The following is a 57671-nucleotide window of genomic DNA, read 5'->3' as shown; positions in this document are numbered from 1 at the left end:
CCGGCGACGAAGAAGAAGACGGCGAGCAGGCCGTCCGCGGCCCAGTGAGCCACGGAGAGGTCCAGGCCGAGGGAGCCGGGGCCGAAGTGGAAGTGGCTGACCGAGTCGTAACTGTCGCTGAACGTGTTCGCCCAGAGCAGCGCCGCTACGGCGGCGATGAGCAGGAGAACGCCGCCGACCGTCTCGGTGCGCAGCGCTTCGGCCACGTAGTTCCGCTCGGGCAGGGGGAGCCTGCCGAGCACGGTGCGGCGGGGCGGTGGTGTGGGGCTGGGCGCGGCCACTGGGGAGGACCTCCAGGTCGGGGCGGCGAAGAAGGCATGGCTGATGACACGTGCCGACCAGACTTCCCGGCGCCCCTGTGGAGATTTATATGACGTTATGGATGGGGGCCCACTCTACCTGGGGGGTTCTTCGCCTGCGTGGGGGAATTCCTACCCGGCGATCTTCGCGGTAGACGCCGATGGGCACCCGGCACGTCGCCGGATGCCCATCGGAGCCGTAGGAGAGGGGTTTCGCGGCCTCAGTCCTCCGAGGAGGAGGACGGCAACTGGGTGGTGATGAGCTCCATCACCGAGGAGTCGGTCAGCGTGGTGACGTCTCCCAGTTCACGGTTCTCGGCCACGTCCCGCAGCAGGCGGCGCATGATCTTGCCGGAGCGGGTCTTCGGCAGCTCGGCCACCGGCAGCACCCGCTTGGGCTTGGCGATCGGACCGAGCGTCGCGCCCACGTGGTTGCGCAGGTCGGCGACCAGCTCGTCGGAGGCGGTCGCCGTGCCGCGCAGGATCACGAACGCCACGATCGCCTGGCCGGTCGTCTCGTCGGCGGCGCCGACCACGGCGGCCTCGGCGACCGACGGGTGGGAGACGAGGGCCGACTCGACCTCGGTCGTCGAGATGTTGTGCCCTGAGACGAGCATGACGTCGTCGACCCGGCCGAGCAGCCAGATGTCCCCGTCCTCGTCCTTCTTGGCCCCGTCGCCCGCGAAGTACCTGCCCGGGAAACGTGACCAGTAGGTGTCGACGAACCGCTGGTCGTCGCCCCAGATGGTGCGCAGCATCGAAGGCCACGGCTCGGTGAGGACGAGGTAGCCGCCACCGCCGTCCGGCACCTCGTTCGCCTCGTCGTCCACGACGGTGGCGGAGATGCCCGGCAGCGCACGCTGGGCGCTGCCCGGCTTGGTCTCCGTGACCCCCGGCAGCGGCGAGATCATCATCGCCCCGGTCTCGGTCTGCCACCAGGTGTCCACGACGGGGCACGCGTCGGCGCCGATGTTCTTCCGGTACCACATCCATGCCTCGGGGTTGATCGGCTCGCCGACCGACCCGAGGACGCGCAGCGAGGACAGGTCGAACTTCGCGGGGATGTCGTCGCCCCACTTCATGAAGGTGCGGATCGCGGTCGGCGCCGTGTAGAGGATCGTGACGCCGTACTTCTGCACGATCTCCCAGAAGCGCCCCTGGTGCGGAGTGTCGGGCGTGCCCTCGTACATGACCTGGGTCGCGCCGTTGGCCAGCGGCCCGTAGACGATGTACGAGTGCCCGGTCACCCAGCCGATGTCGGCGGTGCACCAGTAGACGTCGGACTCCGGCTTGAGGTCGAAGACCGCGTGGTGGGTGTAGGCCGTCTGGGTGAGGTAGCCGCCGGAGGTGTGCAGGATGCCCTTCGGCTTCCCGGTGGTGCCGGAGGTGTAGAGGATGAAGAGCGGCTGCTCCGCGTCGAAGGCCTCGGGAGTGTGCTCGGCGGACTGCCGGGCGGTGATCTCGTGCCACCAGACGTCGCGGTCCTCGGTCCACGCGGTGTCCTGGCCGGTGCGTCGGACGACGAGCACGTGCTCGACGCTGTCGATACGGGACACGGCGTCGTCGACCGCGGGCTTGAGCGCGGAGGGCTTGCCGCGGCGGTAGCCGCCGTCGGCCGTGATGACGACCCGGGCGTCCGCGTCCTGGATGCGGGCGGCGATGGCGTCGGCAGAGAACCCGCCGAAGACCACGGAGTGCGCGGCGCCGATACGGGCGCAGGCCAGCATGGCGACGGCGGCCTCGGGAATCATCGGCAGATAGACGGCGACGCGGTCGCCCTTGCCGACGCCCAGCTCCGTGAGGGCGTTGGCGGCGCGTGCGACCTCGTCCTTCAGCTCCGCGTAGGTGATGGCGCGGCTGTCACCGGGCTCGCCCTCGAAGTGGATGGCGACCCGGTCGCCGTTCCCCGCCTCGACGTGACGGTCCACGCAGTTGTACGCGACGTTCAGCTTGCCGTCCGCGAACCACTTCGCGAAGGGCGGATTGCTCCAGTCGAGGGTCTCGGTCGGCTCGGTGGCCCACGTCAGGCGACGGGCCTGCTCGGCCCAGAAGCCCAGCCGATCCGCCGCGGCCTGCTCGTACGCCTCTGCGGTGACGTTGGCGTTGGCGGCCAGCTCGGCAGGCGGAGCGAACTTCCGCTCTTCCCGAAGCAGGTTGGCCAGGCTCTCGTTGCTCACGACTTCTCCCAGTCCCAGGGTGTCCGTTGTGTCCCGGGGCATAGCTCATCAGGCGCGAGGCCGGGTGACAAGTGTCTGCCGGGAATTGGTTTAGACCTGTGTCTTCGTGTATGGAGAGGTGCCCCCGCGCCGCTGTTCAGAGCCGCCTCGCGGCGCGTGGCGCTTGGCGGCCCCGCCGCTTCGATGGCGCGATGTGGAGCATGCTCCACTGCCTTCACGGGCCTGAAGCCTGCCCGGTTCAGACACCGGTCCGGGCGGAGCGGGCGGGCCTCCGGGCCGGCTCCGCGGAACCGGTCGCATCGGGCGGTCGCGCCGGGCGGCTCTGAACGGTGGCGGGCGGGCTTGAGCAGGGCGGGTGGCTGTGAACCGGGCGGGCGCGCGACCAGGGCGGCGTGGCGCCGAAAGGGGTGGGCGGTGCTGAACGGGGCGACGCCCGGCCCGGCCTCCGCTGCCCCGGCGAACCGCGGGCGCGGGACGCTCCCGGCGCTGAGGCGCCCGTGATTCCGGTGGCTTGATCCATACCCCGGTACGCTCCCACGCTGCCGTGCTGAAGCGCGGGCGGACGCATCGCCGAGCCCAGCCCGCATCACCCCTCTGAGGTGGCGGATGCGCCTGTGCTCTACCGCCGTGGAGCCAGGCTCCCTGCCGTTGTGGCGGGCCCGTCCCGAGCGGACGGGCTGCGGCGTCCTGGGGTCACAGGTGCTCCAGATCCTGGACCAGGCCGGTGGGCTGTCCCGCGGCTCTGGTGGGTGGTGCGGACGATTCGCTCCCGCGCGGGGCGCGGAAGCGCCGTGCGGTCGGCGTGGGCGGGGCGAGTGGGTGCACAGGCGGACATGGTCCCGTCTCCTCCGGAGGTGGTGCGGTCGCGGCGGCTGGAAAGCGCGGGCATGGCCGCGCGGTACAGCCAAGAGGTTCCTCAACTCTGTGTAAAGAAATGGTAATGGAGAGTAAAGGCTGATGGTGCTCATTTCTGGCATTTAGGTCACCAACTCACCCGTTCAAGTGAATAGGCAGCTTTTCATTCGGCCTGTCGCCTTTGTCATACGAAGTCGCGTGCGAGTTTGGCCGCGCCGTGCTGGCACTCCTACGCAAGCAAACCTGCAAGGAAGAGGGTGGGCGGATGATGGCCGCCACGAAGAGGACCGCCTTGGGCGTCATGACCACGGCGCTGGTCGCCGTTCTCGCGGGCTGCTCCGGTGCCGGGGCCGGAGGGGCGTCGGCTGAGGGCGCGGGGGCCAGCGCGGAGGGGGGAGCGCACGGCGCCAAGGAGAACGCTCCGGAGGCCGCCCCGAAGAGCGCGGTCAAACTCATCGGCGACGGATCGACCGCCTTCACCGGAGCTCAGCCGAAGGTGCCGTCCCCCGAGCGCCTGGCTCCCGGTCAGGCGCCGCCGCAGTTCGTGGTGTTCTCCTGGGACGGGGCCGGAGAGGACAGTCAGAAGCTGTTCTCCCATTTCCGCGACGTGGCCAAGAAGTACAACGCCACCATGACGTACTTCCTCAGCGGCGTGTACCTGCTGCCGGAGGACAAGCGGAGCCTCTACGACCCTCCCCAGCACGCGGTGGGCCGTTCCGACATCGGCTTCAACGACATCGAGGGCATCCGTGACACTCTCACCGAACTGCGCGCCGCCTGGAAGGACGGCAACGAGATCGGCACCCACTTCAACGGCCACTTCTGCGGCAAGGACGGTGGGGTCGGCGCCTGGTCCGTCGACGAGTGGAAGAGCGAGATCAACCAGGCGAAAGCTTTCGTCAAGAACTGGAAGACGAATGCTCCGGAGCTGAAGGGTGAGGCTCCGCTCCCCTTCGACTACGACAAGGAACTGGTCGGCGCCCGCACTCCCTGTTTGGAGGGGCAGAAGAACATGGTCGCCGCCGCCCGGACCATGGGCTTCCGCTACGACTCCAGTGGCGTCGGCAACCAGGTCTGGCCCAAGAAGAAGGGCGGCATCTGGGACATCCCGCTCCAGCTCGTCCCGATGCCCGGTCGGGCCTTCGAGACCCTTTCGATGGACTACAACTTCATGGTCAACCAGTCCGGCACGACCACGCAGGGGGACCCCTCCCAGCACGAGTTCTGGGGCGATCAGATGCGGGACGGCCTTCTCCAGGCCTTCGACCGCTCGTACGACGGCAACCGGGCGCCGCTGATCATCGGCAACCACTTCGAGTCCTGGAACGGCGGCACCTACATGCGTGCCATCGAGGAGACCATGGCGAAGGTGTGCACCAAGGAAGCCGTGCGCTGTGTGTCCTTCCGGCAGCTCGCCGACTGGCTGGACGCGCAGGACCCGAAGGTGCTGGCGAAACTCGCCACCCTCGGCGTAGGCGAGGCGCCCAAGGGAGGCTGGTCGTCCTACCTCGCCGCCCAGCCCGCTGCTCCGCAGCCCGCCAAGACGCCTGCGGACGCGGAAGCAGGCAAGGGTGCGGCGGACGCGGCCCCGGCGGGCCGGAAGGCCGACTGAGCGTTCTGTGCCTGTTCACCGACCGCAGCCGACGGCTCCGGGGCGGACGGTGGGGACGGCCCGGTACGGGCCCGCCGCGTCGTGTGCGCGGCGGGCCCGTACGGCTGGCGTCAGGCGGGCGCGGTGACCCCTGCCTTGGTGTGCCGCTCGCCGAGGACGAAGGCCGGGTCGACCTGGGCTGCCAGGTCGGCACCGGTCTTCTCGTTGCCCCAGCTCTCGGCGTTCTTCAGGTGGAAGTGCACCATCTGCCGCGTGTACCGCTCCCAGTCGCGCAGCCCGTACGAGTCCTCGGCGGCGTCCTGGAGTACCTGCAGGGCCATCCGGTTGTCGGCCTCCAGCAGTTCGAACCGGGAGGGCCTTCCCTTCTCCATCGACCGCACCCAGTCGGAGTGCCCGACCCCGATCAGCAGGTCGTCGCCGACCTCCGCGCGCAGGAAGTCCAGGTCGTCCTGGCCCTGCACCTTGTTGCCGACGACCTTCAGCGCGACGCCGAAGTCGCGGGCGTACTCCTTGTACTGGCGGTAGACCGACACCCCCTTGCGTGTGGGTTCCGCGACCAGGAACGTCATGTCGAACCGCGTGAACATCCCGGACGCGAACGAGTCCGAACCCGCCGTCATGTCGACCACGACGTACTCGTCGGGTCCGTCGACCAGATGGTTGAGGCAGAGCTCCACGGCTCCGACCTTGGAGTGGTAGCAGGCCACTCCGAGGTCCGACTCGGTGAAGGGGCCGGTCGCCATCAACCGGATGTCCCCGTCGTCGAGCCGGACCGTACGTGCGCAGGCCTCGAAGATCGGGTTGTCCTCGCGGATACGCAGCAGTTGGGAACCGTCGCCGGGCGGCGTGGTCTTGATCATGGTCTCGGCGGATGTGATGCGCGGGTTGGCGCCCCGCAGGTACTCCTTGATCAGGGGGAGGTGCGCGCCCATGGCCGGCAGGGCGGCTGCCTCTGCGTCATCCAGACCGAGAGCGGCCCCCAAGTGCTGGTTGATATCGGCGTCCACGGCGATGACGTGGGCTTCGTTGGCGGCGAGGTGGCGGATGAAGAGCGAGGACAGCGTGGTCTTTCCGCTGCCGCCCTTCCCGACGAAAGCGATCTTCATGTTCACCTAGGGTAGCTGCTCGATCGCGTTGTGCTGTCGATGTCCGTGAAGAAGGCCACTCGGGGGTGGTCCGGGCGGAGTGGGCGCGTAGCCTCGCTACTTATGAGTACGACTGCCTCAGACCCGCTTGCCGCGCTGGGTGTTCTGCCCGGGGTGCCCGAAGCCGTGGACTCCGTGCGCAAGGCCGTCGACCGCGTCTACGGTCACCGTGTCATGCGGCGGCGCAGCAACGAGGTCACAGCAGAAGCCGCACTGCGGGGCTCCCGTGGATCAGCTGCGCTGGCCGGCGCCGACTGGAATCTGGAGGAGGTTCGCCGGCGTACCGACTTCCGTGGCGATGACGAGTCACGCACTGTCGGGGCCGCGCTGCGGGTCACCGCGGAAGCGGGGCAGCTCCTTTCCATCTGGCGCCAGTCACCGCTGCGAGTGCTGGCTCGACTGCACCTGGTGGCGGCCGGCGGGGTGAGTCCGGACGACGCGGTGGGCCGACCGCGCCTGGCGGGCGAGAGTGTCGACGAGCCTCTGATCGATGCGAGCCTGCCCGGTGCCGACGAGGTCGCGGGTCGCCTGGAGGGCCTTTCACAGTTGATCATCGCGGGTGGCGCCGCCCCCGCTCTGGTCACGGCTGCCGTAGTCCACGGTGAACTGCTGGCCCTGCGCCCCTTCGGTTCGCACAACGGGTTGGTCGCCCGGACAGCGGAGCGGATTGTGCTGATCGGTAGCGGACTGGACCCGAAGTCGATCTGCCCGGCGGAGGTCGGACACGCTGAGCAGGGGCGAGAGGCGTACGTCTTGGCGTTCGAGGGCTACAGGGCCGGGACCCCTGCGGGCATGGCCGCCTGGATCGCGCACTGTGGGCGTTCGGTCGAGTTGGGCGTACGCGAGTCGACTGCGGTGTGCGAGGCCCTTCAGCGCGGTGCCGCGTAGGCGTACGCGGCCTGGGCATATGCATCCGCAGCTTCCCGGCGAACGGAGCGAGGGCGCTCGCGGTCTCCCGCTGAGCCGTTCGGCGCCGACCAGGAGCGCTCGTCGTCGGTAGACGGCCGCGGCGACCGAAGAGTCCGCGGCTCTCGTAGCTGCCGCCCCTGCGCCCGGAAAGTGTCGCGACGGGGAAGAGGTGCGGCGGCACCGGTGTGCGATGCCGCCGCTGGCACGTCCGCCGGGTTACCAAGCGTCCTCGTGGTTATGCCCATCAGGTCGGGTGCTTTGCCCGTCACCTGGTGCGGCTGGCCCGTAATCGACGGGTCGACGTCGCGTGGGTACTCGGCTTTCATGCTCGGTCCGTGGGGCCGTCATGCGTTGCAGGTCATCCTCACGGATGTCCTTGGTCTCGCGGGCCGTTGAATCCTTTGTACTCCCGTGTCGGAGAAAGGGAAACCCCTGCAGCCAGTCCTTTACTTTTAGGTTCAATCAAGGGCGAATCGGGCAGCGGTTTCCGTGGTGCGGGTCCCGAATAAGGAGCCCGGTGACTGTGGGGGCCCCAACTCGTTACGGCAGGGCTGCTCCGGCGGTACGCCGACGGCTGGCGTACCAGACGAGGCCGGCCGTGACCGCTGCCGCCCCGACCGCGGCAGCGGCTACCAGTGCGGGTCGGGGCGGCATCGAGAACGCGGGCAAGCGCTGCTTGAGCCTGACCGGGCGGTTGAAGACGAGAATCGGCCACTCGCGGAGGGTCGCTTCGCGCCGCAGTGCGCGGTCCGGGTTGACCGCGTGCGGGTGGCCGACGGACTCCAGCATCGGCACATCGGTCGCCGAGTCGCTGTAGGCGTAGCAGCGTGAGAGGTCGTACCCCTCCGACGCGGCGAGTGCCCTTATGGCTTCGGCCTTGGTGGGGCCGTAGGCGTAGTACTCGACCTCCCCGGTGAAGCAGCCGTCGTCGCCGACGACCATGCGCGTGGCGACCACGCGATCGGCGCCCAGCAGTTCGCCGATCGGCTCGACGACTTCCGCGCCCGACGTCGAAACGATGACCACGTCGCGTCCTGCCGTGTGGTGTTCCTCGATAAGAGTGGCGGCCTCGTCGTAGATGATCGGGTCGATCAGGTCGTGCAGGGTCTCGGCGACGATCTCCTTGACCTGCTGGACGTTCCACCCTTTGCAGAGGGCGGAGAGGTATTCACGCATCCGCTCCATCTGGTCGTGATCGGCGCCCCCGGCAAGGAACACGAACTGTGCGTACGCGGTGCGCAGCACGGCGCGGCGGTTGATCAGTCCGCCTTGGTAGAAGGACCTGCTGAAGGTCAGAGTCGAAGACTTCGCAATGACCGTCTTGTCCAGGTCAAAGAAGGCTGCTGTGCGCGGCGAGAAGCAGTTTTCCACAAGCTGAGCATAGGGGCCCACCATTCGGCGTAAACCCCGGCGTGTGGGTTTGCTTGGGAAGCCCCTCGGGTACACCATGGAAGTCACGGATCGTTCGCGACCGTGCTAACCCCGGTCCGACTCCTCCCCCCCCGAGTCGGCCGTGGGGACGACCCCCGCTCTCCCCCCCGGCGGGGGTCGTCGCATGTCCGGACGCGTTTCTGTGGGCAGTGCCCCTTGTGACCTCCCCTTCTGCCATCAGCGGCCGGGCCGTGCGAGCCGCCGAGTGAGCGCCCCGTCTCGTCACATTCTGTAGCCAAAGGGCTGCGCTCCGGAAGTCGCTGGTTCGAGTTACGGAGTTATTCACAACGCTGAAGTTGTCCACAGTTTCTCAGCAAGATCCACATGCTTTTCCGCTGTGCTGCACGTTGATTCCACCCGCGAAGTCCGCGGGTGGCGGAATCGCGCATCTCGGAAACGCTCCGAGACCGCCGCGAACCGCACGGAAGCGGCAGTGAGAAGGGGCGGAGATCGTGGCTGGAGCGCTTGGGGGAGAAGGGGTGGCGGCCGGCGGAGGTCGTCGTGGCGGCCCGCTGATCGTGACGGAGGACGCGGAGCTGCTGGACGATCTGCTGCGGCTGTGCGCGGCGGCAGGTGCAGAGCCGGAAGTCCACCACGGGCCGCCCGGACGCCGGGGTGCGTGGGAGCGAGCTCCGATGGTCCTGGTGGGCGACGACGCCGCAGGGCGGTGCCGGGGCGCCGGTCGTAGGCGGGGCGTGATGTTGGTCGGCCGTGACCAGGACGACCCGGACGTCTGGCGGCGCGCGGTGGAGATCGGGGCCGAATATGTGCTGCGACTGCCGGACTCCGAGGGCTGGCTCGTCGATCAGATCGCCAATGCGGCCGAAGGCGTGGGGCGGCCCGCGCTCACCGTGGGCGTGCTGGGAGGGCGGGGCGGCTCCGGCGCGTCCACGCTGGCCTGTGCGCTTGCCGTGACTGCGGCCAGGACGGGGCGGCGCACGATGCTGATCGACGCCGACCCGCTGGGCGGCGGGATCGACGTGCTGCTCGGCGGTGAACGCACCGACGGCATGCGATGGCCGGATTTCGCCCAGTCGAAGGGGCGGCTCGGCGGCGGAGCTCTGGAGGACTCGTTGCCCGCCCTCCATGGGCTGCGGGTGTTGAGTTGGGGCCGTGACGACGAGGTAGTGGTTCCGCCGCAGGCGATGCGGGCGGTGCTTGCCGCTGCACGTCGGCTCGGGGGAGCGGTGGTCGTGGATCTGCCCCGCCGGGTGGACGAGGGCGTCGCGGAGGCCCTGGCGCAACTCGATCTCGGCCTGCTGGTGGTCCCGGGTGAGCTGCGAGCCGTCGCAGCGGCCAAGCGTGTCGCGTCCACGGCGGGAATAGTGCTGGACGACCTGCGGGTCGTGACCCGCGGGCCTTATGCGGCAGGTCTGGACGAGGGCTGGGTCGCCCAGGCCCTGGGCCTCCCGTCCGTCGGTGAGCTGCCCCTGGAATCGGGGCTTCTGGCTTCCCAGGACAGCGGCACTCCGCCCGGTGCCGACGCCCGTGGCCCGTTGGCCCGCTTCTGCGCGGCCTTCTGGGAGCAGGCTGAGGCGGCAGGGGGCGCGAGCTCCGCCACCGGACTGTCCGGGGGAGGCACACCATGACGGACGCGCTGCTCGACGCCGTACGGCAGCGGCTGGCTCGCAGCGGCGCCGACCCCACCCCGGCCGGCGTGGCGGCCGCTCTGCGGGCCCAGGGGCGCCTGCTGGGCGACTCCGAGGTGCTGGGAGGGGCAGCCGAGCTGCGGGGCGAACTCGTCGGCACGGGGGTGCTCGAGCCGTTGCTCGCCGATCCGGCGGTGACCGATGTGCTGGTGTCAGCCCCCGACCGGGTGTGGGTCGACCGGGGCGGGGGGCTCCAGCTGACGGGCGTCACCTTTCCGGACGCGGCGGCGGTACGGAGGCTGGCTCAGCGCCTCGCGGCGGTGGCCGGCAGGCGGCTGGACGACGCGCGTCCGTGGGTGGACGCGCGGTTGCCGGACGGCACACGGATGCATGCCGTGCTGCCCCCGGTGTCGGTCGGCTCGACCTGCCTCTCCTTGCGCGTGGTGCGGCCGCGGGCTTTCTCGCTGGCGGAACTGGTGGGCGCTGGCACGGTGCCGCCGGGCGGCGACCGGGTTCTGCGGGCTCTGGTCGAAGCCCGGATCTCCTACCTGATCAGCGGGGGCACCGGGGCCGGCAAGACGACGCTCCTCGCCAGTCTGCTCGGAGCGGTCGGGCCTCAGGAACGGATCGTGCTCGCCGAAGACTCCGCCGAGCTGCGGCCGGACCACCCGCACGTGGTCCGGCTGGAGTCCCGTCCCGCCAACCAGGAGGGCGCTGGGCGGGTGACACTGCGGGACCTGGTGCGGCAGGCGCTGCGCATGAGGCCCGACCGGCTGGTGGTCGGAGAGGTGCGCGGGGTCGAGGTCCTCGACCTGCTGGCCGCCCTGAACACCGGCCACGAAGGCGGGTGCGGCACCGTCCACGCCAATGCGGCCGAGCATGTTCCCGCACGGTTGGAGGCCCTGGGGACCGCGGCCGGCCTGGACCGGGTCGCGCTGCACAGTCAGCTGGCGGCCGCGCTCTCGGCGGTCGTGCACCTGGTGCGGGACCGTACGGGGCAACGGCGCATCGCAGAGGTACACGTCCTGGAACGGGACGCGGCAGGCCTGGTGGTCACGGTCCCCGCGCTGGGCTGGGGAGACGGCGGATTCGTCCCGGAGCGGGGATGGGGGCGGCTGCGGTCGCTGATCGGAGGTGCGCTGTGACGGGGGGACCGACGGCCTACGCGGCGGCCTTTTGCGCCGGGTCGGCGGTGTGGCTCGCCATGATGCGGGGCCCGGGGGCTCGGCGGGCCAACGTGCTGTTCGTGGACGCCCTGCGCGAGCCGCGCCGGCCGTGGAACCAGGGCGCGCGGCTGCCCAGGGCCTGCGAGCGGCTGAGGGAGTCGGCCAAGGGCCGGCGGGAGTGGTGGTGTCTCCCCGCGGCACTGCTGATCGCGGTGCTGGGCGGGTCGGCGCTGCCGCTGGCCGCAGGAGCCGCGGCGGTCCCGTTGGCACGCCGGTGGATGCGGCGGCGCGCCGGGCGGAGAGAAAGGGAGCGGGCGGCCGCCGCGGTGGCGTCGCTGTGCGGGGCAGTGGTCGGGGAGCTGCGGGCCGGGCAGGAACCGGGCCGGGCGTTGCAGGTCGCGCTGTGTGACGGCGCGGCGGAGGCCGGCCTCGGAGCGGCGGCACGTCCCGGTCAGTGGCTGGGGGACGCGGAGGCCGTGGTGCTGGCGGCCGCGCGGTTCGGCGGTGACGTTCCGGCGGCCCTGCGGCAGGCAGCGGAGGGCCCCGGGCTCGACGGCCTGTCCGGGATGGCCGCCTGCTGGCGGGTGGCCGTGGACGGAGGTGCGGGCCTCGCCGCCGGACTGGAGCGTCTGGAGAGGGCGCTGCGGGAGGACCGGCGCAGACAGGAGGCACTGCGCGCGCAGGTGTCGGGGGCCTGGTCGACGGTCACGGTCCTGGCGCTGCTCCCCGTAGCGGGGCTGGGACTGGGCGCGGCGCTGGGGGCCCAGCCTCTGCGTGTCCTGCTGCACACCCCGGGCGGCCTGGTCTGTCTGGTGGTGGGCGGGTTCCTGGAAGCGGCCGGGCTGTTCTGGGCCTGCCGGATCGTGCGCGGAGGGGAGGCGGCATGAACGGGGCACGCGGAGAGGTCATCCACAGCCTGGGGATGACGGCGGCGGTTCTGGTCATCGCTGTGCGGTCGGCGCGCGCTTCGGCCGCCAGGCGTCGGGAACGAGCGGCCCGAGAGCGGGGTGAGCGGCTGCTGGGGACCGTACCCGCGGCGCGGGCCCGGTGGTGGTGCCGGGTGGCCTCGGCAGGCCGGGCGAGCGGTGGCGAAGGAGTCGCCGGGGGCGTCCGGCGGTGGGCGGTTCCGGCCGGTGGCTGGCTGACCGGGTGGCTCCTGGTAGGCGGTGTGACGGGATGTGTCGTCGGTTCGGCAGCGGCGCTCGGGGCATGGCGCTGGCAGCGGTCCCGCCCGCCCCGGAGCGGAGCGGGCCACGACCGACGGGCGAGGGCCCTGGTCGCCGACCGGCTCCCTTTGGCGGCAGACCTCCTGGCGGCCTGCATCGCGGTCGGGGCCGGTCCCCGGGAGGCGGCGGAGGCGGTCGGCGAATCCATCGGCGGCCCGGTCGGTGACCGTCTTGTCCGTGCGGCTGCCGAGATCCGTCTCGGTGGTGAACCGGCCGAAGTGTGGGGGCGCTTCGGGGAGATACCGGGGGCAGGCTCGTTGGCCCGGTGTCTGCACCGAGCCGGATCGACCGGGGCGCCGGCCGCGGAGCCGGTCGCCAGGCTGGCCGAGGCGCTGCGCGCCGAGCGGGCCGACGCGGCCGTGGCGCGAGCGCAAAGAGCCGGTGTGCTGATCACTGCCCCGGTCGGGCTCTGCTTCCTGCCCGCCTTCCTGACCATCGGAGTGGTGCCGGTGATCATCGGCCTCGCCGGCGGACTGCTCGGGCCCGGGTAGGACAGTCGGCCGGATGCCTGACGGTGCGGCGGTCCGAGGGTTCGGCAGCCCGGCGTGCCAGTGGGCCGGGGGGCTCGACCGGCCGACTCAGGCCGATGCCGCGACTGCCGCCGGTGGCGGGCCCTGCCGGCCGTCTCCGCCGTACCTGCTGCGGCTACTGCGGCGAGTGCCGCCACGTCCGCGGCGAAACAGCTAACGCAACCAACCGGGTGCTCCGTCCGGGCACCCGCTCGATATCGACGTCCATCGGGGGACGAAATGACAACGAAGCTCAAGGACCGGGTCATCGGCGCGGCGCGGCGCGCACAGCCGTCGACGTGGCTGCTGAACCGACCGGGGAAGTGGACCGCACGATGGTCGGGGCGGCTGCGTCGGTCGGACCGAGGGATGACCACGTCCGAATACGCGGTGGGCACCATCGCCGCGTGTGCCTTCGCGGCGGTGCTCTACAAGGTCGTCAACAGCGGTCCGGTGTTGTCGGCCATGCAGTCCCTGGTCGAGGGCGCGCTCGATGCGAAGTTCTGAGCGCGGGGGCCGGCACGGGCAGGGGGCCGGCGCCCGGCTCCCCGGCCGGGGCAGGCTCCCGCGCCGGGGCCGGGCACAGGGCGGTCCCTCACACCCGGACGGAGAGCGCGGCGGCAACGTCGCCCGGGGCCGGCACGGCCGTGGGCGACGGGACCACGGGGCGGTCACGGCGGAGGCGGCCGTGGCCATCCCGGTGCTGGTGGCCTTCACCATGTCGTTGCTCTGGGCACTGGCGGCCGCCTCGGCCCAGATCCAGTGCGTGGACGCGGCCAGGGTGGGAGCGCGTGCCGCAGCGCGTTCGGAGCCGGAAGCGACCGTGCTGGCAGCGGCACGCGACGCAGCCCCCCGCGGCGCCCGGGTCGAGATGGGCAGAACAGGTGGCATATGGCGAGTCCGGGTGGAAGCGCCGACGCCGGGGCCCGGCGCGCTGACCCTGACTCTCAGCGCCGAGGCGGCTGCCCTGGCAGAGGAGACGGTGGGGGGTGCTGGGCCATGAGGGTGACGAGGCCGGAAGCGCGGGAGGGGGGCCCGTGCTCTCCGCAGGAGCGGTACCGCGACGAGGGCCGAGGTGGAGGGCCGCAGCGGCCCTCGGCCCGGCCAGGCGCCGGAGGGCGGCTCGGTCACCGAAGCCCGGACGCGTCCCGGCCCCGGTCCGGTGCCTGGCCGCGGGCCCGCTGCGGGGGACGGCCTCAGGCGGCCCGCCGCCGTGGCCGGCCCCAGGCCCGCTGCGGTGGCCGACCGCGCGCTCGTGAGCGGCCTCGGCCCTGGGGCCGGCGCAGGCACGAGGTACGGACACAGGTCCAGTGGCGGCCGCGGGGGCGGTTCCTGCTCCGGTGCGGACACGGGGGCCTCTTCTGGGACCGGCGTCGGGGCGGGGGGCGAGGGGGCGGCTCATCGTGCAGCGCGGTCCGCTCGGATCGGGGGGTGGCGACGGTGTGGGTGGCTGTCACCACGGTCACCTTGTGCACCGTGTTCGCCGTAGTCCTCGCGCTCGGCCAGGTCGTGGCCGCTCGCCACCGGGCGGGCGGCGCCGCGGACCTCGCGGCTCTCGCGGCTGCGGATCGCGCCCTGGAGGGGGCGACCGTCGCCTGTGGCACGGCCCGGCGTGCGGCCGCCGCGCAGCACGCCGAGATCGTCCGCTGCACCGTGCGCGGGGAGATCGCCGATGTGGTCGCCCGGTCGCGCTGGGGGCCCTACGAATCCACTGTCAGATCCAGGGCCGGGCCTCCCGCCGATCCGCGGCCGACGACTGGCCGGCTTGCTCGGGCGTGGCCTGTTGAGGGGAGGGTCGCCTCCAACGGTGTCGCCCGTCGGGTGCCGACGATCTGAACACCGGCTTCCTGCCGTAGCGACCGGCGGGCGGACATGGAGAAGAACGGCGCAGCGCGCAAGGCCCCGGCCGACACGGGCGGCCCCCGCCCTGACGGAGGGGGCCGGCGCCCGCCCTCTCGATCGACGCCCGCGTCCGTGACGGGTGTTCCTCCCACCCGGCCGGCTCATCTCCTGACAAGTGCCCATGCCCGCTCTGTCACCGACGCCCGTTCTCTCGGCCCGGGCCCGCTCCGTGGCCGAGGGCTCGGACCGGGGGCTCGGGTCTCCTTCCGCCTGTTGGGCCCTCGGGGAGCGGTGGCATCATCGGAGACCGTGAAGACGCTACGAGCCCCGACTACGGCAGTTCTTCTCCTGGCTGCGCTGACGGGATGTTCGTCATCGTCTTCATCGTCTTCGGTGGCGGAGGAGGCCGGCGGGCCTTCGCCGCTGACGTCCTACGCCCCCGCGAACCGGGTGGTCATGCCGGAGCTGTCGGGGCAGCGCGTGGACGGAGACGGCCGGGTCAGCCTGAAGGGGCTGCGGGGCAAGGTCGTCGTGGTCAACGCGTGGGCGTCGTGGTGCGGTCCGTGCCGTGTCGAGGCCCCAGGGCTCTCCCGGGTGCACGAGGAGCTGCGCGGCAAGGGGCTACGGGTGGTCGGGCTCAACGCCGACGTGTCGGTCGAGGCGGCGCGCGCTTTCGAGGAGGACGCCGGGCTCCGGTTCCCGAGCCTGCACGACCCGCAGGGCCGGCGGCTCCTTCGCCTCCCGAAGGGCGTGGTCAACACCACCGGCTACCCCTTCACCGTCGTCGTCGACCCGGAGGGGCGGATCGCGGCGGTACGGGTCGGGGCCATCGGCGAAACGGAGCTGAAGCGGCTGGTCGCGCCACTGCTGCCCTCCTGAGGCCGGTTCACTGCCCCGCCTGGCCCCTCGCTGCGTCGGGTCCCGGGGGCGCGGCTCTGAGCAGTTCCGTGAGGAGCCGTACGGCGCCGCGTTTGTGCAGGGGTTCGTTGCCGTTGCCGCACTTGGGGGACTGGATGCAGGAGGGGCAGCCCGCTTCGCACTCGCAGGACGCGATGGCCTCGCGGGTCGCTGTCAGCCATGTACGGGCGGTGTGAAAGGCCCGCTCGGCGAATCCGGCGCCGCCGGGGTGGCCGTCGTACACGAACACCGTCGGCAGCAGGGTGTCCGGGTGCAGCGGTATCGACACACCGCCGATGTCCCAGCGGTCGCAGGTGGCGAACAGCGGCAGCAGGCCGATCGACGCGTGCTCGGCCGCATGGAGCGCGCCGCCCAGGATCTCGGGATTGATCCGGGCGGCGTCGAGCTGGTCCTCGGTGACCGTCCACCACACCGCGCGGGTGCGCAGGGTGCGGGGCGGCAGATCGAGCTTCGTCTCGCCCAGCACCTCGCCGGTGATCAGTTTTCTGCGGAGGAACGAGACCACCTGGTTGGTGACCTCCACGGAGCCGTAGCAGAGCCGCCCCTGCCCCCACGGGATCTCGGTGTCGGTCTCCAGGACGGCGATGGCCGTCGTGTCGCGGGCGACCGTCGAATACGGCGGGTCGGCCTGCTCGACCAAGGCAACGGAGTCCTCCAGGTCCAGCTTCCGGACCAGGTGGGTGCGGCCCTGGTGAAGATGGACGGCCCCCTCATGGACGGCCGTGTGGGCGGCGGCCGCGTCGACGGTGCCCAACAGGCGGCCGGTGCCTTCCTCGACGATCTGGACGGGACGGCCGCCTCCGCCTCGGATGTCGGCGAGGTCGGCGGCTCGCTCGCGGCGCGTCCAGTGCCAGCCCGACGCCCGTCTGCGCAGCAGCTTCGCCGTCTCCAGCTGCGGGAGCAGCTCGGGCACGGCCGGGCCGAAGAGCGCGATGTCGGACTCGGTGAGCGGCAGTTCGGAGGCCGCCGCGCAGAGATGGGGGGCGAGGACGTACGGGTTGTCCGGGTCCAGCACGGTCGACTCGACGGGCTGGCGGAAGAGCGCCTCCGGGTGGTGCACCAGATAGGTGTCCAGCGGGTCGTCCCTGGCCACCAGGACGGCCAGGGCGCCCTGGCCCGAGCGGCCGGCGCGCCCCGCCTGCTGCCAGAGGGAGGCCCGGGTGCCCGGATAGCCGGAAATGACGACCGCGTCGAGACCGGCGACGTCGATGCCAAGTTCCAGCGCGGTGGTGGCCGCCAGTCCGAGCAGTTCGCCGGAGTGCAGTGCCCGCTCCAGAGCCCGCCGTTCCTCGGGGAGGTAGCCGCCGCGGTAGGCGGCGACCCGCTTCGGCAGCGAGCGGTCCACCTCCGCGAGGCGTTCCTTGGCGATCACCGAGATCAGTTCGGCGCCGCGCCGGGAACGCACGAAGGCCACGGAGCGGACGCCCTGGACGGTGAGGTCGGTGAGCAGGTCGGCGGTCTCGGCCGTGGCGGTACGGCGTACGGGGGCGCCCTTCTCGCCGGGCAGCTCGGTCAGCGGAGGCTCCCAGAGGGCGAAGACCAGCTCGCCGCGCGGGGACGCGTCGTCGGACACCTCCCGGACCGGCAGGCCGGTGAGCCGCCCGGCGGCGACGGCGGGGTCCGCGGCGGTGGCGGAGGCCAGCAGGAAGGCCGGGTCGGCCCCGTAACGGGCGCAGAGGCGGCGCAGACGGCGCAGGACCTGGGCGACGTGGGAACCGAAGACGCCCCGGTAGGTGTGGCACTCATCGATCACGACGAACCGCAGCGCGCGCAGGAACGAGGACCAGCGGGGGTGGGAGGGCAGGATTCCGCGGTGCAGCATGTCGGGGTTGGTCAGGACGTAGTTCGCGTACTGCCGTACCCATTCGCGTTCCTCGACCGGGGTGTCGCCGTCGTAGACCGCAGGTCTGACGGAGGTGCCGAGCGGAGCCGCCAGTGCCTTCACCGAACGCCGCTGGTCGGCGGCCAGGGCCTTGGTGGGGGCGAGGTACAGGGCGGTGGCGCCCCGGCCGTTCGGGGCCTCGGAGCCGTCCAGGATGGTGCTGAGGACCGGGGCGAGGTAGGCGAGCGACTTGCCCGACGCGGTTCCGGTCGCGATCACGACCGACTCGCCGTCCAGCGCGTGCTCGGCGGCGGCCGCCTGATGCTTCCACGGATGGTCGATTCCGGATTTTTCGATCGCTGAGATCACTTCTGGCCGGATGCGTTCAGACCAGAGGGCATGGGTTCCCGATCGCGGGGGCAGGTGCTCCGTATGAGTGATGCGCGCGGCCCGGCCCGCCCCTGCGGCGAGCCGGTCGAGGATCATGGTGGGAGAGGGGCGCGAGGCCCCACTCTCGGGTGGTCGTCCGGGACGATGATTCTTGGCCATCGGCACCGAGTGTGTCACTGGCGTGGCGGACAATGGTCCCAAGGCGTCGTGCATGGCTGCTGGTAAGTGATTGAATGCCATCGCGGCTGGCGATCCGCCCCCTGGCCTCCGTCGGGGAGAGCGAGGGGCGACCGCTCGATAGCAAGGTGCTGGAGGATCCGTGGACCTGTCCCTGTCGACTCGCAATGTGTCCGGCCCTGGTGGCGACCGTACGGTCGTCGAGGTCGGTGGCGAGATTGATGTGTATACCGCGCCCAAGCTGCGCGAGCAGTTGGTCGAGTTGGTGAATGACGGCAGCTACCACCTGGTTGTCGACATGGAAGGCGTCGACTTCCTCGACTCCACCGGCCTCGGCGTGCTCGTGGGCGGCTTGAAGCGTGTCCGGGCCCATGAGGGCTCGTTGCGCCTGGTCTGCAACCAGGAGCGCATTCTCAAGATCTTCCGGATCACGGGACTGACCAAGGTGTTTCCCATTCACACCACGGTCGACGAGGCTGTCGCCGCCACCGACTGAGGTCGGAGCGGGCCGGCCTTCGGTCGGTCGGCAGGCGGCGAGCAGGACGGCAGCGGCCGCGTTCGGGCCGCGATGAGCAGGCGGTCGACCTTCGGGTCGACTGTCGGCTTTGTCGGATCTGCTGCCTTCGGAGGAGAAGTGCAGGGGTACCGGGCTGCCAGCCCGGGCCCTTGAGGCGTATGCCCGAACGTTCGAGGGGGATCGCATGGCCACCGTTGAACTCCGCTTCAGCGCTCAGCCTGAACATGTCAGGACGGCCCGCTTGGTGGCGGCCGCCGTGGCGCGCCGGGCCGGTGTCGACGAGGCGGTGCTCGACGAGGTCAGGCTCGCCGTCGGCGAGGCGTGCAGCCGTGCGGTCGGGCTGCACCGGACCCACGGCATCAGCGCGCCGGTCAGCGTGGCGCTGACCGAGGAGGAGAAGGCTTTCTCCATCGAGGTCGGTGACAGCGTGCCGGGTCCCGGCAGCGAATCCGACGTGTCCGGAGCGCGCAGCCGCGCTTCCGGGGCCGGGCTGGACGAGCCTGATCACGGGCACGACGGTGAGGGCGAGGACGACATGGGCCTGGCGGTCATCAGCGGCCTCGTCGACGACATGGAGGTCCGTCCGGGTGCGGCCGGCGGGGTGATCCGGATGAGCTGGCCGACGGGTGACGGCGCGGTCGCGGCCCCCCCCGCTGACGTGATCCTCGGCACGACGCCCTGGCCGTAGGCCGCATCGGTGTGGCCCGGCCGCGACGAGCCCTGACGGCGGTGACTCTTCCGCACACGGCGGGTGGGCGCCTGGCCCTAGCCGCCGACCTCACCCGCTGGCGGCGCGGTCCAGTGCTCCTGCCCGCCGCCTGTGTGGCCCCCGCCTGCCAGCGGCGCGGTCCAGTGCTCCCACCGCACCGCCCCGGGACCCGGGCAGCACTTACGGACCGGGCAAGGACCAGCACATGCACGCTCCTGGGCGACCGCAATCGGTGGCCTGTGCGCTGGACACCGCCCACAGTTTCTGGACCGCGTCGCTGGACGTACTGCGGTCGGCACCGGGCACCGCTGTCACCTTCACCGTCGCCGCCGGGCACATAGGTGAGCTCAGCGAGCGACTGATGGCGACCGGGCAGTGGAGGGACGGTGATCCGTCCGCAGGCCGAGTACCTGCCCAGTGGTGCGCCCCGGGGCCGGTGCGGCTGTCGCTGTGGCGGTCGGGCGCCGACGCCACCACAGCCCAGGCCGACCGCCTGAGGCAGGCGGTTCTGCGGCGCTTCGGCATCGAGCATCCCTTCCGCCAGTTCACGCAGCCCCTGGGCTGGACCTGCCCGAAGACCCGCCCCCGGAAAGCCGCCGACCGCTGGACCTGGCTGATCGTCGCCGCCGTCGCCCCGCTTCGCCGCCTTCGCGCAGCTCCGGCTCGCCCGCCGGCCGGCGGCAGGCCTTCGACGGTCCTGGGACAAACCGGCCCCCGGCGGGCAGGCTCACCCCGCACGGGCCGTCGCGACTTTCGGCGCCTTCGGCCGGATGCCGCCTGCCCAGCCGAAGCACCGCATCCCCTCGGCCTGGCCCGGGGCGGCCAGTCGGCCGTAGGGACGGCCCGCTGCACGCAGTGACCTGCACACAGCCCGCCATCCCGGCCCCACGGAGCGACGCGCGAAGAAATCGGCGACTCCACGACCCAGCCACACAGGTTGAGCATCAAGTCGGACGACGCGCTCCCTGCGCCCTACGGAAGCTCCGTAAACGTTTCGAGGGCCCGCGGGTGTTCCGGTGATCCGTCAGCGGCTGCCCCTGAACGGGTTTCTTCTTTCCCAGGCCCTGTTGAGCAGGGCCCTTTGCTTCGCGGCAGGCGAAACTCCTGGCGTGCGTGCTCCGGCGGCCTCCAGGGGAATCACCTTGCGCCCTTACCGCGTTCGGGTGAAATCCCTTCGTCGATCTTCCGGCGTTGGGGGGAGAGCGATTAATTCTCTTCCTGCCCACTGTTTCGATCGGGCTCCGCTCCCTACACTCCGTCCACGACTTGAGCGCTGAGCGTCAAGGAGGACGTATGGCGGAGTTCCTCATCACCCCCATGGCAGCACTGACGCAAGAATCCGCGTTTTCCGACCGGCCCGCCTCGCTCGCGGCGGCGGTGCTCACCGACGGCAACCGGCTGATCATCGTCGTGGTGGCGGTCGTCGCCGTCGCCGCGCTGGTCGTCGCCCGGCTCCTCGTGCGCCAGGTCCTGGCCGCCGACGAGGGGACCGAGCGGATGAAGGGGATCGCTGCGGCGGTCCAGGAGGGCGCCAACGCCTATCTGTCCCGGCAACTGCGCACGGTCGGGGTTTTCTCCGTCGTCGTGTTCTTCCTGTTGTTCTTGTTGCCGGCCGACAACGGGACGCAGCGCGCAGGTCGTTCGCTGTTCTTCCTGGTGGGCGCGCTTTTCTCGGCGGCGACCGGATACATCGGCATGCGGCTCGCCGTGCGCAGCAATGTGCGCGTGGCTGCCGCCGCCCGTGAAGCGGCTCCGGCAGAGGGGGGACCCGAAAAGGATCTCACCGCCGTCTCGCACAAAGCCATGAAGATCGCTTTTCGCACCGGCGGAGTGGTCGGAATGATCACGGTCGGGCTCGGGCTGCTCGGAGCCTCGTGCGTGGTGCTCGTCTATGCCGCCGACGCACCCAAGGTGCTGGAGGGTTTCGGGCTCGGGGCAGCCTTGATCGCCATGTTCATGAGGGTCGGCGGCGGCATCTTCACGAAGGCCGCTGATGTGGGCGCCGACCTCGTCGGCAAGGTGGAACAGGGTATTCCGGAGGACGACCCGCGCAACGCCGCCACCATCGCCGACAACGTGGGCGACAACGTCGGGGACTGCGCGGGCATGGCTGCCGACCTCTTCGAGTCGTACGCCGTGACGCTCGTCGCCGCGCTCATCCTGGGAACGGCGTCCTTCGGCGACTTCGGCCTGGCCTTTCCGCTGATGGTTCCGGCGATCGGCGTCGTCACCGCGATGATCGGGATCTTCGTGGTCGCCCCGCGTCGCACCGACCGCAGCGGGATGACCGCGATCAACCGGGGCTTCTTCGTCTCGGCGGTGATCTCGCTCGCCCTGGTGGCGGTGGCCGCCTTCGCCTACCTGCCGTCCTCCTACGCCGAACTGGACGGCGTCACCGACCTGGCGATCACCGAGCACGGCGGCGACCCGCGGATCTTCGCCCTGATCGCGGTGGCCATCGGCATTGTCCTGGCCGGGCTCATCGCGCAGCTCACCGGCTACTTCACCGAGACCGGCCGCCGCCCCGTCCAGGACATCGGGAAATCCTCGCTGACCGGCCCGGCCACCGTGGTGCTCGCCGGCATCTCCCTCGGCCTGGAATCAGCCGTCTACACGGCGCTGCTGATCGGGCTCGGCGTCTACGGGGCGTTCCTGCTGGGCGGTACGTCGATCATGCTCGCACTCTTCGCGGTGGCCCTCGCCGGCACCGGGCTGCTCACGACCGTGGGAGTCATCGTGGCCATGGACACGTTCGGGCCGGTCTCCGACAACGCCCAGGGCATCGCCGAGATGTCCGGGGACGTCACCGGCGCCGGCGCACAGGTGCTCACCGACCTGGACGCGGTGGGCAACACGACCAAGGCCATCACCAAGGGCATCGCGATCGCCACCGCAGTCCTGGCGGCGGCCGCGCTCTTCGGGTCCTATCGCGACGCCATCGCCACGGCTGTCGAGGACGTCGGGGCGGGGGCGGGCGAGCTCGCGCTGAGCCTGGACATCTCACAGCCCAACAACCTCGTGGGCCTGATCCTGGGCGCCGCGGTCGTCTTCCTCTTCTCCGGGCTCGCGATCAACGCGGTCTCCCGCTCCGCCGGCTCCGTGGTCCACGAGGTCAGGCGGCAGTTCCGCGACCACCCCGGGATCATGGACTACTCGGAGAAGCCGGAGTACGGACGCGTCGTCGACATCTGCACCAGGGACGCGCTGCGCGAGTTGGCCACGCCAGGGCTCCTCGCGGTGCTGGCCCCCATCGCGGTCGGTTTCACCCTCGGGGTCGGCGCGCTCGGCTCGTACCTGGCGGGGGCGATCGGCACCGGGACGCTGATGGCGGTGTTCCTCGCCAACTCCGGCGGCGCCTGGGACAACGCCAAGAAGCTCGTCGAGGACGGGCACTACGGCGGCAAGGGCAGCGAGGCCCATGCCGCGACGGTCATCGGGGACACCGTCGGCGACCCGTTCAAGGACACGGCGGGCCCGGCGATCAATCCGCTCCTGAAGGTGATGAACCTGGTCGCCCTGCTCATCGCCCCGGCGATCGTGCAGTTCAGCTACGGAGCGGACGCCAACCCCTGGGTGCGCGCCGTGGTGGCCGGTGTCGCCATCGTGATCGTCGTCGCGGCGGTCCACGTGTCCAGGAGGCGCGGCATCACCGCGGGCGAGGACGGCGTCGCCCCCGCCGGCGGCGGCCCCTCGGCCCCGGGCCCGGCGGCGGCCCCCTGAAGCCTACGGGCGGGCGGAGGCGCCGAGGCGTCATTCGGTTGACGCGGGGTCAAGGAGTGGTGGGCGGGGCCTTCTGATGCCTCGTCCGCCGGTCCGCGCTCGTGCGCACGCCCGCGTGCGCGACCTTGTGCCGTCGGCTGTCGAGCGCTGTGCCGCCCTGTCGTCCCCGGGCGTCCGCATCGGGTTCGTCCCCGGGTGCCCGCATCGGATCACCGGTGATCGAGCGTGACCGTTCGAAGGAGTGACCGTTCGTGCGTGCGCGGTGCCTGGCGAGTGGCATCGCCCTCATCTCTCTTGGTGCAAATGGCTTCAAAAGGATGCACACCGGATGCCCGGCACCTGGCTCTCGTCCCCTCGGCGTGTAAGTTCCGGGGCCGAGAGCCTTGGAAGGGACCAATCCGGTGAACAAGAAGCTTGCAGCCGCGCTGTCCGGCGGTGCGGTACTCGTATTGACGCTGTCGGGCTGCAGCGACGACAGCGACGACAAGGTGAACGACTGGGCCAAGAAGGTCTGCGACCAGGTCCAGCCCCAGCTGCAGAAAATCGCCGACGCCAACGCGTCCATCCAGCAGCAGACCGCGGACAACAGCAAGCCCGCCGACGTCCAGAAGACCGACTCGGCCGCCTTCCAGAAGATCTCCGAGGCGTACAAGTCGCTGGGCGCGGCCGTGGACTCCGCGGGCCCGCCGCCGGTCGAGGACGGTGAGACCACGCAGAAGGAGGCCGTGAAGGAGCTCAACGCCTCCTCCAAGGCGTACGCCGGTCTCAAGACCGAGGTCGACGCCCTCGACACCAAGGACCAGGCGAAGTTCGCCGACGGCCTCAAGGGCATCGCCGATGAGCTGAACAAGATCAGCAACACTGGCGACCAAGCGCTGAAGAAGCTCCAGTCCGGCGAGGTCGGCGCTGCGATGTCGAAGCAGAAGGGCTGCCAGAAGCCGACGGCCTCGACCGGCCCCGCCAGCCCCTCGGGGTCCGAGGCGTCCGGCGCGGACGCCTCCCCGGACGCCGCCGAGGACGCGAAGCAGGAGACGGCGGAGAAGGAAGCCGAGAAGGAGCCTGCGGAGAAGAAGTCGTAACCGGGGCCTACCCGAACGGTGCCGCCGACCCCTTGGCACGGGCCCGGGCGACCGGCGCTGTGTGACGGCCCGGACGCTCGATGAGCGGCCGGGCCGCTGCCGTTGTCAGTGACAGCGGCCACAATGGGGGCGTGAGTACGACGAGCCTCCCCGCATCCGACCACGCCGCCGGCCTCCGCGAGGCCCTGCTCGCCGCGGACTTCACCGCAGACGGGCTCCTCGACCGGCTCGGCGCTCCCGCCTATGCCGCGCTCGCACGCAGCGAGACGGTCCCCGCCCTGCGCGCCACCCGGGGCGACGCGCCCCTCGACACGCTGGTGCGGCTGTTCCTTCTCCAGTGCGCCGTCACCGAGGAGCGGGCCCGCGCGGTCCTTCCGCTGGAGGAGTGCGTCGCGGACGGCTGGGTGACCCTGCGGGACGGCGCGGTCCGCGCCGGCGTGGACGTACGGCCGTACGGAGGACCGGACGGCGAGGACTGGTTCATCGTGTCCGACCTCGGATGCGCGGTCGGCGGCGCCGGCGGGATCGGCTCGCGCGAGGAAGGCGTCGTCCTCGGCGTCGGCGGCGCCTCCACCACCCTCGCCGGGATCACCGTCCGCATGCCGGTCGCCTCCGCCCTCGACCTCGGCACGGGCTCCGGCATCCAGGCGCTGCACGCCGCCCAGCACGCGACCCGGGTCACCGCCACGGACCTCAACCCCCGCGCCCTGGAGTTCACCCGGCTCACCCTCGCCCTGTCCGGCGCCGCCCCCGCCGATCTGCGGGAGGGCTCCCTCTTCGAGCCGGTCGGCGCCGACACGTTCGACCTGATCGTCTCCAACCCGCCCTTCGTCATCTCGCCCGGCGCCCGCCTCACGTACCGGGACGGCGGTATGGGCGGCGACGACCTGTGCCGCACCCTGGTGCAGCAGTCGGGCGACCACCTGAACGAGGGGGGCTACGCCCAGTTCCTCGCCAACTGGCAGCACGTGGAGGGCGAGGAGTGGCAGGACCGGCTGCGCTCCTGGGTGCCGTACGGCTGCGACGCCTGGATCGTGCAGCGCGAGGTGCAGGACGTCACGCAGTACGCCGAGCTGTGGCTGCGGGACGGCGGCGACCACCGCAGCGACCCCGCCGCATACGCCGAGCGGTACGAAGCCTGGCTCGACGAGTTCGAGGCGCGCGGCACCCGCTCCGTCGGATTCGGCTGGATCGCCCTGCGCAAGTCCGCAGCCGCCGCTGCCGGACGTCCCTCGATCGTCGTCGAGGAGTGGCCGCACGCCGTGCAGCAGCCGCTCGGGCAGGCCGTCCAGGAGCACTTCGCCCGCCAGGACTACCTCCGCGACCAGGACGACGCGGCGCTGCTCGCCGGACACTTCAGCCTGGCAGCCGAGGTCGTCCAGGAGCAGGTGGGCCTGCCGGGCGCGGAGGACCCCGAGCATGTGGTGCTGCGGCAGCACCGCGGGATGATGCGGGCGACCAAGGTCGACGCGGTGGCCGCCGGGTTCGCGGGCGTGTGCGACGGGTCGCTCCCCGCCGGGCGCATCCTGGACGCCATCGCGCAGCTGATGGCCGAGGACCCGGTACTCCTGCGCGACCGCACCCCGCAGGCGATCCGGCTGCTGGTCGAGGAGGGGTTCCTGGAGCCGACGCCGCCAAAGGACGGGCGGGGAAGCGTGTAGGCCGGACGCGTACGGCGGCGGACGGTCGGGGTCGGCGGCAACGGCCGACAGAGGAGGAAGCCGATGCCCCGGGCCGGGCGTGCCGGGCGTGCTGAGCGGCCCGTCGACGGGAAGAGCCGGGCGGGCGAGCCGTCGACGGAGAGAGCTTGGCGGGCGGGCCGTCGACGGAGCCGTAGACAGGTTTCCGGTGGAGGAGCCGACGGGCGGAGCAACGGACCGGGGGCGGCTCGGCAGGTCCCACGTTCGAGCGGTGACCGCGTTCCGCTCAGGCGGGGCCCGGCCCCGTGGGCGATGGCCGGTGCCTCGCGTGCCAGCGGGTTCCCTCCGGCCGCGTCCCCTGGTGCGCCCGGCGCGCGCATTCCGGTCCGGGCTGCCTCGGGCCGCGCCCCGGACCGCCGCCACCGGACCTCGTATCTCGCGCTGTCTCCGGCGAGCCCCGGCGGCCCCGCGCCTGCCGACCGACGCCCGGCGGCCCCAGGACAGCCGGCCGCGCTCGCCGACCCCGCGCCTGCCGACTTCACGCCGGACCTCGCCCCGAACCGGGCCCAGGCCCCACCGTAAGCCCCCCCGGAAACGCCGCCCGGTCCAGCGGAGGCAGACGCAGACGCGGGCAGAGAGACGCGGCGGAGGCGGAGACGGGGGAGCGGAGGGCGGCGGGGTGGAGAGCGGCTAGGACCGGTGGCGTTCTGCCGGGTGCCATGGGAGTGCTGTTCACCCCGGGTTCGCGTGGGTGATGCCCCGAGGTGGCAGCCTCCCCGGTGCCGGGCCCGAGCCCCGGCACCGGGTCCCGGCCAGGCCGGCCCCGGGTGGCGCGCCGCGTAGGTCGAGGGGTACGACATGGAGAGCGTCTCAGCAGTCTTCGCCGGTACGGCCCTGGCGTTGTTCGGCACCGCCCTCCTCGTCTGGACCGGGGCGCGTGTCGTGCACCGCGCGCCGGTGATCCACGGTGTGAGCCCCGTCGCCTCCACCGCGCTGACGACGCTGTTCGGCGTGGTTTCCGTCTCCCTCGGGGTGTGGTGTTTCACGCTCGCTTGACCCCCGCCTCCGGCAGGGCCGCGCCCGGGACGACGGGCCGCCCGATGGGCGCCGCGTACGCCCTCGGAAAGCCGCGGACCGACGCTTCGCGCCGTGCGGACCCGACCGACCGGGCGGCAGGAATGGCGGAAGTCGGGTTACCGTTCGAGTGGCCGTTGCGGGCTTTTGCCGTTTGACACGGGGGCGGGTTGTACCGTCACACTCCGCAGCGACAGCATCGCGGGCAGCGTCACGACGCCACCCGGATGCCCATCGAGTGTCGACCGGAGAGAAGAGCGAAGTTGTCCCCGACCAGCGAGACCGCACAGGGCGGCCGCCGACTCGTCATCGTCGAGTCGCCTGCCAAGGCGAAGACGATCAAGGGCTATCTCGGCCCCGGATACGTCGTCGAGGCGAGCGTCGGGCACATCCGCGACCTCCCGAACGGCGCGGCCGAGGTCCCGGACGAGTACACCGGCGAGGTACGCCGCCTGGGGGTGGACGTCGAGCACGACTTCCAGCCCGTCTATGTCGTCAACGCGGACAAGAAAGCGCAGGTCAGGAAGCTCAAGCAGCTGCTGGCCGAGTCCGACGAACTGTTCCTCGCCACCGATGAGGACCGCGAGGGCGAAGCCATCGCGTGGCACCTCCAGGAAGTGCTCAAGCCCAAGGTCCCGGTCCACCGGATGGTCTTCCACGAGATCACCAAGGACGCGATCCGGGCCGCCGTCGCCAACCCGCGCGAGCTCAACCAGCGCATGGTCGACGCCCAGGAGACCCGTCGCATCCTCGACCGCCTCTACGGCTACGAGGTCTCGCCGGTCCTGTGGAAGAAGGTCATGCCGCGGCTCTCCGCCGGGCGCGTCCAGTCCGTCGCCACCCGTCTCGTCGTCGAGCGGGAGCGCGAGCGCATCGCCTTCCGCTCCGCCGAGTACTGGGACCTCACCGGGACCTTCGCCACCGGCCGCACCGGTGACGCCTCCGACCCCTCCACCCTGACCGCCCGCCTCAGCGCGGTCGACGGCCGCCGGATCGCCCAGGGCCGCGACTTCGGCCCCGACGGGCAGCTGAAGGCCGGCTCGGCCCGGACCCTGCACCTGGACGAGACGAACGCCCGCGCCCTGGCCGCCGCGCTCGCCGACTCCTCCTTCGCGGTCCGGTCCGTCGAGTCGAAGCCCTACCGTCGCTCCCCGTACGCCCCCTTCCGCACCACCACCCTCCAGCAGGAGGCGAGCCGTAAGCTGGGGTTCGGGGCCAAGTCCACCATGCAGGTCGCGCAGAAGCTGTACGAGAACGGCTTCATCACCTACATGCGTACCGACTCCACGACCCTCTCCGACACCGCCGTCTCCGCGGCGCGGGCCCAGGTCACGCAGCTGTACGGGGCGAGCTACCTCCCCGACAAGCCGCGGACGTACGCCGGGAAGGTCAAGAACGCGCAGGAGGCGCACGAGGCGATCCGCCCTTCCGGCGACCGTTTCCGCACCCCCGCCGAGACCGGGCTGACCGGCGACCAGTTCCGCCTCTACGAGCTGATCTGGAAGCGGACCGTCGCCTCCCAGATGAAGGACGCGACCGGCAACTCCGTCACCGTCAAGATCGGTGGCCGGGCGAGCGACGGCCGGGACGCCGAGTTCTCCGCCTCCGGCAAGACGATCACCTTCCACGGCTTCATGAAGGCGTACGTCGAGGGCGCGGACGACCCGAACGCCGAGCTGGACGACCGCGAGCGGCGGCTGCCGCAGGTCGCCGAGGGCGACGCGCTGTCCGCCGAAGAGGTCACGGTCGACGGGCACGCCACCAAGCCCCCGGCCCGCTACACCGAGGCCTCGCTGGTCAAGGAGCTCGAAGAGCGCGAGATCGGCCGCCCGTCGACGTACGCCTCGATCATCGGGACCATCCTGGACCGCGGGTACGTCTTCAAGAAGGGCACGGCGCTCGTCCCGTCCTTCCTGTCCTTCGCCGTGGTCAACCTGCTGGAGACCCACTTCGGCCGACTGGTCGACTACGGCTTCACCGCCCGGATGGAGGACGACCTCGACCGCATCGCGCGGGGCGAGGCCCAGTCCGTGCCGTGGCTCAAGCGCTTCTACTTCGGCGCGCAGCCCGGCGACGACGACTCCGGTGCCGGCACGGCCTCCGACGCGGGCAACGGCGACGGCGACCACCTCGGCGGCCTCAAGGAACTGGTCACCGATCTCGGCGCGATCGACGCCCGGGAGATCTCCTCCTTCCCGGTCGGCAACGACATCAAGCTCCGCGTCGGCCGCTACGGTCCGTACATCGAGCGGGGTGAGAAGGACGCCGAGGGCCACCAGCGCGCCGACGTGCCCGAGGACCTGGCGCCCGACGAGCTGACCGTCGAGCTCGCGGAGGAGCTGCTGGCCAAGCCCAGCGGCGACTTCGAGCTGGGTGCGGACCCCGTGACCGGGAACCAGATCATCGCCAAGGACGGGCGTTACGGCCCGTACGTCACCGAGGTGCTGCCCGAGGGGACGCCGAAGACCGGCAAGAACGCGGTGAAGCCGCGGACCGCCTCCCTCTTCAAGTCCATGTCCCTGGACACGGTGACGCTCGCCGACGCCCTCAAGCTCATGTCGCTGCCGCGCGTCGTCGGCGAGGACGCCGAGGGGGTGGAGATCACCGCGCAGAACGGCCGCTACGGTCCCTACCTCAAGAAGGGCACCGACTCCCGGTCGCTGACCTCGGAGGAGCAGCTCTTCGACATCACCCTCGAAGAAGCCCTCGCCATCTACGCCCAGCCCAAGCAGCGCGGGCGCGCCGCCGCCAAGCCGCCGCTGAAGGAGCTGGGCACCGACCCGGTCAGCGGTGCGCCGGTCGTGGTGAAGGACGGCCGCTTCGGCGCGTACGTCACCGACGGGGAGACCAACGCGACGCTGCGGAGCGACGACAGCGTCGAGGACATCACGCCGGAGCGCGGCTACGAGCTGCTCGCCGAGAAGCGTGCCAAGGGACCCGCCAAGAAGAAGACGGCGAAGAAGGCCCCGGCGAAGAAGGCGACTGCCAAGAAGACGGCCGCCAAGAAGGCGACGGCCACGAAGACCACGGCCGCCAAGAAGACCGCGGCGAAGAAGACCACGACGGCCAAGAAGTCGACGGCTGCCAAGACGACTGCCACGAAGACCACGGCCGCCAAGAAGACGACGGCGCAGAAGACTGCTTCCGCTTCCGCCCCGTCGGACGACTGACCGGTTTCGTCGGTCCCGCCGCCCGCACCGCCCCGCCGCCCGGCGCCTCACCAGGTGCCGGGCGGCCGCGCGTTCCCGTGGGCGCGCGGGACGGGTGGCCGGAAGTGGTCTGCGGCCATATGTTCGGACGGGCCGACGGCCACCGCACCGCTGCGGATAGGCTGGGCGGATGACGCGAGCCGAGCAGCCAACGGTCGTGAGCCCCACCTCCGACACACTTGCCGCAGACTCACGCGAGCGCGCCGTACGAGCCCTGTTGCGCATTCCCCCGCTGAAGCGGTTGTGGAGTGCCCAGCTCGTCGGCGGTATCGGCGATGCACTCGCCCTTCTCGTGCTGGTGCTTCTGTCGCTGCAAGCGGCGGTCCTCGAGGGCTCATTCGGAGCCGGATACCGCGGGGCGGCCTTCGCCGTCGCCGCCGTGTTCGGCGCCCGGATTCTTTCCACCCTGCTCTTCGGAGCCGTACTCCTGGGGCCGTTGACATCGCTCACGGCGCCGGGCGGCAAGCTGGACCGGCGATGGCTGATGATCGGGGCGGACGGGCTGCGCCTGGCGCTGCTGGTCGTCGCCCCGCTGTGGATCGACTGGATGCCCGACAAGGCGCTCATGATGATCCTCATCACCGTCTTCGTGACCGGCGCCGGTGAGCGCCTGTGGACGGTGGCCAAGGAGAGCGCCGCCCCGGCGCTGCTGCCGGCCCCGCCCATCGAGGGGGCCGCCGTACGTCCGCTGCCCGACCGCCTCGACGCCCTGCGCCGGCTCTCCCTGCGCACGGACTTCCTCGCCGTCCCCGCCGCCGCGGTGGTCCTGCTGGCCGCCACGCTGGTCGGCAACCTCCTCGGCTCGGGCCTGGAGTGGTTCTCCTTCCACCAGGCGGCCCTCGGTTCGTACGTCGCGGCCGGACTCTTCGCCGCCTCCATCTCCACCCTGTACTTCCTGGAGTTCCCGGCCACCCGGACGCCCCGGCCGCGCTCCCCCCTGGAGGGCCTGCGCCGCCCCGCCACCGGCAACGTGCCCGACAAGGGCCGCACCGGCGCCGTCCCCCTGCTCGTCGCCGCCTGCGGGGCCGTCGCCTCAGTCGTCGCCGCGGCCGCGGCCGCCTCCGTGCTGCACGCCGCCGACCTGGGCGGCGGACCGGCCACGTTCGCGCTGCTGATCCTGGCGCTGACCGGCGGCGCCGCCCTGGGCATCCGCACCGCGCGCCACGTGCTGCCCACCCTGTCGCGCCGCCGTCTGCTGGCGCTGGCCACCGCCGTCACCGGTCTCGCGCTCCTCGCGCTCGGCCTGGTGCCGGACACGGCGACCTGCCTGGCCGTCGCGCTGCTCGCCGGGTACGCGGCCGGAGTCACCGCGAACACCGGGCACGCCCTGATCGACCAGGAGACCGAGGCGTTCCGGCAGGCCCGGACCACCGAGCACCTCCAGGCCGTCGTCCGGGTCCTCGTCGCAGTCGGCGCGGTCGCCGGCCCGCTGCTGGCCGCCGGGATCGGACGGCACCGCCTGACCGCCGGCGACTTCGTCTTCGCCCACGGCGGGGCCGCCTACACCCTGATGCTGCTCGGCGCGCTGCTGCTGCCCGTCGCCGCCCTCCTCCTCGCCAAGACGGACGACCGGGCGGGCGTGCCGCTGCGCCGGGACCTGCGTGAGGCGCTGCGCGGCGGCGACCCGTCGGTCGCGCCCGCCGCCACCGGCTTCTTCCTCGTCCTGGAGGGCGGCGACGGAGCGGGCAAGTCCACCCAGGTCGAGGCGCTCGCCGAATGGGTCCGCGCCAAGGGCCACGAGGTCGTCGTGACCCGGGAGCCCGGGGCCACCCCGGTCGGCAAGCGGCTGCGGTCGATCCTCCTCGACGTGTCCTCCGCCGGCCTCTCCAACCGGGCCGAGGCCCTGCTGTACGCCGCCGACCGCGCCGAGCACGTCGACTCCGTCGTCCGCCCCGCACTGGAGCGCGGCGCGGTCGTCATCTCCGACCGCTACATCGACTCGTCCGTCGCCTACCAGGGCGCGGGACGTGACCTGGCCCCGACCGAGATCGCACGGATCTCGCGCTGGGCGACGAGCGGCCTCGTACCGCATCTGACGGTGCTGCTGGACGTCGACCCGCAGACCGCCCGGGAGCGGTTCACCGAGGCGCCGGACCGGTTGGAGTCGGAGCCGGCCGAGTTCCACGAGCGGGTGCGGTCCGGTTTCCTTACCCTGGCCGCCGCCGACCCCACCCGCTACCTGGTGGTGGACGCGGGACAGGAGCCCGCTTCGATCACCACGGTCGTACGCCACCGGCTCGACCAGCTCCTCCCGCTCTCCGAGGCCGAGATCCGGGCCATCGAGGAGGCCCGGCGCAAGGCCGAGGAGGAGGCCCGGCGCAAGGCGGAGGAAGAGGCCGCCCGCAAGGCGGAGGAGGAGCGCCTGGAGAGGGAGCGCCAGGAACAGCTCGCCCGGCTGCGCGCGGAGGAGGAGGAGCGCAAGCAGCGCGAACTGGAGGAGGCCCGGCAGCGCGAGGCCGAACGCCAGGCGGAGGAGGCCCGGCAGCGTGCCGAGGAGGCCCGCCGCCGCGCCGAGGAGGACCGGCTCCGGCTGGAGGCAGAGGAGCGGGCCCGCGAGGCCGAGCAGGAACGGCTCCGCAAGCAGGCGGAGGAGGAGGCCCGGCTCCGCAAGGAGGCCGAGGAGCTCCGGCTGGAGAAGCAGCGCAAGGCCGAAGAGTCGCTGGTGCGCGCGGAGGAGGCCCGCCGCCGGGCCGAGGCCGAGGCGGCCGCCCGGACGGAGGCGGCCCGCGCCGAGGCAGAGCGGGCCGATGCCTCGCGGACCTCCCGTACGGAGTCCTCCTCGCGCTCGGAGAGCCCCGGTGCGTCCGGCGAGTCCGGGGCGTCCTCTGCGTCCGGCGGAGACTTCGGCCCGTCGGTTCCGGAGAACGAGCTCACGGTGCCGACCCCGATCGTGAACCCGAACGAGATCACGCAGCCCGTTCCGGCGGCCCGGCCCGAGGGCGGGGACGACCCCGACGGTCGTGCGTCGTCGAGCCGTCGTACCTCTTCGAGGGAGGAAGAGACGGCGATGCTGCCGCGCGTCACGGACGACCGGGCCCCCCGCGGGGCACGGGAGGCCAGGGACGCGGACGAGACCGCCGTGCTGCCACCGGTGCGCGGTGAACAGCCCTCCGACCGGGTGCCCCCGGGTTACTTCCGTGAGGAGGGCCGGCGCCCCTCGGCGCCGGAGAGCGAGAACGAGCGCACCCGGGAACTGCCGCAGGTCGAGGACCCGCAGGCCAGGGGGGCGTCCGGTGGCGAGGGCGGCGGCCGGCAGCAGGGCCGCCGCAAGCGCCCCCGCCCGGACTGGGCGGAGGAGACCCCGCTGGACGACCTGCCCACCCTGGCGGACGAGCTGCTCGGCGGCCCGGACGACGAGGACGCCGGGGGCCGCGGGCGACGCCCGCGCGGCTGACGCCCGCCCCTGCCGCAGAGGCGGAGTGACCGGCCCGCCCGTCCCCTCAGGGGCGCGCGGGCCGGACTGTCAGCGGCGTCCCCCACAATGGGGAGCGACGACGGACGGAGCTCGCGGAGCTCACGGAGCACCTCGGGCGAGTGAACGACCGCACTCGTGCGGGCCGCGCATCCGTGCGGGTCGCAGGCCCGTGCGGGCCGTGCGCCTCCACGGTCCGCACCTCCGTCGACCCGTGCACCCCCGCGGGCCGCGCATCCGTGCGGGCCGTGCTTCCGCAGTACAGCACGACACCACCGGAAGGGCGGTGACCCATGACCGTATGGGACGACCTGGTCGGACAGGACCGAGTGCGGCAACAGCTCGCCGCCGCCGCCAAGGACGCCGACGCGCTGGTCACCTCCGTGTCCGCCGGCGAGCCCCTGGACCAGGGCTCGAAGATGACCCACGCCTGGCTGTTCACCGGGCCGCCCGGCTCCGGCCGGTCCACCGCGGCACGGGCCTTCGCCGCCGCGCTCCAGTGCACGAGCCCGGACCGGGCGCTGGGCGGAGAACCCGGCTGCGGCTTCTGCGACGGCTGCCACACCAGCCTGATCGGTACGCACGCCGACGTCCAGGTCATCCGCACGGACCTGCTCTCCATCGGCGTCAAGGAGACCCGCGACCTCGTGCGGCGCGCCCAGCTCTCCCCGGCGGTCGGCCGGTGGCAGGTCATCGTCATGGAGGACGCCGACCGCCTCACCGAAGGAGCGGGCAACGTGCTGCTGAAGGCCGTGGAGGAGCCCGCGCCGCGCACGGTCTGGATGCTGTGCGCCCCCTCGCTCGAAGACGTCCTGCCCACGATCCGGTCCCGCTGCCGCCACCTGACCCTGGGCACCCCGCCGGTGGACGCCGTGGCCGACGTCCTGATCCGCCGCGACGGCGTCGACCCCGAGCGGGCGCACTCCGCGGCGCGCGCCACCCAGGGGCACATCGGCCGGGCCCGCCGCCTGGCCACGGACGAGCGGGCACGGGCGCGACGGGCCGCGGTCCTCAAGGTCCCGCTGCGGATCGCCGACGTCGGCGGCTGCCTCAAGGCGGCCCAGGAGCTGATCGACACCTCCACAGAGGACGCCAAGCAGATGGCGGAAGAGGTCGACGTCAAGGAGACCGAGGACCTCAAGGCGGCGCTCGGCGGGGTCGCCGGGGGCCGGATGCCGCGCGGCACGGCGGGGGCGATGAAGGAGCTGGAGGACAAGCAGAAGCGCCGCAAGACCCGTACGCAGCGCGACAGCCTCGATCTGGCCCTGACCGAGCTCACCGGCTTCTACCGCGATGTGCTGGCACTGCAGTTCGGTTCGAGGATCGCCATCGCCAACGCGGACGTGTACGACTCCCTCGAACGCGTCGCGGAGTCCTCGACGCCCGCCCAGACGTTGCGCAGGATCGAGGCGGTGACCGCCTGCCGGGAGGCGATGGACCGCAATGTCGCGCCGCTGCTGGCGGTGGAGGCGATGACGATGTCGCTGAGGGCGGGCTGAGAGGGCGCCGGTCGGCCGCGGTCCGCGCGGGCGGGCCGACGGGGGCGGGGCCTCCGTCCGGGTGCGGTCCCTGTTCACCCGAATGAGCAGGGAATCGGACGACTCGTCACCCGGCGGATACGCTCGCAGGATGGATACCAGTCGCCTGCTCCGTACGTTCGCCATCGGGATCGGCGCTGCCGGCCTCCTCGTCTCCGGCTGTAGTGGCAGCCCGTCGCCCGGCCCCTCGGGGGCGACGGGCGCCGCGGCCCCCGAGAGGCTGTCGTCGTACTACGCGCAGAAGCTGAGCTGGCGCGACTGCGGGGTGGAGGGGTTCGCCTGCACGACGATGAAGGCCCCCCGGGACTACGACAGGCCCGACGGCGGTGACGTCGAGCTGGCTGTCTCCCGCAAGAAGGCCACCGGCCCCGGCGAGCGGATCGGCTCGCTCCTGGTGAACCCGGGCGGCCCGGGCGGGTCCGCCATCGGCTATCTCCAGGGGTACGCGGCGCTCGGCTACCCGGCCCCGGTCCGGGCCCGCTACGACATGGTGGCCATCGACCCGCGCGGCGTGGCCCGCAGCGAGCCCGTGGAGTGCCTCACCGGCAAGGAGATGGACGCCTACACCCAGGTCGACCAGACGCCCGACGACGAGGCCGAGATCCAGAAGCTCAGCGGAGCCTTCGAGAAGTTCGCCCAGGGCTGCGAGAAGCGGTCGGGCGAGATCCTCCCGTACGTCTCCACGGCCGACACGGCCCGTGACATGGACATCCTGCGGTCCCTGCTCGGCGACGAGAAGCTGCACTACGTGGGCGCGTCGTACGGCACCTTCCTGGGCGCCACGTACGCCGACCTCTTCCCCGAGCGGGTCGGACGGCTGGTCCTGGACGGGGCGATGGACCCCTCCCTCAAGGCCGTCGACATGAACCGTGACCAGACGGCTGGCTTCGAGGGGGCGTTCCAGTCCTTCGCCGCCGACTGCGTCGAGCAGCCGGACTGCCCGCTGGGCACCACGTCCACCGCCGACGCGGCCGCCCGGCTGAAGCAGCTCTTCGCGGAACTGGACGCGAAGCCGATCCCGGCCGGCGACGACCGCAAGCTGGGCGAGCCCCTGGCCACCACCGGCGTGATCGCCGCCATGTACGACGAAGCGGCCTGGCCGCAGCTCCGCGAAGCCCTGACGGGCGCGCAGCACAGCGACGGCTCGGGCCTCCTCTCGCTGGCCGACAGCTACTACGAGCGCGACCCCAGCGGTACGTACGCGAACCTGATGTTCGCCAACGCCGCGGTGAACTGCCTCGACCTGCCGCCCGCCTTCGACGGCCCCGCAGCCGTGAAGAAGGCCCTCCCCGACTTCGAGAAGGCCTCCCCGGTGTTCGGCCGCGGCTTCGCCTGGGCCGCCCTGAACTGCGCCTCCTGGCCGACAGAGCCCACGGGCGCCCCGCACCGCACCGAGGCGAAGGGCGCCGACCCGATCGTGGTCGTCGGCACCACCCGTGACCCCGCCACCCCGTACACGTGGTCCCAGTCCCTCGCCGAGCAGCTGTCCTCCGGCACCCTGCTCACCTACGACGGCGACGGCCACACCGCCTACGGCCGGGGCAGCGACTGCGTCGACACGGCGATCAACACGTACCTCCTGGAGGGCACCCCGCCCACCGACGGCAAGAAGTGCACCTGACCTGTGCGAACGCCTCCGGGGGCGCTCGGTGCGGAGCACCCCCGGAAACTGTGTAGACTTGGCTCCGCTGCTGATCGCACCATCGTGCGACAGGGCGTGCCGCCTTAGCTCAGTTGGCCAGAGCAACGCACTCGTAATGCGTAGGTCTCGGGTTCGAATCCCGAAGGCGGCTCCACCGTGAACCCCAGGTCAAGCCTTTGACCTGGGGTTTCTTGGTGTTGTTGACCTTGGAAGCTGGGCAAATCGGACGCTTTCTGTCTGTGCATCGTAATGCGTAGGTCGAAGGTTCGTTTCTGTGACGAGATCGTCGAACCAAGGCTCTGAACTGGTCTTTTGCCCAGTCGCAGGGGAGAGGTCAGGCTGGCGCAACGGGTTCCGGTGGACGACCGGTGGACTGCTGTGCGTGAAACTCCGTCAGAGGCTTTCGCCACTCCCTGGCCAACGGGTGGAACTCACCGATCTCCGAGAGGGCCGCAGGCGGCGTCGGGACTGTTTGGTTCTGACATGAATCGATGGCGAGGAGGTCAGATCAGATCACGGGCGTGCGCTTGGGTCGTCAGGATGCGTACGGGCGATGCCGAGTACATGGTCAGCCGAGCGTCGAGCGCTGTCTCCCACTGCTAAGCGTGAACCCCAGGTCAGACCTCTGACCTGGGGTTTCTTCTGCCGAATGGCCTTGAGTTCCGGGTGAATAGGGCATGTGCGACCTACGCATGGCAATGCGTAGGTCGCAGGTCTACATGTAGTCGGCCAAACGTGGTCGCAAAGCCGTGATCTGCTGTTCTGGTCGGCAGACCTGCGGGACTTCCCCGGTGCGTGAGGCCACCGGTGGACAGCTGTGCGTGACGAAGCGTGAGGATCCACGCGGGGCGTTCAATCTTGGAGTCGGGTGCGTTGTCCGTGACCTGGGCTCGGCGATCTTGAATGTGCGTTAGTTCTCACAGATGTGCGTGCCATCTACTCTCGCAGCAACTGCGCCGCCTGCTCAGCCGTCGCCGATCAGCGGGTCCAGGGCAGGTCGCCGTCGACCTCGCCGCTCAGGGTGTCAAGAACGTCCAGGACGGGGTCGAGCACCAGCTCCACCGTGCGCGCCGGCGGTGCAGTCCAGGGAAGGTCGCGCTCGTTCCCGCCGTCGGCGGCGGCCGGAGTCGCCAGCAGCAGGACGTTCAGCAGGATCGCACCGGTTGCCGCTGCAAGGAACGCGCTCTTGTTACGCATGTGGATTTTTCCCCCTCGTTGAACGCCGCATCGGCCGTTCACGCTGTTTTCGTTTTCTGAGCAGAACCTTACGGAGCTGGACTTTCGAGCCTATTTTTCCTCGATTTCGCAGCGCGGAAATCCTCGTGAAAATGGGTGAAAAGAAGGTCGGCATACGCTGCGCGCACCATCGACGACTGGAGGCCGGAGTGCTCACGGAGATCGGGCTCGGCACGGACGCCGCGTGCGCGTACCGCGCTCTGCTGAAGGAGCCGCGAGCGGAGGCGGGCGCGCTCGCCGCACGCCTCGGCTGGTCGGTCGACCGGGCCTCGAACGCCCTCGATGAACTCTTCTGCCTCTCTCTCGTGCGGCCCTCGCACGAGCACCGGGACAGCCGGCGGTTGGTGGATCCTGAAGTCGGACTGCAAACTCTGATCGTCGCACAGGAAACGGAATTGCTCCGGCGGCAGCAGATTCTCACGCAGACGAAACTCGCGGCGGAGAACCTGGTCGACGAATACCGCAGTGCATCGGAGAGCGGGCCGGTGTCATCCGTGCGGGAACTGCGCGGGATCGACGCCGTGCAGACCTCTGTGGAAAGGGAGTGTCATGAGTGCCGGGAGGAGATCCAGGTGTTTGTGCCCGGTGGCGCGCAGCCCAGCGAAGTCCTCGCCTCCTCCCAGCCGCTCGATCTGCTGCTCCTGGAACGGTCGGCCCGGGTCAGCTACGTCTACCAGGACAGCATCCGCAACGACCGGCCCACCAGCGAGTACGCGCAGTGGCTGGTCGAGCAGCGGGCCGAGGTCAGGACGGTTCCGCATCTGCCGCTCCGGGTGATCATCTGGGATCGGCGCACGGCGCTCGTGCCGATCGACCCGGCCGCACCGGACGCGGGAGCCTTCCTGCTGTCCAGCCCGGGGCCGGTGGCCGCGCTCCAGTCCTTGTTCGAGCAGGTGTGGCAGCGGGCAGCGCGGTTCGGCGAGGAGCGGGACCGGGAGCGGGACGGGGCGCTCGCCGACCAGGAGAGCGCGGTGCTCGGACTGCTTGCGGCCGGCCTCACCGACGAGGTGATCGCCCGCAAGCTGGGGGTGTCGGTGCGCACCAGTCGCCGGGTGACGGCGGCGCTGATGAACCGTCTGGGGGCCCGCAGCCGCTTCCAGTTGGGTGCGTTGGCGGCCGAGCGGGGCTGGCTCGTCGGCTGAGCGGACTCGGACGCGGGGCCACCGTAAGGCTGTCCCGGGAGATCAGCCGCGCAGGTAGGCCAGGACGGCCAGTACCCGGCGGTTGGTGGCGTCGGACAGGCTCAGGTCCAGTTTGGTGAGGATGGAACCGAAGTGCTTGCTGACGGTGCCCTCGCTGACGTGCAGGGACGCGGCGACGGATGCGTTGGACTGGCCCTCGGCCATCAGCGCGAGGACCTCCTGCTCACGGGGGGTCAGTTTGGCCAGTGGGTCGCGGCGGTGTCGCAGGAGCTGGCGGACCACTTCGGGATCGACGACGGTCGCGCCGGCGGCCACCCGCTGGAGGGCTTCCACGAACTCCTCGACGTTGCCGACGCGTTCCTTGAGGAGGTAGCCGACGTGGGTGCCGTCGGAGGAGTCGAGCAGCTCCTCGGCGTAGGCGCGCTGGACGTACTGGCTGAGGACCAGGATGGGCAGCTGGGGGTTCTTCTCGCGGAGCCGCAGCGCGGCCCGCAGCCCCTCGTCGGAGAAGCCGGGCGGCATCCGTACATCGGTGACGACGATGTCGGGCTCGTGCTCCGCGACGGCTGCCGTGAGCTCGTCGGCCGTACCGACACCGGCGAGAACCTGGTGGCCGAAGCGCTCCATGAGCCCGACGAGGCCCTCCCGCAGCAGCACGCTGTCCTCGGCCAACACGATGCGCAACATCTGGTTCCTCTACGGGCTATCGGGCCGGCGGGGCGTCGAGTCGGCGGTCCGGAGCCGGGGTGCAGGGCACGAGGAGACGGAAGACCGTGGGCCCGCCGGACGGTGAGGACACTAGCAAATGCCCGCCCAGGACCGAGATGCGATCCGCGACCCCCTCCAGCCCGGTGCCGTCGGCCTCATCCGCCCCCCCCACGCCGTTGTCCACCACGCGGACGACTAGTTGGCCCGCCTCGACGCGGGCCTCGACGGTGGCCCTGGTGGCCTGGCTGTGCTTGGCGACGTTCGCCAGACCCTCGCACACCGCGAAGTAGACGGCGGACTCGACCGCTTCGAGGAAGCGGTGGGGCAGGTCGAGATCGAGGTCGACGGGGACCGGGGAGCGGTCGGCGATGTCCTCGATGGCCGCGGCCAGACCCCGGTCGGTGAGGACCCGGGGGTGGATGCCCTGGATCAGCTCCCGGAGCTCGACCAGAGCGGCCTGGGCCTCACCGTGGGCCTGAGCCAGGAGCCCGGCGAGGGGCTCCTCGCGGGCGTCGAGGCGCGCCAGGCCCAGCCGCATCGACAGGGAGACCAGCCGCTGCTGGGCGCCGTCGTGCAGGTCACGTTCGATCCGGCGGCGCTCGGCCTCGAAGGCGCTCACCAGGCGCATCCGAGAACGGCTCAATTCCTTGACGCGTACGTCGTCCTGATGGGGTGACACGTCCAGTAGAAGGCGGGTGAGCTGGGCGCGTCCCACGGCGAGCAGGCCGAGCGGGTAAGCCAGCAGGGGGAGCAGGAGCAGCCCGGCCAGGGCGACGGCGAACGCCGCCGGGTAGGAGTGGACCAGCCACAGCTTGATGACCCGCGCCTCCTCGCCGCCGCCGGCCGTGGCCATGATCAGGGGGGTGGAGATCAGCCCCCCGCTCACGCCGAGGACCGTGCCGATGACCGCTGCCTCCAAGGGCCACAGGAGGCAGCCGAACAGGAGGGCGTAACCCAACTCCCGCCAGGTGGAACGCTCCTGGAGGCGAGTGCGCAGCCAGGCGGCGGGCCCGGTGCGCGGCGGGTCCTGGTGGGCGTCGGTCAGCGGCACGGCCGGATCGATCAGACGCAGCCGGCGCCGCTCCACATGCGCGACCGGCAGCCCGGCGAGGACCAGTGTCAGCAGGAGAGGCACCCCGACGAGGACCACGGTCAGCAGGCTGCCGGCCAGCGCGAGGACGAGCAGACAAGCCAGCAGAGCGGCGCCCAGCGGCACGCTGGTCAGGAAGTACAGGGCGCAGCGCCACGGCCAGCCGCTACGGAGGTACCGGCGCTGGTGCAGGGCCTGCCAGAGGCTGGGTGAGTGCATGGGGGCACGATATGAGGCCCGTATCGCGCCGACCACCCAGCCAGCTCCACCATCCGACCGGTAGCGGACTCTCCGTAAGGACGGCCACCAGGTGCAATGTGCGCGAGGGGTGCCGCGGGGTCGGATGGGGGCAGTGGGCAGCCGCCCGCTCCTGTACGAGGGGGAGGGGACCGGGATGTTCTCGCCGGAGGCCATGTTCGCGGTCGTGCCCGTCTGGTTGACGCTGGTGATCGTGTTCCTGCTGCCCGCGGTGGAGCCCGCGGTACCGGTGGTGGGCATGCTCTTCCCTTCGCAGACCGCCCTGGTGGCGAGCGGGGTGCTCGTGCACCACGGGGTGCTGCCGGTGGCGGGGGTGTTCGCGCTGGCGGTGGCCGGGGCTCTGGCGGGCAATGTGCTCGGGTACGGGGTGGGCCGGCGCTGGGGCGACCGGCTGGAGGGTGCCCTCCCCGGGAGGCTCACCGGCTCGCGGTCCTACCGGCTGGCGCTGGTCACGGTGGGGGCCCGGCACGGCCGGGCCGTGCTACTCGGCCGGTTCAACGGGGGCCTGCGCACCCTGGTCCCGGCGCTTTGCGGCTCCGTGCAGGTGCCCTACCGGCCGTACCTGGGGTGGTCGGTGCTGGCGGCGCTGTTGTGGGCGCCCTCCTGCGTGGGGCTCGGGCTGCTCGCCGGGAGCTCCTGGGAGAAGTGGGGCGGTTCGGGTGTGCTGGCCTGCGCGTCGGTCGTACTGCTGCTGACCACGTCGCTGCCGCTGCTGCTCACGGCCCGCGGCGAGCACGCCCGGGCCGCCCGGACCGCCCGTACCGAAGAGGGGCGCGCCCAGGGCCCCCTGGGCGGGCCCGCCGTGGTCGGCGACGTCCTGGTCACAGCCGCTCGGCGAGGAAGCGCACCAGTGCCTCCTCCTGCGGGACCAGGTAGAAGTGGTCCCCGGGGAACAGCCGGTGCTCGTACGACGCTGTAGTCAGCGCCGACCAGGACAGCAGCTCGGGGAGGGTGCAGCCCGGGTCGGCCGTGCCGCCGACGGCCGTCACCGGAGCGCGCAGCGGTGTCACGTCGAGGGGCCGGTAGGACTCGATGAGCCGGAAGTCGCCGCGCAGCGAGGGCAGCAGCAGCGGACGCAGGTCGGGGTCGTCGTAGACGGCGGAGCCCACATCGCCGAGCCTGCGGGCGGCGGCCACCAGGAGCTCGTCGTCGAGCAGGTGCAGGGTGCCGCCGGCCCGTTCGGTGTGCGGGGCTCCCCGGCCCGAGACGACGACCCGTTCGGGGACGACGCCGTGGTGCTCTTCGAGGCGGCGGGCCACCTCGTAGGCGACGGCGGAACCGAGGCTGTGGCCGAAGAAGGCCACCGGCGCGTCGAGTTCGGGCTCCAGGGCGTCGGCGATCGCGTCGGCCAGCTCCGTCATAGACGAGGCGCACGGCTCGCTGAACCGCTCCTGGCGGCCGGGGTACTGGGTGGCCAGCACCTCCACGCCGTCGGGCAGCAGCCCCGCCCAGCGGTGGTACAGCGTCGAGGTGCCGCCGGCGTGCGGCAGGCAGACCAGGCGCAGCCGGGGTGCCCCGCTCCGCGCCGGGTACCTCCGGAACCACTTTCCCGCTGTTCCCCTGCTGATAACCGTCATTCCGAGCCGCCCTCCCGCCACCGTGCGGTGGCCGTGTCCGTCCCTCCATGGTGCGGGCCGTTGCCGCGGTGACCTGGCCGGGACGGCGGCAGGAGGCTGCCCACGCACGTTCCTGTCGCCTCCGGGCACTGCCTTTTCCCGCCCGGGGCGGCCACCGTGCACAGGAGGGTGGAGCTATCTCCACCCCGAAGACTCCGCCCGGCTGCGATGTGCGCCAGCTCCGGGCCCGATTGAGTGGACACCATGAATCAAGCAGCCGTCCGACTTCGTTCGGTCACTCGCTCCTACGGCAAGGGCGCGAGCGCCGTGACCGCCCTGGACAACGTCTCCCTGGACATTCCCCGCGGCACGTTCACCGCCGTCATGGGACCCTCGGGCTCCGGCAAGTCGACCTTCCTCCAGTGCACGGCCGGTCTGGACCGGCCGACCGGCGGCCAGGTGCTTCTCGGGGAGACCGACCTGAGCAAGCTGAGCGAGAAGAAGCTCACGCTGCTGCGGCGGGACCGCATCGGTTTCGTCTTCCAGGCGTTCAACCTGCTGCCCTCGCTCACCGCCGAGCAGAACGTGGCGCTGCCGCTGCGGCTCGCCGGCCGCCGCCCCAAGCGCAGCGATGTCCTGGACGTGCTGGAGAAGGTGGGCCTGCGCGAGCGGGCCGGGCACCGGCCCAGTGAGATGTCCGGCGGTCAGCAGCAGCGGGTGGCGCTCGCTCGCGCCCTGGTCACCCGGCCGGAGGTGCTCTTCGGTGACGAGCCGACCGGCGCCCTGGACACCACCACCAGCCGTGAAGTGCTCACGCTGCTGCGGCAGATGGTCGACCAAGGGCAGACCGTCATCATGGTGACGCACGACCCGATGGCCGCCTCCTTCGCGGACCGGGTGCTGTTCCTCACCGACGGCCGGGTACACGACGAGCTGTTCGCCCCGACGGCCGAGCAGGTCGCCGCGCACATGACCGGACTGGCGGCCCTCCCGTGCTGAAGCTCGCTCTGCAGGGAATGCGGACCCGCTGGGTCACGTTCATCGGCTCGTTCATCGCCCTCGCCCTCGGCGTCGGCCTCATCGCCACCACGGGGCTCGCCCTCGCGGCGACCTTCAGCGCTCCGGACCGTGGGCCCGAGCGGTTTGTGAAGGCGCCGGTCGTCGTGAAGACCTCCGGCCTCGTCCGGGCGGACACGCCCATCGGGGAACGTACGCAGACGATCACCGATCCCGCGCCCGTCCCGGCCGCCGTCACCGCGAAGCTCGCGGCGCTCGGCAGGACCGTCGAGGACCGCACCTTCCCCGTGTCGGGCCCCGGACTCGGCGAGGACACCGTCGGCCACCCGTGGTCGGTCGCCGCACTCACCCCCTACACGCTGACCGCCGGACGCGCCCCCTCAGCGCCCGGCGAGGCCGTCGCCACCGGGGACGCGCTGCGGCCCGGCACCCGGGTGCAGGCCGCCACCGCCCGCGGGTCCGAGCAGGTCACCGTCGTCGGGACGGTCGCGTCGACCGGCTTCGAGAACGCGCTGTTCTTCACCGACGCCGAGGCCGCGCGGATCTCTCCCCACGTGGACGCCGTCGCCGTGCACGCCCCGGCCGACCGGGTCGAGGCGGCCGTGGGCGCCGGGTTCGACGTACTGACCGGCGACGAACGCCGGCGCGCCGACCCGGACCCCGACCGGGACGAGGAGGCACTGGTCTCGGTGAACGCGCTCCTCGGCACGGCCGCGGGCGTCACTGGCTTCGTGTCTGTGTTCGTCGTCGCCTCGACCTTCTCCTTCGCGGTCGCCCAGCGTCGCCGGGAGTTCGGACTGCTGCGCACCGCCGGTGCCACCCCCTCCCAGGTGCGGCGGATGGTGTTCATCGAGGCCTTCGTCATCGGCGTGCTCGCCTCGGCGGCCGGCTGCTGGCTCGGCGCGGCGGGCGCGCCCCGGCTCGCCACCTGGATGGCCGACGCCGGCATCGCCCCCGCCTGGTTCCGGATCGGCGAGCAGACGTGGCCGCTGCACACCGCGTTCTGGACGGGCCTGTTCGTCGCCCTGAGCGGGGTGGTCGTCTCCTCGTGGCGGGCCGGCCGGGTCGGTCCGACGGAGGCGCTGCGCGAGTCCGCGATCGACTCCCGCGCGATGCCGATCAGCCGCTGGCTGATCGGCGGCGCGGTCCTCGCGACCGGCCTCGGGCTGCTCTCCCTGGCCCTGCTGGACAGCCCGGGCGACGTCCTGAAGCGCAAGACCTACATCACCCAGCCGATGCTGCTGATCGTCGGGTTCGCCCTGTTCGCGCCGGTCCTGGTCAAGCCGCTGACCCGGCTGCTGACCTGGCTGCCGGCCCGGCTTCCCGGCGCGACCGGGATGCTGGCCCGGGAGAACGCGTCCGCCGGGGTCCGCAGGACCGCCGCCGTCGCCGCCCCGGTCATCATCACGGTGGCCCTCGCCGCCTCCCTGATGGGCACCACCGCCACGATCAGCGAGGCCAAGGCCGGCGAGGCGCGGGAGCAGATCACCGCGGACCTGGTCGCCACGGCGGGCGGGGAGGGCCGGGCGCTGCCCGACGAGTTCGTCCGGCGTGCCGGGGCCGTCCCCGGCGTGACCGTCAGCGCGACCCGGTCCACCGGGGTGACCGTCCTGGAGGAGGGGGTCGCCCTCGTCAAGTCCGAGGCCAAGGCGGTCGATCCGGCGGCGCACGCGGCCGTCTCCCACCTGCCGGTCGTCGCGGGCCGCCTCGCCGACCTCGACGATGACAGCATCGTCGTCAACGAGGAGTGGCTGACCACGAAGGTGGGCGACAGGGTCTCCGTCTGGCTGGGCGACGGCCGCAAGGCGGACCTGCGCATCGCGGCGGTGCTCTCCACCGGCACCGGCAGCAACGGCGTCTACCTCACCGAACGCAACGCCGCCGGTGCCCCCGCCGACCGGGTCGACCTCGCGCTGCCCCAGGACGACGCGGACACCGCGGCCGCCGCACTCGGCGCCGCCGCGAAGGCGACCGGCGTCCAGCTCCTGACGGGCGACCGATGGGTCGAGGTCCACTACCCGCGCTCCAGCGAGAACACCCGGCTCGGCCTGTGGATGATCCTCGGCATCGCCCTGATCTACACGGGCATCGCGCTCGCCAACACCCTGATGATGGCGACCTCCGACCGGGTCCGCGACCTCGCCTCGCTGCGTCTGACGGGCGCCACGAAGGGGCAGGTACTGCGGCTCGTCGGGGTCGAGGCCCTGGTGGTGGTCGCGGTCGGCGCGGTGCTCGGGGCGGTGATCGCCGGGGTGAACCTCCTCGGTGTGTGGAGCGCCCTCGGCCTGCTCGACGTGTGGTCCGACGTCGTGGTGCCCTGGGGCACGGTCGCTGCGGTGATCGGCGCGAGCGCCCTGCTCGCGACGGTGGCTTCCGTGCTGCCCGCGTCGTTCGCGCTGCGCGTCCGGCCGGTCGAACTGGCGGGCATGCGCGAGTGACCGCCCGGTACCGGGCGCATCCCGCCGCGCCCCGGCACCCCGCGCCCACCCCCTTACAACGCGAGAGGCCAGCGCTGTGACGAGCGACCGAGCCACCCTGCCCGGTGGTCCCCCGCGCCGAGGGCCCTGGGCGCGCGCCGGGGCGTCCGGCCCCCGTCGGATCGCCATGGCCCTGACGGCGCCGGTGCCCGAGTCGGGACCGGCCGTGGTGGTGGAACTGGACGCGTACGAAGGCGAGGTGACCGCCCTGGTCCGGGAGCTGCTGGGCGGCCGGGGGCGGCACCTCGCCGTCGAGTCCGATCCGGTGCGGGCGGCCCGCCTCAGCCTGCGCTTCCCGGACGTCGAGGTGGTCACCGCCGACGCCGCGTCCCTCCCCGGTGTGCTCGCCGGGCGGGGGATCGCGGTGGCGGATGTGGTGATCGCCGGCCGGTCCTGGGCGGGCCTGCCGCACGCGAAGCGGCGGGCCTCCCTCGCCGCGGTCCGTGAGGTGCTGAGCCCTGCGGGGGCGTTCACCGCGCCCGGCCCGCTGCACGCCCGGTTCCGGGCGGAGGAGCGGCGCTTCCGGCGGATGCTCGGGGTGTCCTTCGAGGAGGTGGTGGCCGGCCGCACGTCGTGGGACTGCCTGCCGCCGGCCTTCGTCCTCCACTGCCGGCGCCCGCGCGCGCTGGCCCCGCTGAACTCCTCCCCGTAGGACCGACGGCACACACGGACGCACGAAGGGGCCGGCCGCCCTACCCGGGAGGTAGGGCGGNGGCCGGCCCCTTCGTGCGGTCCGGCGAGCGGTGGCTCAGCCGGCCGCCGGCTGCGACGGCTCGGCCATCGCCACCGCGATCCTGCGCGGGCCGGTGAACGGCTCACGGGCGTGGGCGGCGAGCATGTTGTCCACCACCAGGATGTCGTGCCGCTGCCAGTCGAAGCGGGTGGAGGCGTCGCGGTAGCACTGGCGCAGGTGGGCCACCACGTCGTCGGGGATGGGGGCGCCGTCACCGTAGTAGGAGTTCGTCGGCAGGTCCTCGTCGGCGAAGATCTCCTGAAGGCCCTCGCGGACGTCCGGAGCGACCGTGCTGACGTGGAAGAACGTGATGTGGTTGAACCACACGTCCTCGCCGGTCACCGGGTGGCGGTGCACGGCGTCGCGGATCGCCGTGGTCCGCAGTCCGCCGGCGGTCCACTCGACGACCAGCCCCTTGCCCTCGCAGTACGCGGTGACGGCGGCCCGGTCGTCGGTGTTGAACGCCTGCTGCCATGGCACGCCGAAGTCCTCGTGGAAGTTGCGCACCACGCGCCAGCGGCGTCGGGTGAACTCCCCCCGCACGTCCGGGTCGATGGCGCGGAACACCTGGCGGATGTCGGCGAGCGGGGTTGCCCCCAGGGTGTGGGCCGGCTCGATGCAGTAGAAGTACAGCGCCTGCGGCCAGACGGCCTGGTAGGAGTTCTCGTTGTGCAGGAAGATCTCCTCGTCCGCCGGGTAGTCGGTCGAGGTGTAGACCTGGCCCCTGATGGTGGAACGGGGTGAGGAGCGCTCGGCGTACGTCAGCGGCGGCGTGCCCGACAGGGCGTGCACGGAACCGTTGAAGCCGTCGACGCCGGCCACGTCGAAGCCGCGCAGCAGCACGGCCCCGCGGGAGTGCAGCGCGGCACGGATCCCGGGGCGGTTGCTCTCGATGAACTCCGCGACCGCGATGCCAGGGGCCGGTGCCTCGTACACCTGCGGCAGATATCCGGCACGGACGGTGGGGCCGAGCAGGGGTGTGGTGGTGGTCATGGTGACGGGCTCCTTCAGGAACGGAAGGGTACGAGCAGGGAGGTGGCGGCGGTGTCCCGTGCGGGGACGGGGGCCGCCCCGGGGGCGGGGCCGGTGGCGCTGGTCAGGGTCCGCGGAGTCACCGGGCCGGCGCTGCCGGCGGGCCGGGCGAGGGCGACGAACAGGCCGCCCGTGCCGCGCAGGTCCTGCACCAGCCATTCGCCGGTGCCGCCCTGCCCGGTACTGCGCACGGTCAGCGGACCCTCGTGCTCGGGACGGACCTCCAGGCCCTTGAGGTCCGCCGTGATGCCGGTGCCGATCGCTTTCACCACCGCCTCCTTCCTGGTCCAGCACCGAAGGAAGGCCGCTTCACGCGCGTCACCCTCCGGCAGGCCGTTCACGTAGGTCAGTTCGGACGCGGACAGCACCAGGGGCGCGGCGCCCGCCGAGCTCCCGGAGCGTCCGTCCTCGACGTCGATGCCGACGGGTCCCGCCGTACTGACCGCCAGGGCCCAGTGCTGACCGGCGTGCGAGAGGTTGAAGTCGAGGTCGGTCAGGGGGTTGGTGACGACGGGGCGGCCGTGACCGGGGTCGGCGCACCACGGGCAGGGCCGGGTGCCGAAGCGCAGGCCCGCCGGGGGGACGCCCAGGTAGCGGGAGAGGATCTGCCGCACGGCGATGTGCGCTCCCGCGTACCGCAGTCCCTCGGTACGCGGTCTGCGCTGCATCACGGTGCGTTCGGCGGCGGAGAGCAGCCGCAGGGCGGCGGCGGGCGGCGCGTGCCGGGTCGAGCCCTGCCAGACGTGCACACCGCCGTCCGCCGCCAGCGCCCGGTACTCCGCCGGGGAGTCGCTGTCGCTCATGGCGCCTCAGTCGGACATCGCCACGAGCACCCGGCGGGTGCCCGTGAAGGGGCGGCGGCCGTGCGACACGAGCATGTTGTCGATGAGCATGAGGTCGCCGGTGTTCCAGTCGCAGTCGCGGGCGTGCTCCAGGCCCCGGTCACGGATCTGCAGGATGTAGGCGTCGGGGATCGGGGAGCCGTCGGCGAACGTCACGGACTGCGGCAGCTCGTCGGCGGACAGGATCTGCGCGAGCGCCGCGGCCGTGTCGTCGCCGAGACCGGCCGGGTGCCACTGGTCGGACTGGTTGAACCAGACCTCGTCACCGGTCACCGGGTGGACGGCGGTCGCGGGCCGGATCTGGCCCACCCGCAGCGAGCCGTCCCGCTGCCACGCGTACTCGGCCTCGGTGCGGGTGAGGAACTCCTCCACCACACCGCGGTCGGTCGTTTCGAAGGTGTCCTGCCAGCTCTTGCCGAGGCCGAGCCCGTCGTGCAGGTTCTGCTGGTAGCGGACCCCGCAGCCGAACGCCTCGCGCACCTCGTCGTCGAGCGAGGCCAGCCACAGCGCGGAGTCGGTGACGGGCGTCGCGCCGCCGGTCGCTGCGGCCTTCTGGCAGAAGAACAGCAGCCGGGCCGGCCAGGCTGCGGCGTAGGACATCTCGTTGTGCATCGAGATGGTGAACTCCTGCGGGTACTCCGTGGAGGTGTAGACGTTCTTGCCGACCTTGGTTCGGGGCGAGTTGCCGTGCACGTAGGCGAGGCGGTTGGGGAGCAGTTCGCCCATGACGGGGTCGAGCGTCTCCTCGGTGACGCCGAAACCCCGGAAGATGAGCGCCTTCTCCTTGACGAGCTGGTCGCTGATGGCGGCGGTGTCGCCGACCACGCGCAGGAGTCCGGCCGCCGACGCCTCGACGCCCGCGTCCCGCGGGGTGATGACGAGCGGGGACCAGCTGGGCGTTGTGTTCATTCCTGATCTCCTTGGGGAGTGTTCCGGTGGTGTCGTGGAAGGTCGATGAGAAGTGCGGTGAGCGCGATCGCTGCCATCGCGGCACCGAGGACGGCGGCGGTACCGGCCGCGCCGGTCGCGTCCAGGAGCAGCCCGCCGAAGAGCGCGCCGAGCGCGTTCGCGCTCGAACCCATCAGTTGGAGGGCGCTGTTGACGCGGCCCTGGAGCCGGTCGGGGGTGGTCAGCACCTGGTGGACGCCGCCCGCGACGTTCACGGCGCCGCCGACCATGCTCATTGCGGCGAACAGCGCGCCGAGCAGCCAGGGCGAGCGGGTCAGCGCGAGCGCGGGGACCAGGACCGCCCAGGCGAGCAGCGCCCAGCGGACCAGGGACGGCAGGCCCAGGAGCTTCATCGCCCGGCCGCCGGCCAGTGCGCCGAGCGCGCCGCCGGCCCCGCTGAGGGCGGCGATGACGCCGACCGTGCCGGGTGAGAGCCCGTCCTCGTACAGGACGAAGGCGGGGAGCAGGGCGAGGGCCTGGAAGAGCACGTTGCTGCCGGAGAGCAGCAGCATGACCAGGCGCAGGAAGGTGTTGCGCCACAGCCAGCGCAGCCCCTGGGCGATCTGCGGGCCCAGCCGCCCGCGGGGCGGCCGGCCCTTTGCGGGGTCTTGGAGCGGGGAGCGGATGAGCAGCACCGCGGTGAGCGAGAGCAGGTGGGCGACGCCGGCCAGCAGGAACGGCGACCAGCGGGCGAGCGCGAACGCCACGCTGCCCAGGGGTTGGCCGAGCAGTCCGGCGGCGCGGCCGCGCGCCTCGCTGCCGGAGAGCGCGGCGGTGAGCTGCGCGGCGGGAACGACATGGCGCACGCTCGCCCGCTCCGCGAGCCGGTAGCAGACCATCAGGGAGCCCTCGACGAACGCGGCCGCTGCCAGGTGCGCGAGCCACACCCGGCCGCTCGCCACGGCGGCCACGACGCTGAGGGTGCTGAGCGCGCAGCCTACGCTGCACAGCACCATCAGCCGTCGCCGGTCGCACCGGTCGACCAGGACACCCGCGGGCAACTGCACCAGCAGGTGCGGCAGTTGCGCGGCGGCCGCAGCCACCGCCCCCGCCGCCGCCGATCCGGTGGACCAGATCAGCAGCAGCGGGTAGGCGACCATGGAGGCGCGGGAGCCGAGCAGGGTGAACCCGGCCCCGCCCCACAGCAGCAGGAAGTCGCGGTTGCGGCGCAGCGGCGGGGGAGCGGCGGCCGGCGCTTCGTCGAGGACGCTCATGCGGTGGCCGCTGCCTCGGAGCCGGCCCGCCCGCCGCGGGCCCAGGCGAGGACCGCCATGGCGCTGTGCATCTTGTTCTCGGCTTGCTGGAAGGCGAGGCTGTGCGGCCCGTCCAGGACCTCGCCGGTGACCTCGTCACCGCGGTGCGCCGGCAGGTCGTGCAGGAAGACGGCCTTGGGGCTGGCCTGCCAGAGGTCGGCGGTGACCTGGAAGGGGGCGAAGACGCGCCGCCAGTCGGGGTCGGCCTTGGTGGTGCCGGTGGTCTGCCAGCGGGTGGTGTAGACGGCGTCGACGTCTTCCGGCAGGCCGTCCATGTCATGGCGTTCGGTGACGGTCGAGCCGCAGCGGGCCGCGGTGCACCGGGCGCGTTCGAGGAAGGCGGGGTCGAGACCGTAGCCGGGCGGGGTGCGCAGGTCGAGGTGCGCGCCCTCGAAGCGGGTGAGGGCCAGGGCGAGCGCGGAGGCGGTGTTGTTGCCCTCACCGACGTACAGGACGCGCAGGCCGTCCAGGCGGCCGAAGTGCCCCTGGAGGGTGGTGAGGTCGGTGAGTGCCTGGGTGGGGTGTTCGTCGGCGCTCATGGCGTTGATGACGGACATCCGCCGCTGGTCCGCCCAGGCCCGCATCTCGGCCGGGTCGTCGGCGGTGCGGGCGACCAGCACGTCGAGCATCCGGGAGAGCACCGCGCCGGTGTCCTCGCTGGTCTCGCCGGTGTTGAGCTGGAGGTCCCCGGCTCCGTACGTGATCAGGTGGCCGCCCAGGCGCAGCGCGCCGCTGGAGAAGGCGGTACGGGTCCGGGTGGAGGTCTGCTTGAAGTAGACGCCCACTACCTGGTCGGCCAGCGGGCGCCGGGCACCGGTGCCGGCCTGGGCGAAGGTCACGCCGTCGTGGACGATCCGGCGCAGGTCAGAGTCGGAGAGGTCGTCGATGGAGATGAGGTGGCGGGCGGGCGGGTGGGTCACGGGGTCCTCCTGGAGGGGGTGGAAGTCGGCCGGGGAGCCGGGCCGCCCGGTCGGGGCGGCCCGGCCTCGGATCAGGCCCGGTCCTCCTCCGTCACCACGGGGGTGAGCAGAGGGTGGTCGGCCGGGGCGTCGGTGCCGGTGCCGGCCGCCGCCCAGTCGGCCATCAACTCGCCCTGGCCGAAGGCGTGCTCACGCTTGCTGAGGGACGCCGTGAGGAACTTGACGATGTCCTTTCCGCTGTCGGAGTTGGTCAGGGCGACCAGTCCCACACCGCTTCTGAGATGGGTGAGCGAGAGGTTCCAGTAGCCGGCCGGTTCACCGCCGTGCCCGAACTCGGCGTCGTCACCGCTGTCGTCGACGATGGTGCCGAGTCCGTAGAAGCTGCCCGGATGGGTGTGGAGCAGCTCGGCGGCGGTGTCCCGGGGGATCAGGGCGCCGTCCAGGCCGAGGAGTGCGGCCCGGCAGTGGCGGGCGACCTTGCCGAGGTCCTCAGCGGTCGTCCACAGCCCGGCGGCGGCGAGGTGGGCGCGTTCGCGCCAGCCGCCGTCCAGGTGCTTGCCCTTCACGTGGTGGCCGAGCGCCACCGGGCGTCCGGCGGTGCGCGGGAAGGACTGGTCGAAGCTGCTGCCCGTGAGGTCCATGGGCCTCAGCACGAGCCGGTCCATCAGCTCCTGGAAGGGTTCGCCGGTGGCGTCCTCCAGGAGCTGCTGCAGCACCCAGTAGTGCGTGCTGCTCTTGCGGAAGACCTCACCGGGTACGAGCTGCCGGCTGACCCGGGGCGTGGACACCGGCCCGGTCCCGTCGAGCAGCTCCCGCAGCGTGGGCACCCGATCGCCGGGCCGGAACCCGACGCTGCGGTGGCGTGCGAAGCCCGCCGTGTGCCCGAGGAGCTGGCGGACCGTGACCGGTCCGGGCGCCTCGGACAGGTCGGCGAGTCGCCACGAGGTGAGGTGCCGGTCGATCGGGTCGTCGAGGCCGATGAGCCCCTGGGCCACGAGCCGCAGGGTGGCGAACGCCGTGACGTGCTTGCTGATCGAGCCGACCTGGAACAGCGTCCGAGGGGTCACCGGTGCGCCGCCCCCTGCCCGCAGGTGGCCGACGCCGTGCAGCTCGGTCGAGCCGTCGGCGCCGAGAACGGCGACGCTCACACCGGGCACCTGGTGCTCGGCCATGAGAGCCGTCAGCTCGTCGAGGGGGAACGCCGGCGCGGCCGGCCGTCCGATCAGGGCGGCCACCTCCGCGAGCGGCCCCTCGGCCAGCTTGGCGCTGTCCCCGCCGCTCGCCCGGTCGAGCAGCGAGGCCAGCAGGTCGGCGGAGACCTCCACGCGGGCGGGAGGAGCGGGGGCCACGGGGGCCGCCTCCGCCTCCGCCTGGAGCGCGTCCTCGTCGATGGCCGCGGCCAGGTCGGCGAGGGTCCCGTGCTGGTACATGCGCCAGACGGAGACGGTGAGGCCCGCTCGCCGGGCGGCGGCCAGTACCTGGATCATCAGGATGGAGTGGCCGCCGAGGTCGAGGAACCGGTCGTGGATGCCGACGGTCTCGACGCCGAGCACGTCCTGCCAGATCGTGGCGAGGAGCTGTTCGGTGGGGGTGCGGGGGGCGACGTAGGGGTGGTCGTCGCCGCGCAGGGAGGAGCGGTCGGGGGCGGGCAGCGCCCGCCGGTCGACCTTGCCGTTGACGTTGAGCGGCATGGTCTCCAGGGCGACGAACGCCGAGGGGACCATGTACTCGGGGAGCCGCAGGCCGCATTCCTCGGCGAGGGCCGAGGCGTCAGGGAGCCGCTGTCCTTCGTGCGGCACGCAGTAGGCGACGAGGCGCTTGTCGCCGGGGGTGGGTTCGTGGACCGTGACCACGGCGTCCCGCACGGCGGGGTGGGCGGCCACGACGGCCTGCACCTCGCCGAGCTCGACGCGGTAGCCGCGGATCTTGACCTGGTCGTCCAGGCGGCCGAGGAACTCGACCGCGCCGCCAGCGAGCATTCGCACCCGGTCGCCCGTGCGGTACAGCCGCCCGCCGGCGGGCCCGTACGGGTCGGGCACGAAGCGGTCCGCCGTCAGGTCGGGACGGCCCGCGTAGCCGCGTGCCACCCCGGTGCCGCCGACGTACAGCTCGCCGACCACGCCCACGGGCACCAGGCGCATGGCCCGGTCCAGGACGTGGGTGGTCATGTTCGGCAGGGGCGTGCCGATCGGCACCACATCGAGGGTGACCGGCTCGGTCACCGGGTGGACGGTCGAGCCGACGGATGCCTCGGTGGGCCCGTACTCGTTGATCATCCGTCCCGCGCCCAGGAGTTCGAGCGCCTGGTTGCCGGTGGTGGCGGGCAGCGCCTCGCCCGCGACGACGAACACCTGGGCGAGCCGGTCCACCTCGTCGGTCGCGAGCTGCTCGGAGAGGATGTCGAGGTGGCCGGGGGTCAGCTTCACGAAGCTGTACGGGGCCCGGTCCATGAGCGCTTCCGCGAGCTCGCCCGGCGCGGTGTCCTGCGGCACGACGTGCACGGCCTGCCCGGTGACCAGCGGACCCCACAGGTTGGGCACGACCAGGTCGAAGGCCACGGACGAGAACAGCGGTGCGCCGCCGATGCCGCGCGCGGCCAGCTCCACCGCCGCCCAGGCCACGTGGTTGGCCAGGCCCCGGTGCGGGATCTGGACGCCCTTGGGCCGGCCCGTCGAGCCGGAGGTGAAGATGACGTACGCGAGCCGGTCGGGGTCGTCGGTCCGCGCGGGCGCCCGCTCCTGCGTGGCGAGTGCCTCGCCGACCAGGAGCGGGGTGAGGCCACCGAAGTGCGCCGCGTACTCGGGCTGGGTGACCGCGTGCGCCGCGCCGGCCGTCTCCAGCATGGAGGCGATCCGCTCCGCCGGGTAGGACGGGTCGACCGGCACGTACGCCGCACCCGCCTTCCACACCCCGAGCAGGGTCGCGATGAGCCGGGGGGAGCGGTCGAGGAGCACGCCGACGGCGGACTCCCGGCCGACGTTCTCGGCGAGCAGGCGGTGGCCGATCGCGTTGGCCGCCTCGTCCAGTTCCCGGTAGCTGACCTCCTCGCCCCGGAAGGTGACGGCGACCGCCCCGGGGGTGGCCCGGGCCTGCCGCTCGAAGCGCTCCAGGACGGAGAGCGCCGGATAGTCCTCGGCGGTCTCGTTGAGCGCCCCCAGCCACTCCGCCTCGCCCGCCGGCAGCGGGGCGTACTCCGCGCTGCCGTCCGGGTCGGCGGCCATCGCCTCCAGAACCTGCCGGTACAAGTCGGTCAGCCGGTCGGCGTGCTCCCGGGCCAGGGCGTGGGTGTGCGTGGTCAGCAGCAGGTGCCCGGAGACCGCGGAGACCGCGAGGGCGAACTCGGTGCCGCCCTCGCCGCTGCTGGCCTCGGGGTCGACCAGTTCGGTGTCGACGTGGTCGAAGTCCTGGTAGCTGAAGCGGACGTCGAGGAGCCGGCCGGTCCCGGCGTCGCGCTGGATGACCGGCATCGGGAAGCGCCGGCGGTCCCAGACGCGCCCTTCGGCGGCGAACACCTCCCGTACCAGGTCGGTCCAGGTGCCCCGGGCTCCGGCGAAGGCGAACGGCAGCGTGTTGAGGTACATGCCGTACACCCGCTCAGCACCCGGCGACTCGGGGCGCGCGCTGCACACCAGGCCGCTGTGGAAGGCGGTTTCCTCGGTGAGCAGGGAGAGGACCTTCAGGTGGGCGGCGAGCAGGACGCTCTTCAGTGACACCTGGGCCTGTGTGGCGAGCGCGCGCAGCCTCGGCTGAAGGTCGAAGAGCTCGACCGCCACCCGGTACTTCTCGCGCGGGGCGAGCGGGTCCCCGGCCCACGGAGCGGGCAGCGCGAACGGGGCATGGCCGCTCACCAGATCCTTCCAGTAGGCGCGGTCGTCCTCGGAGTCCAAGGAGGCCAGTTCGGCGGCGATGAAGTCCGCGTAGCGCACCGGCGGGGCGGTGTACGGGGCCGACTCGCCGCCGTCCCGCAGCACGCGGTAGGTTTCCAGGAGCTCCATGAGCAGGGCCCGGTGGCTCCAGCCCTCGGTGATGGCGTGGCAGACGGTGACGACGAGCCGCCAGGCGTGGTCGTCCTCCAGCTGTGCGGTCATCCGCAGCAGCGGCGCCTTCGCCAGGTCGAAGAGGACCGCGCGCTCCTCGGTGAGGATGGCGCGCGTCCGCTCCTCCCGGTCGCCCGCGAGCCTCAGGTCCTCGACCACCAGCGGCACGTGGGCGGTGGGGGCGACGATCTGGAGGGGCGTGCTGTAGCCGTCGAGGTCGAAGGAGGTGCGCAACATCTCGTGGCGCCGGGTGACGATGTTGAGGGCCTGGCGGAACGCGGCGACCTCGAAGGGGACGCCGTCGGTGATGCGGAAGGACGCCACGTTGAGGTAGGCGCGCTTCTCCTCGTCGGCGAGCATCTCCACGATCATGCCGAGCTGGACCTGCGACATCGGGTAGGCGTCGACGGTTCCCTCGGGGAGCCTCGCCCGGTCGTCCGGACCGAGGAGTGCGAACGGCTCGACGGGCGGTGCCGTCTCGGCCGGCGCGGGGCGCCCGGTCAGGAACTCGCTCAGCTCGGCGACCGTGCGGTGCTCGAAGACCTCGCGCACCCCGACGTCGAACCCGGCGGCGCGCAGGGCCCCGACCAAGGCGACGGCGCGGATGGAGTGGCCGCCGAGGTCGAAGAACCCGTCCTCGACGCCGACCCGCTCCAGCTGGAGGACCTGCGCCCAGATCTCCGCGACGCGCGCCTCGGTTCCGGTGCGCGGGGCGACATAGGGGGTGCCGGTGCCGTCCGCGGTGTCGTCGGGGTCGGGGAGGGCGCGTTTGTCGGTCTTGCCGTTGGTGTTGAGGGGGATGGTGTCGAGAGCGATGTAGGCGGTGGGGAGCATGTAGTCGGGCAGCCGCTCGGCGGCGTGCTTCCCGAGGTCGGCCGCATCGACGGAGCTCCCCTCGGTGCTCACGTAGTACGCGACGAGGTGGGTCTCGCCGGCCGTGGTCGTGCGGGGTATGACGACCGCGTCGCGGATGGCGGGGTGGTCGGTGAGGACGCTCTGGATCTCGCCGGGTTCGATGCGGTGGCCGCGGATCTTGATCTGGTCGTCGAGGCGGCCGAGGAATTCGACGGCGCCGTCGGGGCGGGTGCGGACGAGGTCGCCGGTGCGGTAGAGGCGGTCGCCGGGTGTTCCGTGCGGGTCGGGTACGAAGCGGTCGGCGGTGAGGTCGGGTCGGCCTGCGTAGCCGCGGGCCACGCCGGTGCCGCCGACGTACAGCTCGCCCGGGACGCCGATCGGGGTGGGTTCGAGGGCCGCGTCGAGGACGTACATGGTCATGTTGGGCAGAGGGGTGCCGATGGGCAGCACCTCGGCCGCCTCGTCTGCGGGTACTGGGTAGACGCAGGTTCCGACGGATGCTTCGGTGGGTCCGTATTCGTTGATCAGCCGGGTGTGCGGGGCGAGGGTTCGCCAGCGTTCCAGGGTGGTGCGGGTGAAGGCCTCGCCGGCGACGACGAGCACCGGCGCGAGGGATGCGGCCTGTTCGGCGGTCAGCTGCTCGACCAAGACGTCGAGATGGCCCGGTGTCAGCTTGATGAAGCTGTACGGTCCCGCCGCGGCGACCTCACGGCCGAGGTCGGCCATGTCGGTGTCCTGGGCGACGGTGTGGACCTTCTGGCCGGTGACGAGGGGGGCCCAGAGGTTGGGGACGACGAGGTCGAAGGCGACCGAGGAGAACAGCGGTGCGCCGCCCTGTCCCTGGGACGCCAACTCCCGTGCCGCCCAGGCGACATGGTTGGCCAGGCCCTGGTGGGTGACCTCGACGCCCTTGGGGCGGCCGGTCGAGCCCGAGGTGAAGATGGTGTAAGCCAGCGCCTG

At 72.1% G+C, this 57671-nt stretch carries 40 protein-coding genes and 1 tRNA gene (1 of these 41 running past the window's edge); 26 read left to right on the top strand and 15 right to left on the bottom strand.

Going from position 1 to position 57671, the window contains the following annotated elements; all coding sequences use genetic code 11:
* Positions 1–281, bottom strand: partial view of a Na+/H+ antiporter NhaA gene (nhaA, locus tag V9U70_RS25690; RefSeq protein WP_336678986.1) — the beginning only. The gene continues 1123 nt to the left of window position 1, outside the view; only the first 281 of its 1404 coding nucleotides appear in the window; its start codon is at positions 279–281; the stop codon falls past the left edge of the window.
* A gap of 239 nt (positions 282–520) precedes the next feature.
* On the bottom strand, positions 521–2518 hold the full coding sequence (gene acs / locus V9U70_RS25685; RefSeq protein ID WP_336678984.1) for an acetate--CoA ligase: 1998 nt from the start codon (positions 2516–2518) through the stop codon (positions 521–523).
* 1078 nt (positions 2519–3596) lie between these two features.
* On the opposite strand from acs, the gene V9U70_RS25680 reads away from it, so the two are divergent.
* On the top strand, positions 3597–4943 hold the full coding sequence (locus V9U70_RS25680; protein ID WP_336678982.1) for a polysaccharide deacetylase family protein: 1347 nt from the start codon (positions 3597–3599) through the stop codon (positions 4941–4943).
* A gap of 110 nt (positions 4944–5053) precedes the next feature.
* On the opposite strand, the gene V9U70_RS25675 is transcribed toward V9U70_RS25680, so the two are convergent.
* On the bottom strand, positions 5054–6049 hold the full coding sequence (locus V9U70_RS25675) for an ATP-binding protein (protein ID WP_336678981.1): 996 nt from the start codon (positions 6047–6049) through the stop codon (positions 5054–5056).
* A gap of 102 nt (positions 6050–6151) precedes the next feature.
* Between V9U70_RS25675 and V9U70_RS25670 the strand changes: the two genes are divergently transcribed.
* A complete protein-coding gene (locus V9U70_RS25670; protein WP_336678980.1) occupies positions 6152–6976 on the top strand; it encodes a Fic family protein in 825 nt (274 codons plus the stop codon).
* Positions 6977–7537: 561 nt separating this feature from the next.
* Here the strand turns inward: V9U70_RS25670 and V9U70_RS25665 are convergent.
* On the bottom strand, positions 7538–8392 hold the full coding sequence (locus V9U70_RS25665) for an HAD family hydrolase (protein WP_336678978.1): 855 nt from the start codon (positions 8390–8392) through the stop codon (positions 7538–7540).
* Positions 8393–8880: 488 nt separating this feature from the next.
* On the opposite strand from V9U70_RS25665, the gene ssd reads away from it, so the two are divergent.
* The 8 genes from ssd (at position 8881) to V9U70_RS25625 (ending at position 15639) form a co-directional block, all read left to right on the top strand.
* On the top strand, positions 8881–10017 hold the full coding sequence (ssd, locus tag V9U70_RS25660; protein ID WP_336678975.1) for a septum site-determining protein Ssd: 1137 nt from the start codon (positions 8881–8883) through the stop codon (positions 10015–10017).
* Positions 10014–11162: a TadA family conjugal transfer-associated ATPase gene (locus tag V9U70_RS25655; RefSeq protein ID WP_336678974.1), complete on the top strand. Its 1149-nt coding sequence runs from the start codon at positions 10014–10016 to the stop codon at positions 11160–11162. The genes ssd and V9U70_RS25655 overlap by 4 nt, the downstream gene beginning before the upstream one ends.
* The gene (locus V9U70_RS25650) at positions 11159–12070 is read left to right on the top strand and encodes a type II secretion system F family protein (protein ID WP_419724029.1); all 912 of its coding nucleotides are present in this window, start codon (positions 11159–11161) and stop codon (positions 12068–12070) included. Before V9U70_RS25655 ends, V9U70_RS25650 begins: the two co-directional genes overlap by 4 nt.
* Positions 12067–12900: a type II secretion system F family protein gene (locus V9U70_RS25645; RefSeq protein ID WP_336678970.1), complete on the top strand. Its 834-nt coding sequence runs from the start codon at positions 12067–12069 to the stop codon at positions 12898–12900. Before V9U70_RS25650 ends, V9U70_RS25645 begins: the two co-directional genes overlap by 4 nt.
* Before the next feature lie 258 nt (positions 12901–13158).
* Complete coding sequence (locus V9U70_RS25640; RefSeq protein WP_336678968.1) at positions 13159–13425, top strand: DUF4244 domain-containing protein; 267 nt, start codon at positions 13159–13161, stop codon at positions 13423–13425.
* Positions 13412–13921, top strand: a complete 510-nt coding sequence (locus V9U70_RS25635; RefSeq protein WP_419724028.1) for a TadE family type IV pilus minor pilin — start codon at positions 13412–13414, stop codon at positions 13919–13921. Before V9U70_RS25640 ends, V9U70_RS25635 begins: the two co-directional genes overlap by 14 nt.
* Before the next feature lie 428 nt (positions 13922–14349).
* Positions 14350–14754 carry an Rv3654c family TadE-like protein gene (locus V9U70_RS25630; RefSeq protein ID WP_336678966.1) on the top strand — a complete coding sequence of 135 codons (405 nt, stop codon included), beginning with the start codon at positions 14350–14352 and terminating at the stop codon, positions 14752–14754.
* A gap of 399 nt (positions 14755–15153) precedes the next feature.
* On the top strand, positions 15154–15639 hold the full coding sequence (locus V9U70_RS25625) for a TlpA family protein disulfide reductase (RefSeq protein WP_336678964.1): 486 nt from the start codon (positions 15154–15156) through the stop codon (positions 15637–15639).
* Between the two features lie 7 nt (positions 15640–15646).
* On the opposite strand, the gene V9U70_RS25620 is transcribed toward V9U70_RS25625, so the two are convergent.
* Entirely contained in the window at positions 15647–18130 is a 2484-nt protein-coding gene (locus V9U70_RS25620) for a DEAD/DEAH box helicase (protein WP_336678961.1), read from the bottom strand.
* A gap of 79 nt (positions 18131–18209) precedes the next feature.
* Here V9U70_RS25620 and V9U70_RS25615 point away from each other — a divergent pair, with 79 nt between their 5' ends.
* The 11 genes from V9U70_RS25615 to V9U70_RS25565 all read left to right on the top strand — a co-directional run bounded on the left by V9U70_RS25615 (position 18210) and on the right by V9U70_RS25565 (position 36761).
* A complete protein-coding gene (locus tag V9U70_RS25615; protein WP_003967428.1) occupies positions 18210–18563 on the top strand; it encodes an STAS domain-containing protein in 354 nt (117 codons plus the stop codon).
* 205 nt (positions 18564–18768) lie between these two features.
* Complete coding sequence (locus V9U70_RS25610; RefSeq protein ID WP_336679220.1) at positions 18769–19272, top strand: ATP-binding protein; 504 nt, start codon at positions 18769–18771, stop codon at positions 19270–19272.
* A gap of 1314 nt (positions 19273–20586) precedes the next feature.
* On the top strand, positions 20587–23013 hold the full coding sequence (locus V9U70_RS25605) for a sodium-translocating pyrophosphatase (protein WP_336678959.1): 2427 nt from the start codon (positions 20587–20589) through the stop codon (positions 23011–23013).
* A gap of 401 nt (positions 23014–23414) precedes the next feature.
* Entirely contained in the window at positions 23415–24092 is a 678-nt protein-coding gene (locus V9U70_RS25600) for a small secreted protein (protein WP_336678957.1), read from the top strand.
* Positions 24093–24223: 131 nt separating this feature from the next.
* The gene (locus V9U70_RS25595; protein WP_336678955.1) at positions 24224–25753 is read left to right on the top strand and encodes a DUF7059 domain-containing protein; all 1530 of its coding nucleotides are present in this window, start codon (positions 24224–24226) and stop codon (positions 25751–25753) included.
* A gap of 837 nt (positions 25754–26590) precedes the next feature.
* Positions 26591–26788, top strand: coding sequence for a hypothetical protein (locus V9U70_RS25590; protein WP_336678953.1), 198 nt, complete (start codon positions 26591–26593; stop codon positions 26786–26788).
* A 281-nt stretch (positions 26789–27069) separates the two neighbouring features.
* On the top strand, positions 27070–29976 hold the full coding sequence (gene topA, locus V9U70_RS25585; RefSeq protein ID WP_336678951.1) for a type I DNA topoisomerase: 2907 nt from the start codon (positions 27070–27072) through the stop codon (positions 29974–29976).
* Between the two features lie 169 nt (positions 29977–30145).
* Positions 30146–33409, top strand: coding sequence for a dTMP kinase (gene tmk / locus V9U70_RS25580; RefSeq protein WP_336678949.1), 3264 nt, complete (start codon positions 30146–30148; stop codon positions 33407–33409).
* 311 nt (positions 33410–33720) lie between these two features.
* Positions 33721–34926 (top strand): DNA polymerase III subunit delta', encoded by a 1206-nt coding sequence (locus V9U70_RS25575; RefSeq protein WP_336678947.1) that lies wholly within the window; start codon positions 33721–33723, stop codon positions 34924–34926.
* Between the two features lie 130 nt (positions 34927–35056).
* Entirely contained in the window at positions 35057–36586 is a 1530-nt protein-coding gene (locus tag V9U70_RS25570; RefSeq protein ID WP_336678945.1) for an alpha/beta hydrolase, read from the top strand.
* A gap of 98 nt (positions 36587–36684) precedes the next feature.
* Positions 36685–36761: transfer RNA gene (locus tag V9U70_RS25565), tRNA-Thr, on the top strand.
* An 824-nt stretch (positions 36762–37585) separates the two neighbouring features.
* Here the strand turns inward: V9U70_RS25565 and V9U70_RS25560 are convergent.
* A complete protein-coding gene (locus V9U70_RS25560; protein WP_336678943.1) occupies positions 37586–37804 on the bottom strand; it encodes a hypothetical protein in 219 nt (72 codons plus the stop codon).
* Positions 37805–37935: 131 nt separating this feature from the next.
* On the opposite strand from V9U70_RS25560, the gene V9U70_RS25555 reads away from it, so the two are divergent.
* Positions 37936–38985: a helix-turn-helix transcriptional regulator gene (locus tag V9U70_RS25555; protein ID WP_336678941.1), complete on the top strand. Its 1050-nt coding sequence runs from the start codon at positions 37936–37938 to the stop codon at positions 38983–38985.
* A gap of 42 nt (positions 38986–39027) precedes the next feature.
* Here V9U70_RS25555 and V9U70_RS25550 read toward each other — a convergent pair whose 3' ends face one another.
* Together V9U70_RS25550 and V9U70_RS25545 are read right to left on the bottom strand one after the other, a co-directional pair.
* Positions 39028–39672, bottom strand: a complete 645-nt coding sequence (locus V9U70_RS25550) for a response regulator transcription factor (RefSeq protein WP_336678939.1) — start codon at positions 39670–39672, stop codon at positions 39028–39030.
* Between the two features lie 16 nt (positions 39673–39688).
* Positions 39689–41002 carry a sensor histidine kinase gene (locus tag V9U70_RS25545; protein WP_336678937.1) on the bottom strand — a complete coding sequence of 438 codons (1314 nt, stop codon included), beginning with the start codon at positions 41000–41002 and terminating at the stop codon, positions 39689–39691.
* A gap of 124 nt (positions 41003–41126) precedes the next feature.
* Here V9U70_RS25545 and V9U70_RS25540 point away from each other — a divergent pair, with 124 nt between their 5' ends.
* Complete coding sequence (locus V9U70_RS25540) at positions 41127–41960, top strand: DedA family protein (protein ID WP_336678935.1); 834 nt, start codon at positions 41127–41129, stop codon at positions 41958–41960.
* Here V9U70_RS25540 and V9U70_RS25535 read toward each other — a convergent pair.
* Positions 41863–42618, bottom strand: a complete 756-nt coding sequence (locus V9U70_RS25535; protein WP_336678933.1) for a thioesterase II family protein — start codon at positions 42616–42618, stop codon at positions 41863–41865. The genes V9U70_RS25540 and V9U70_RS25535 overlap by 98 nt on opposite strands.
* A gap of 243 nt (positions 42619–42861) precedes the next feature.
* On the opposite strand from V9U70_RS25535, the gene V9U70_RS25530 reads away from it, so the two are divergent.
* From V9U70_RS25530 to V9U70_RS25520, 3 genes are all read left to right on the top strand, one after another.
* Positions 42862–43596 carry an ABC transporter ATP-binding protein gene (locus V9U70_RS25530; protein ID WP_336678931.1) on the top strand — a complete coding sequence of 245 codons (735 nt, stop codon included), beginning with the start codon at positions 42862–42864 and terminating at the stop codon, positions 43594–43596.
* Positions 43590–46052, top strand: coding sequence for an ABC transporter permease (locus tag V9U70_RS25525; RefSeq protein ID WP_336678929.1), 2463 nt, complete (start codon positions 43590–43592; stop codon positions 46050–46052). The genes V9U70_RS25530 and V9U70_RS25525 overlap by 7 nt, the downstream gene beginning before the upstream one ends.
* 76 nt (positions 46053–46128) lie before the next feature.
* The gene (locus tag V9U70_RS25520) at positions 46129–46743 is read left to right on the top strand and encodes a ribose ABC transporter ATP-binding protein (RefSeq protein WP_336678927.1); all 615 of its coding nucleotides are present in this window, start codon (positions 46129–46131) and stop codon (positions 46741–46743) included.
* Between the two features lie 96 nt (positions 46744–46839).
* Here V9U70_RS25520 and V9U70_RS25515 read toward each other — a convergent pair whose 3' ends face one another.
* From V9U70_RS25515 to V9U70_RS25490, 6 genes are all read right to left on the bottom strand, one after another.
* Complete coding sequence (locus V9U70_RS25515; protein ID WP_336678925.1) at positions 46840–47817, bottom strand: TauD/TfdA family dioxygenase; 978 nt, start codon at positions 47815–47817, stop codon at positions 46840–46842.
* Between the two features lie 14 nt (positions 47818–47831).
* Entirely contained in the window at positions 47832–48659 is an 828-nt protein-coding gene (locus tag V9U70_RS25510; RefSeq protein ID WP_336678923.1) for a 4'-phosphopantetheinyl transferase family protein, read from the bottom strand.
* Positions 48660–48665: 6 nt separating this feature from the next.
* A complete protein-coding gene (locus tag V9U70_RS25505) occupies positions 48666–49607 on the bottom strand; it encodes a TauD/TfdA family dioxygenase (RefSeq protein WP_336678921.1) in 942 nt (313 codons plus the stop codon).
* Positions 49604–50860 (bottom strand): MFS transporter, encoded by a 1257-nt coding sequence (locus tag V9U70_RS25500; RefSeq protein WP_336678919.1) that lies wholly within the window; start codon positions 50858–50860, stop codon positions 49604–49606. The genes V9U70_RS25505 and V9U70_RS25500 overlap by 4 nt, the downstream gene beginning before the upstream one ends.
* On the bottom strand, positions 50857–51819 hold the full coding sequence (locus V9U70_RS25495) for an ornithine carbamoyltransferase (RefSeq protein WP_336678916.1): 963 nt from the start codon (positions 51817–51819) through the stop codon (positions 50857–50859). The genes V9U70_RS25500 and V9U70_RS25495 overlap by 4 nt, the downstream gene beginning before the upstream one ends.
* 71 nt (positions 51820–51890) lie before the next feature.
* Positions 51891–57671 (bottom strand): non-ribosomal peptide synthetase (locus V9U70_RS25490; protein ID WP_336678914.1); only part of this gene is annotated, 5781 nt, incomplete at its 5' end.

The organism is Streptomyces pratensis (assembly GCF_037137275.1).
GTDB lineage: Bacteria > Actinomycetota > Actinomycetes > Streptomycetales > Streptomycetaceae > Streptomyces > Streptomyces pratensis_B.
The sequence above is the reverse complement of the archived record's forward strand: the minus strand, read 5'-3'. Positions and strand labels throughout refer to the sequence as shown.

What these genes read in the sequence shown, in the direction of transcription:
- V9U70_RS25605 (WP_336678959.1), top strand. Translation starts at nt 20,587, where the DNA reads ATGGCGGAGTTCCTCATCACCCCCATGGCAGCACTGACGCAAGAATCC.
- V9U70_RS25535 (WP_336678933.1), bottom strand. Translation starts at nt 42,618, where the DNA reads ATGACGGTTATCAGCAGGGGAACAGCGGGAAAGTGGTTCCGGAGGTAC.
- V9U70_RS25500 (WP_336678919.1), bottom strand. Translation starts at nt 50,860, where the DNA reads ATGAGCGTCCTCGACGAAGCGCCGGCCGCCGCTCCCCCGCCGCTGCGC.
- acs (WP_336678984.1), bottom strand. Translation starts at nt 2,518, where the DNA reads ATGCCCCGGGACACAACGGACACCCTGGGACTGGGAGAAGTCGTGAGC.
- V9U70_RS25675 (WP_336678981.1), bottom strand. Translation starts at nt 6,049, where the DNA reads ATGAAGATCGCTTTCGTCGGGAAGGGCGGCAGCGGAAAGACCACGCTG.
- V9U70_RS25510 (WP_336678923.1), bottom strand. Translation starts at nt 48,659, where the DNA reads ATGAGCGACAGCGACTCCCCGGCGGAGTACCGGGCGCTGGCGGCGGAC.
- V9U70_RS25640 (WP_336678968.1), top strand. Translation starts at nt 13,159, where the DNA reads ATGACAACGAAGCTCAAGGACCGGGTCATCGGCGCGGCGCGGCGCGCA.
- V9U70_RS25670 (WP_336678980.1), top strand. Translation starts at nt 6,152, where the DNA reads ATGAGTACGACTGCCTCAGACCCGCTTGCCGCGCTGGGTGTTCTGCCC.
- V9U70_RS25570 (WP_336678945.1), top strand. Translation starts at nt 35,057, where the DNA reads ATGGATACCAGTCGCCTGCTCCGTACGTTCGCCATCGGGATCGGCGCT.
- V9U70_RS25665 (WP_336678978.1), bottom strand. Translation starts at nt 8,392, where the DNA reads ATGGTGGGCCCCTATGCTCAGCTTGTGGAAAACTGCTTCTCGCCGCGC.
- V9U70_RS25555 (WP_336678941.1), top strand. Translation starts at nt 37,936, where the DNA reads ATGGGTGAAAAGAAGGTCGGCATACGCTGCGCGCACCATCGACGACTG.
- V9U70_RS25655 (WP_336678974.1), top strand. Translation starts at nt 10,014, where the DNA reads ATGACGGACGCGCTGCTCGACGCCGTACGGCAGCGGCTGGCTCGCAGC.
- V9U70_RS25575 (WP_336678947.1), top strand. Translation starts at nt 33,721, where the DNA reads ATGACCGTATGGGACGACCTGGTCGGACAGGACCGAGTGCGGCAACAG.
- V9U70_RS25530 (WP_336678931.1), top strand. Translation starts at nt 42,862, where the DNA reads ATGAATCAAGCAGCCGTCCGACTTCGTTCGGTCACTCGCTCCTACGGC.
- V9U70_RS25680 (WP_336678982.1), top strand. Translation starts at nt 3,597, where the DNA reads ATGATGGCCGCCACGAAGAGGACCGCCTTGGGCGTCATGACCACGGCG.
- V9U70_RS25620 (WP_336678961.1), bottom strand. Translation starts at nt 18,130, where the DNA reads ATGGCATTCAATCACTTACCAGCAGCCATGCACGACGCCTTGGGACCA.
- V9U70_RS25505 (WP_336678921.1), bottom strand. Translation starts at nt 49,607, where the DNA reads ATGAACACAACGCCCAGCTGGTCCCCGCTCGTCATCACCCCGCGGGAC.
- V9U70_RS25560 (WP_336678943.1), bottom strand. Translation starts at nt 37,804, where the DNA reads ATGCGTAACAAGAGCGCGTTCCTTGCAGCGGCAACCGGTGCGATCCTG.
- V9U70_RS25635 (WP_419724028.1), top strand. Translation starts at nt 13,412, where the DNA reads ATGCGAAGTTCTGAGCGCGGGGGCCGGCACGGGCAGGGGGCCGGCGCC.
- V9U70_RS25645 (WP_336678970.1), top strand. Translation starts at nt 12,067, where the DNA reads ATGAACGGGGCACGCGGAGAGGTCATCCACAGCCTGGGGATGACGGCG.
- V9U70_RS25610 (WP_336679220.1), top strand. Translation starts at nt 18,769, where the DNA reads ATGGCCACCGTTGAACTCCGCTTCAGCGCTCAGCCTGAACATGTCAGG.
- V9U70_RS25550 (WP_336678939.1), bottom strand. Translation starts at nt 39,672, where the DNA reads ATGTTGCGCATCGTGTTGGCCGAGGACAGCGTGCTGCTGCGGGAGGGC.
- V9U70_RS25515 (WP_336678925.1), bottom strand. Translation starts at nt 47,817, where the DNA reads ATGACCACCACCACACCCCTGCTCGGCCCCACCGTCCGTGCCGGATAT.
- V9U70_RS25540 (WP_336678935.1), top strand. Translation starts at nt 41,127, where the DNA reads ATGGGGGCAGTGGGCAGCCGCCCGCTCCTGTACGAGGGGGAGGGGACC.
- V9U70_RS25590 (WP_336678953.1), top strand. Translation starts at nt 26,591, where the DNA reads ATGGAGAGCGTCTCAGCAGTCTTCGCCGGTACGGCCCTGGCGTTGTTC.
- tmk (WP_336678949.1), top strand. Translation starts at nt 30,146, where the DNA reads ATGACGCGAGCCGAGCAGCCAACGGTCGTGAGCCCCACCTCCGACACA.
- V9U70_RS25545 (WP_336678937.1), bottom strand. Translation starts at nt 41,002, where the DNA reads ATGCACTCACCCAGCCTCTGGCAGGCCCTGCACCAGCGCCGGTACCTC.